Origin of the sequence: Halosimplex carlsbadense 2-9-1 (assembly GCF_000337455.1) — an archaeon.
Classification (GTDB): domain Archaea; phylum Halobacteriota; class Halobacteria; order Halobacteriales; family Haloarculaceae; genus Halosimplex; species Halosimplex carlsbadense.
On sequence record NZ_AOIU01000043.1, the window covers coordinates 1 to 57671 of the forward strand.

The 57671-nt window shown below is 55.5% G+C and carries 50 protein-coding genes and 1 pseudogene (1 of these 51 running past the window's edge); 32 read left to right on the forward strand and 19 right to left on the reverse strand.

The annotated features are described in order from the left end of the window. Nucleotides 1-2307: Eco57I restriction-modification methylase domain-containing protein (locus C475_RS18600; protein WP_006885426.1), on the forward strand; the 2307-nt coding region annotated here is incomplete at its 5' end. Between the two features lie 8 nt (nucleotides 2308-2315). On the opposite strand, the gene C475_RS18605 is transcribed toward C475_RS18600, so the two are convergent. The 4 genes from C475_RS18605 to C475_RS24690 all read right to left on the reverse strand — a co-directional run bounded on the left by C475_RS18605 (nucleotide 2316) and on the right by C475_RS24690 (nucleotide 8260). After that, nucleotides 2316-6122 carry a helicase-related protein gene (locus tag C475_RS18605; protein ID WP_006885427.1) on the reverse strand — a complete coding sequence of 1269 codons (3807 nt, stop codon included), beginning with the start codon at nucleotides 6120-6122 and terminating at the stop codon, nucleotides 2316-2318. Between the two features lie 79 nt (nucleotides 6123-6201). After that, nucleotides 6202-6423: a hypothetical protein gene (locus C475_RS25360; protein ID WP_006885428.1), complete on the reverse strand. Its 222-nt coding sequence runs from the start codon at nucleotides 6421-6423 to the stop codon at nucleotides 6202-6204. Between the two features lie 11 nt (nucleotides 6424-6434). Next, complete coding sequence (locus C475_RS23390; RefSeq protein ID WP_152436505.1) at nucleotides 6435-7214, reverse strand: RipA family octameric membrane protein; 780 nt, start codon at nucleotides 7212-7214, stop codon at nucleotides 6435-6437. A 212-nt stretch (nucleotides 7215-7426) separates the two neighbouring features. Beyond that, entirely contained in the window at nucleotides 7427-8260 is an 834-nt protein-coding gene (locus tag C475_RS24690) for a TIR domain-containing protein (protein WP_204366188.1), read from the reverse strand. A 223-nt stretch (nucleotides 8261-8483) separates the two neighbouring features. Here C475_RS24690 and C475_RS18615 point away from each other — a divergent pair, with 223 nt between their 5' ends. From C475_RS18615 to C475_RS18630, 6 genes are all read left to right on the forward strand, one after another. Next, on the forward strand, nucleotides 8484-9512 hold the full coding sequence (locus C475_RS18615; protein ID WP_006885431.1) for a Cdc6/Cdc18 family protein: 1029 nt from the start codon (nucleotides 8484-8486) through the stop codon (nucleotides 9510-9512). Nucleotides 9513-9536: 24 nt separating this feature from the next. Beyond that, complete coding sequence (locus C475_RS18620) at nucleotides 9537-10661, forward strand: SMODS domain-containing nucleotidyltransferase (protein WP_006885432.1); 1125 nt, start codon at nucleotides 9537-9539, stop codon at nucleotides 10659-10661. 421 nt (nucleotides 10662-11082) lie between these two features. Continuing rightward, a complete protein-coding gene (locus tag C475_RS18625) occupies nucleotides 11083-13005 on the forward strand; it encodes a ThiF family adenylyltransferase (RefSeq protein ID WP_204366189.1) in 1923 nt (640 codons plus the stop codon). Next, complete coding sequence (locus tag C475_RS22520; RefSeq protein WP_152436506.1) at nucleotides 13002-14249, forward strand: SAVED domain-containing protein; 1248 nt, start codon at nucleotides 13002-13004, stop codon at nucleotides 14247-14249. The genes C475_RS18625 and C475_RS22520 overlap by 4 nt, the downstream gene beginning before the upstream one ends. Before the next feature lie 153 nt (nucleotides 14250-14402). Further along, nucleotides 14403-14525, forward strand: a complete 123-nt coding sequence (locus tag C475_RS25195; protein WP_268869922.1) for a hypothetical protein — start codon at nucleotides 14403-14405, stop codon at nucleotides 14523-14525. Between the two features lie 22 nt (nucleotides 14526-14547). Continuing rightward, nucleotides 14548-15945: a synaptonemal complex protein 1 gene (locus C475_RS18630; protein WP_006885435.1), complete on the forward strand. Its 1398-nt coding sequence runs from the start codon at nucleotides 14548-14550 to the stop codon at nucleotides 15943-15945. A gap of 190 nt (nucleotides 15946-16135) precedes the next feature. On the opposite strand, the gene C475_RS18635 is transcribed toward C475_RS18630, so the two are convergent. Continuing rightward, a complete protein-coding gene (locus tag C475_RS18635; RefSeq protein WP_006885436.1) occupies nucleotides 16136-16822 on the reverse strand; it encodes an SOS response-associated peptidase in 687 nt (228 codons plus the stop codon). 181 nt (nucleotides 16823-17003) lie between these two features. On the opposite strand from C475_RS18635, the gene C475_RS24695 reads away from it, so the two are divergent. The 3 genes from C475_RS24695 (at nucleotide 17004) to C475_RS18655 (ending at nucleotide 19986) form a co-directional block, all read left to right on the forward strand. Continuing rightward, a complete protein-coding gene (locus C475_RS24695) occupies nucleotides 17004-18449 on the forward strand; it encodes a ribonuclease H-like domain-containing protein (protein ID WP_204366190.1) in 1446 nt (481 codons plus the stop codon). A gap of 371 nt (nucleotides 18450-18820) precedes the next feature. Then, nucleotides 18821-19660 carry a hypothetical protein gene (locus C475_RS18650; protein WP_006885439.1) on the forward strand — a complete coding sequence of 280 codons (840 nt, stop codon included), beginning with the start codon at nucleotides 18821-18823 and terminating at the stop codon, nucleotides 19658-19660. Nucleotides 19661-19662: 2 nt separating this feature from the next. Then, nucleotides 19663-19986, forward strand: coding sequence for a hypothetical protein (locus C475_RS18655; protein WP_006885440.1), 324 nt, complete (start codon nucleotides 19663-19665; stop codon nucleotides 19984-19986). A gap of 177 nt (nucleotides 19987-20163) precedes the next feature. Here C475_RS18655 and C475_RS22525 read toward each other — a convergent pair whose 3' ends face one another. Beyond that, nucleotides 20164-21222: a hypothetical protein gene (locus C475_RS22525; RefSeq protein ID WP_082223362.1), complete on the reverse strand. Its 1059-nt coding sequence runs from the start codon at nucleotides 21220-21222 to the stop codon at nucleotides 20164-20166. Between the two features lie 352 nt (nucleotides 21223-21574). Between C475_RS22525 and C475_RS18660 the strand changes: the two genes are divergently transcribed. Both C475_RS18660 and C475_RS18665 read left to right on the forward strand, forming a co-directional pair. Continuing rightward, entirely contained in the window at nucleotides 21575-23740 is a 2166-nt protein-coding gene (locus C475_RS18660) for a type B DNA-directed DNA polymerase (protein ID WP_006885441.1), read from the forward strand. A 174-nt stretch (nucleotides 23741-23914) separates the two neighbouring features. After that, nucleotides 23915-25183, forward strand: a complete 1269-nt coding sequence (locus C475_RS18665; protein WP_082223363.1) for an orc1/cdc6 family replication initiation protein — start codon at nucleotides 23915-23917, stop codon at nucleotides 25181-25183. A gap of 563 nt (nucleotides 25184-25746) precedes the next feature. On the opposite strand, the gene C475_RS18670 is transcribed toward C475_RS18665, so the two are convergent. Continuing rightward, nucleotides 25747-26070, reverse strand: coding sequence for a hypothetical protein (locus tag C475_RS18670; protein WP_006885443.1), 324 nt, complete (start codon nucleotides 26068-26070; stop codon nucleotides 25747-25749). A gap of 139 nt (nucleotides 26071-26209) precedes the next feature. Here C475_RS18670 and C475_RS18675 point away from each other — a divergent pair, with 139 nt between their 5' ends. Beyond that, entirely contained in the window at nucleotides 26210-27130 is a 921-nt protein-coding gene (locus C475_RS18675; protein ID WP_006885444.1) for a helix-turn-helix transcriptional regulator, read from the forward strand. Nucleotides 27131-27163: 33 nt separating this feature from the next. On the opposite strand, the gene C475_RS18680 is transcribed toward C475_RS18675, so the two are convergent. Beyond that, nucleotides 27164-27577: a helix-turn-helix domain-containing protein gene (locus C475_RS18680; RefSeq protein ID WP_006885445.1), complete on the reverse strand. Its 414-nt coding sequence runs from the start codon at nucleotides 27575-27577 to the stop codon at nucleotides 27164-27166. A gap of 128 nt (nucleotides 27578-27705) precedes the next feature. Here C475_RS18680 and C475_RS18685 point away from each other — a divergent pair, with 128 nt between their 5' ends. Continuing rightward, complete coding sequence (locus C475_RS18685) at nucleotides 27706-28254, forward strand: hypothetical protein (protein WP_006885446.1); 549 nt, start codon at nucleotides 27706-27708, stop codon at nucleotides 28252-28254. Nucleotides 28255-28311: 57 nt separating this feature from the next. On the opposite strand, the pseudogene C475_RS25365 reads toward C475_RS18685, so the two are convergent. From C475_RS25365 to C475_RS18715, 6 genes and pseudogenes are all read right to left on the reverse strand, one after another. Further along, nucleotides 28312-28660: pseudogene (locus tag C475_RS25365) on the reverse strand (hypothetical protein); the annotation flags it as partial. A 112-nt stretch (nucleotides 28661-28772) separates the two neighbouring features. Beyond that, nucleotides 28773-29765, reverse strand: a complete 993-nt coding sequence (locus C475_RS18695) for an HNH endonuclease (protein ID WP_006885448.1) — start codon at nucleotides 29763-29765, stop codon at nucleotides 28773-28775. Nucleotides 29766-30056: 291 nt separating this feature from the next. Next, a complete protein-coding gene (locus tag C475_RS18700; protein ID WP_006885449.1) occupies nucleotides 30057-30674 on the reverse strand; it encodes a 3'-5' exonuclease family protein in 618 nt (205 codons plus the stop codon). After that, on the reverse strand, nucleotides 30674-31618 hold the full coding sequence (locus tag C475_RS18705; RefSeq protein WP_006885450.1) for a hypothetical protein: 945 nt from the start codon (nucleotides 31616-31618) through the stop codon (nucleotides 30674-30676). The genes C475_RS18700 and C475_RS18705 overlap by 1 nt, the downstream gene beginning before the upstream one ends. Further along, nucleotides 31615-32445, reverse strand: a complete 831-nt coding sequence (locus C475_RS18710) for a hypothetical protein (RefSeq protein ID WP_006885451.1) — start codon at nucleotides 32443-32445, stop codon at nucleotides 31615-31617. The genes C475_RS18705 and C475_RS18710 overlap by 4 nt, the downstream gene beginning before the upstream one ends. Continuing rightward, entirely contained in the window at nucleotides 32446-33387 is a 942-nt protein-coding gene (locus C475_RS18715; RefSeq protein WP_006885452.1) for a hypothetical protein, read from the reverse strand. Between the two features lie 684 nt (nucleotides 33388-34071). Here C475_RS18715 and C475_RS22530 point away from each other — a divergent pair. Together C475_RS22530 and C475_RS18720 are read left to right on the forward strand one after the other, a co-directional pair. Beyond that, the gene (locus C475_RS22530; protein ID WP_006885453.1) at nucleotides 34072-34317 is read left to right on the forward strand and encodes a helix-turn-helix transcriptional regulator; all 246 of its coding nucleotides are present in this window, start codon (nucleotides 34072-34074) and stop codon (nucleotides 34315-34317) included. 308 nt (nucleotides 34318-34625) lie between these two features. Beyond that, nucleotides 34626-35906 carry a hypothetical protein gene (locus C475_RS18720; RefSeq protein WP_049930952.1) on the forward strand — a complete coding sequence of 427 codons (1281 nt, stop codon included), beginning with the start codon at nucleotides 34626-34628 and terminating at the stop codon, nucleotides 35904-35906. A 20-nt stretch (nucleotides 35907-35926) separates the two neighbouring features. Here the strand turns inward: C475_RS18720 and C475_RS18725 are convergent, their stop codons facing one another. Further along, nucleotides 35927-36112 carry a hypothetical protein gene (locus C475_RS18725; RefSeq protein WP_006885455.1) on the reverse strand — a complete coding sequence of 62 codons (186 nt, stop codon included), beginning with the start codon at nucleotides 36110-36112 and terminating at the stop codon, nucleotides 35927-35929. A 309-nt stretch (nucleotides 36113-36421) separates the two neighbouring features. Between C475_RS18725 and C475_RS18730 the strand changes: the two genes are divergently transcribed. Continuing rightward, complete coding sequence (locus C475_RS18730) at nucleotides 36422-37999, forward strand: hypothetical protein (protein ID WP_152436507.1); 1578 nt, start codon at nucleotides 36422-36424, stop codon at nucleotides 37997-37999. A gap of 376 nt (nucleotides 38000-38375) precedes the next feature. Then, nucleotides 38376-38516 carry a site-specific integrase gene (locus C475_RS24030; RefSeq protein ID WP_161625218.1) on the forward strand — a complete coding sequence of 47 codons (141 nt, stop codon included), beginning with the start codon at nucleotides 38376-38378 and terminating at the stop codon, nucleotides 38514-38516. A 28-nt stretch (nucleotides 38517-38544) separates the two neighbouring features. Here C475_RS24030 and C475_RS18735 read toward each other — a convergent pair whose 3' ends face one another. Continuing rightward, a complete protein-coding gene (locus C475_RS18735) occupies nucleotides 38545-38856 on the reverse strand; it encodes a hypothetical protein (RefSeq protein WP_049930954.1) in 312 nt (103 codons plus the stop codon). Nucleotides 38857-39106: 250 nt separating this feature from the next. Here C475_RS18735 and C475_RS18740 point away from each other — a divergent pair, with 250 nt between their 5' ends. The 7 genes from C475_RS18740 (at nucleotide 39107) to C475_RS18765 (ending at nucleotide 48081) form a co-directional block, all read left to right on the forward strand. Continuing rightward, a complete protein-coding gene (locus C475_RS18740) occupies nucleotides 39107-39493 on the forward strand; it encodes a hypothetical protein (RefSeq protein WP_006885459.1) in 387 nt (128 codons plus the stop codon). A 145-nt stretch (nucleotides 39494-39638) separates the two neighbouring features. Beyond that, nucleotides 39639-41366: a hypothetical protein gene (locus C475_RS18745; RefSeq protein ID WP_152436508.1), complete on the forward strand. Its 1728-nt coding sequence runs from the start codon at nucleotides 39639-39641 to the stop codon at nucleotides 41364-41366. A gap of 529 nt (nucleotides 41367-41895) precedes the next feature. Continuing rightward, nucleotides 41896-42465, forward strand: coding sequence for a hypothetical protein (locus C475_RS23400; RefSeq protein ID WP_152436509.1), 570 nt, complete (start codon nucleotides 41896-41898; stop codon nucleotides 42463-42465). Between the two features lie 411 nt (nucleotides 42466-42876). After that, nucleotides 42877-44250, forward strand: coding sequence for a hypothetical protein (locus C475_RS23405; protein ID WP_152436510.1), 1374 nt, complete (start codon nucleotides 42877-42879; stop codon nucleotides 44248-44250). Between the two features lie 1051 nt (nucleotides 44251-45301). Beyond that, a complete protein-coding gene (locus C475_RS23410; RefSeq protein WP_152436511.1) occupies nucleotides 45302-45889 on the forward strand; it encodes a hypothetical protein in 588 nt (195 codons plus the stop codon). 361 nt (nucleotides 45890-46250) lie between these two features. Further along, nucleotides 46251-47207 carry a winged helix-turn-helix domain-containing protein gene (locus tag C475_RS18760; protein WP_049930958.1) on the forward strand — a complete coding sequence of 319 codons (957 nt, stop codon included), beginning with the start codon at nucleotides 46251-46253 and terminating at the stop codon, nucleotides 47205-47207. A 1-nt stretch (nucleotide 47208) separates the two neighbouring features. Then, entirely contained in the window at nucleotides 47209-48081 is an 873-nt protein-coding gene (locus C475_RS18765; RefSeq protein WP_006885464.1) for a hypothetical protein, read from the forward strand. A 492-nt stretch (nucleotides 48082-48573) separates the two neighbouring features. Here C475_RS18765 and C475_RS25440 read toward each other — a convergent pair whose 3' ends face one another. Continuing rightward, nucleotides 48574-48726, reverse strand: coding sequence for a DUF7837 family putative zinc-binding protein (locus C475_RS25440; RefSeq protein WP_006885465.1), 153 nt, complete (start codon nucleotides 48724-48726; stop codon nucleotides 48574-48576). Between the two features lie 390 nt (nucleotides 48727-49116). Beyond that, entirely contained in the window at nucleotides 49117-49275 is a 159-nt protein-coding gene (locus tag C475_RS25370) for a DUF2250 domain-containing protein (protein WP_204366196.1), read from the reverse strand. A 996-nt stretch (nucleotides 49276-50271) separates the two neighbouring features. Here C475_RS25370 and C475_RS23415 point away from each other — a divergent pair. Next, a complete protein-coding gene (locus C475_RS23415) occupies nucleotides 50272-51198 on the forward strand; it encodes a hypothetical protein (protein WP_152436512.1) in 927 nt (308 codons plus the stop codon). A 694-nt stretch (nucleotides 51199-51892) separates the two neighbouring features. Here the strand turns inward: C475_RS23415 and C475_RS23420 are convergent. Then, nucleotides 51893-52567, reverse strand: coding sequence for a helix-turn-helix domain-containing protein (locus C475_RS23420; protein WP_152436513.1), 675 nt, complete (start codon nucleotides 52565-52567; stop codon nucleotides 51893-51895). A 208-nt stretch (nucleotides 52568-52775) separates the two neighbouring features. Between C475_RS23420 and C475_RS23425 the strand changes: the two genes are divergently transcribed. The 6 genes from C475_RS23425 to C475_RS22545 all read left to right on the forward strand — a co-directional run. Continuing rightward, a complete protein-coding gene (locus C475_RS23425) occupies nucleotides 52776-53579 on the forward strand; it encodes a hypothetical protein (RefSeq protein ID WP_152436514.1) in 804 nt (267 codons plus the stop codon). Between the two features lie 641 nt (nucleotides 53580-54220). After that, the gene (locus tag C475_RS25445) at nucleotides 54221-54367 is read left to right on the forward strand and encodes a DUF7563 family protein (RefSeq protein WP_449404420.1); all 147 of its coding nucleotides are present in this window, start codon (nucleotides 54221-54223) and stop codon (nucleotides 54365-54367) included. 193 nt (nucleotides 54368-54560) lie between these two features. Further along, entirely contained in the window at nucleotides 54561-54848 is a 288-nt protein-coding gene (locus C475_RS18775; protein ID WP_006885467.1) for a hypothetical protein, read from the forward strand. 176 nt (nucleotides 54849-55024) lie between these two features. Then, nucleotides 55025-56314 (forward strand): hypothetical protein, encoded by a 1290-nt coding sequence (locus C475_RS18780; protein ID WP_006885468.1) that lies wholly within the window; start codon nucleotides 55025-55027, stop codon nucleotides 56312-56314. Between the two features lie 402 nt (nucleotides 56315-56716). Then, a complete protein-coding gene (locus C475_RS23430) occupies nucleotides 56717-56902 on the forward strand; it encodes a hypothetical protein (protein ID WP_152436515.1) in 186 nt (61 codons plus the stop codon). A 191-nt stretch (nucleotides 56903-57093) separates the two neighbouring features. Next, nucleotides 57094-57671 carry the 5' end (the start) of an Eco57I restriction-modification methylase domain-containing protein gene (locus C475_RS22545; protein WP_152436516.1) on the forward strand. The gene runs 1912 nt beyond the window's last position, so only the first 578 of its 2490 coding nucleotides appear in the window; it begins with the start codon at nucleotides 57094-57096; the stop codon falls past the right edge of the window.

Below are 57671 nucleotides of genomic sequence, written 5' to 3' on the forward strand. Positions count from 1 at the left end.
ATGCAATGCATTGAGTATTTCCAACGACTCGAAGCTGAAGGGCAAGGATGGGAGCTAGAATCCAGAACGCGAGAAGAGATAGAGGAAATCGAGTCTGGAAAAGGCTCCTCATCACTGTACGCAAAGCGAACGGCCATCCTCAACAATTTGTACGGAGTCGATATCGACGAGGGCGCTGTGGAGATCTGCAAGCTCAGACTCTGGTTGTCGATGGTCGCTGATATCGAGGATGAACCAGACGAGGTGGAGCCGCTCCCCAACATCGATTTCAATGTACGACAGGGCAACAGCCTAATCGGTCAACTCGATACGGACATCGAGAGTAACGAAGACGGAGACAGCGATCTCGATTCTTGGGAGGTGAAAACCCGTTTTGAAGACGTGAAAGAGGCCATCAAGAAACACAAGAAAGCGGAGACCAGTGTTGAAGCTCAAGAATGGCGGAAGGAGGCAGAAAACAGAATAGAGGAACACCGGGACAAATTTGACGAAATCCTTCGGCGAGAATTCCAAGACGCTGGCTTTGACGACATAACGATCGAGGAAATTCGGGAGTGGACCCCCTTCCACTGGCCGTTGGAGTTCGCCGACGTCTTCGAGAAAGGTGGATTCGACGTGTTCATCGGGAACCCACCGTGGGATATGCTCTACGCGAATCGCGACGACTTCTTCATCCGCTACGATGAGCAGTTCCGTACCTATCCGTCGGAGGAAAAAGACGGTGTGATGGAAGACCTCCTCTCAGACCCCGAAGTTGCGTGGGAATGGGAGGACTACAAGGAATCGATGGAAACTCAGGCAGATTTCTTCACGCAGGGAGATGTCTACAAGCTCCAATCCCCGGTGGTGGGCGGTCGGACGATGCCTACAAAGAATGAACTTTCGGCTCTTTTTCTAGAGCGGGTCTTCAGACTCTCCAGAGACGGCGTGAAAGTGAGTCTGCTCCTCCCGGGGACTATCTTCGGGGGAGTGATGGGGAAAGACCTCCGAATGCATCTGCTGGACCACACGGACGTAGAGAATCTCATCGGGTTCGAGAACAAGGGTATCTTCGGGGCCATCGACGATAGATACCGGTTCGCGATTCTGACGTTCGAATATGGGGGGAAGACATCAGCTCTTCGGGGGATATTCAACCAACGTGACATGGATATAGTCTACCGGATCGAAAATGAGGCAGTCAACATCCCGCGCGACGTACTTGTCAGTTATTCTCCAGAGGGAGGAATCTTCCCATCCATCACCTCGCAGATCGAAGTAAGCGTCTTGGAGAAGGTAGTTGAGCAGCCTTCCTTGGGTGAAGATTTAGAGGGGACTTGGACAGTTGATATGCTCACTAAGGAGTTCGTTGAATCGACTGATAAGGATAGGCTTCAGACATCGCCGGGGGAGGCCGACTATCCCGTCTACGGCGGCAAAAATATCCACCAGTTCCAGTACGATAATACCCACACAGATGCGTTAGATGGACCGCAGTACTGGAGTCGGGGGATGTACGATTCACCGAATAGTGCTCAGTATCGTGTTCGAGAGAAGAAATTCAACAGAGGTGATCTCAAACGGGCAATCTACGACGCCTTTGGAGGTTCAGAGACGAGCAAGTCTCAAGTTCAATTCGTAGATGAACTACTCGAAGAACACCGTGGTCACGGGCTTGAGGAAGAAGATGTCCTGCTCGATTGTACTGAATACCGAATCGGCATTCGAGACGTTTCTCGCTCCCGGGACGAGCGGACGATAATAGCTACGGTACTTCCGAAGGACGTCATCTGTCTCCACACCATTAACACGTTCAAGCCGTTCGCTATTGAGCCGGAAGAGGAACACCTCACAGAGTCCCCACTTCGGTCACCCTACGTCCGGCGATTCACGAATCAAGAACTCTTCGTGGCAACGGGGCTCCTGAACAGCATTGCGTTCGATTTCCTGATGCGGACCAAAGTCGAGACGCACATCGTCAAGCGCGAGCTATTGGAATCCCAGCTACCACGGCTCACCGACGGAGATGACTGGTTCCATTATATCGCTGAACGAGCGGCCCGATTGAACTGTTACGGGAAAGAATTCAAAGAAATGCGTGAGCGACTCGGTGGAATCGAGGCAGCGGTAGAAGACCAAGAACGTAGAAAATTACAGGCTGAACTCGACGCGGCCGCATTCCACGCGTATGGCCTGGAACGTCGTGACGTGAAGTTTGTCCTCGACGACTTCCATCGCGTTGAGAATCCGAAGCTGATGGACGAGATGTACTTCGATCGGGTCTTGGAAAAATATGATCTGCTGGATCAGAAGGGGCCCCTACCGTAGCTCCCGAATCACTGTCCGACAACCCCCCAGCACACGAGCTTCGCTTGAACATCACTCTCCCCCATCAGTTTTGTCTGGTATTCAGTGGAGGCTTCGACATTCTCTTCTAAGAACTCCTCAAGCTGACTGAGGAACTCCACAGTCGGCCACTCTGGGAAAGAGTCGTATTGCTCGTCCTGGCGGAAGATCTCGCGTAGAATTCGGTCTTCATCGGTGTTCGCCAGCTTTACCTCCTGCAACCGCTCTTCGATGTCGTTCGCCCATTCTCCTAGCGTCTCGAACTCTTCGATAGGAGCCGGCTCATCGCCGTAATTCGGCTGAACGTAGCGGCTGATGAAATCGAGGAGCGTCTCCTGTTCCTTCGAGAAGGCTTCACCTTGTTTGAAAGCTCCCTCAACCTGGCCTTCTCGAATCACCTCAAGACGCTCGTCAAGCACTGCTTGAATCTCCTCACGGTTCGACAACACCGTATCTGGGTTTCCGGTGATCGGTTCGCCGTCAACTGAAGGGTCAATGTTGAGCGTACTCACGGGGCGCTCTTTGACTTCATCGGCGAAGGGCTTGTAGTAGAAAGCACGACGGACGCGTCCAAGCGGGGACTCGTGATCATCATCGTCGAACCACAGGTGAGCAAGGGCGAACACGCCCGGCCGGGGGCCGGCATCGTGGTCAGTTACATTCGTGTAGAGGAATTCCCGCTCTTCAGGCGGGTCGTCGAAGAAGTCCTCAGCGTACTCAAAGTCTTCCGCGGTCAGATCGTAATCCTCGTTTAGTTCTCGCTTCAGAAGATACCGTTCGAACGCAGCGTGTTCATTGCTGCCAGCATTGCGGAGGAGCGGATTCTTACTCGTGTCGTCGAGTTCATTCACGTCGTCAATTTCACGGGACTTCTGGAGGGAGTCCTCGATTTCATCTACCTGCAATTCCCCGATCGTCTTCTCCGTGTCCACACCTGTCTTTTCCAGAATCTGGTCTTCGTTCGGGTCAAGGATATTGTTCTCCTTCCCGACGATGAGCGCGATATCGTTGATTTTTGCTTGAAGCCGTTTCAGGAGCTTAATGGCCGCCTCGATGTCGCCGTCGGGGTAGAAGTTGTGAACGTGTTTCTCGGCGGTACTCCCGATCCGGTCGACCCGCCCGACACGCTGGACAATCCGCATCGGGTTCCACGGCAAGTCGTAATTGACAACCACATGAACGTCCTGAAGATTAACCCCTTCACTCAGCGTGTCAGTGGCCACTACGTACTGTAGTTCTGAGTCCCCCGACTCGGCGAGCGTTTGCTGATAACCTGACGCCTCGGGGGCAAAGCGTTGAATGATGTCCTGCTTATTCTCGTCACCACCCTTGACGACGGCACTGTTCGCCTCTGTGAGTGGTGAGTCCGCGTTGTCACAGAGGGTTCGATAGACGTAGTCTGCAGTTGCCCGATACTGCGTGAAGATGAGCACCTTCTGATCGTGACTAGTAAGGACATCTGCAAGTCGGTCGATCTTTGGGTCGCGGAACTCGCGGAGTGAAAAGACGGCCTCATAAAAGTCGCGTGTGGCAAGGTCGACTTCGCTCAGATCACTATTCGGGTAGAGAATCGGATTCGTCTCTTCTTCAGGAATATCTGGGAGGACACCAGCGTCGTGGTCAGCGAGCCATTGCCGCGTGGAAACCGCATAATCGCTCACATCACCCGCATCACGGGCGACATCACCGATGAACTGCGAGAGGAAATACGAGAGAAGGGTGAGGTCCTCTCTGATGTACGTCTTCACCTCGCCGATGGTGGCGTCTGCCAGTTCATCTCCCTCGGTATCAGCTCCTTCTTCCGATTGAATAGCGGTGGTATCGAAACCGAATTCTTCGAGTGTTTGTTCGAGATCTTCAGTAGCGTCTGCTCCTTCGACAAAGTCACCGATTTCAGAGTCATTCCCCTCCCGAACAGTTCGGAGCATATCGATGTCTTCGTCCTCGGGGAGTTCATCAAGAAGGCCGAGGAGCTGGCGTTCACTCTGATGCAGCGTCTCGATCGACTGGACGAACGCGTACGTAGAGGACTCGAGCCGTTTGAGGAGGTTCAGCTTGTAGAGAGCTTTCAGCGTGCTCCCTGCTTTCGGGTTTTTGACTGTGATGTGGGGTAAGTGGAGGGCATCCATCACGTCGGGAAGCATCCGATATACTGGCTGGTAGGCCGCCGGAAGGGAGTACTGTTGCTTGTTGAGTTTCGGCGGCTTGAAGCTCATTTCGAAGTCTTCGCTGTCCTGAATCTGGTCTTTGACGTGTTTGCGCGTCCGGAGAACCATCACTTCGTTCAGGATATTCGAAATCTCAGAGGAGTGTCGCTGGAGCTGCTCGGTGATTTCTTGTTGTTCGTCGTCGCCGACCTCCTCTTTCCCGGCTGCGATGCGTTTTCGCGTCTCCGAGAGTTCGATATATTCGTCGAACGCATCAAAGTCGAGTGACGCCTTGTTCCGAAGTTCCTCCGGGCTGGTGAACAAGCTGATGAGGTTCTTCAGATCAGTAGCGCTGTTATTGATCGGGGTCGCGGTCAACATAATCATCGTCTTTCCGCGAAGCTGCCTGAGATTCGCGTGTCGCCGCGTCCCCTTGTAGTCGTCATCGTGGTCCGGGTTCGGTCGCCACCTCCCGTAGTTCCGGAACCGGTGAGCCTCGTCGATAAGCAGGACGTCGAACTCGCCTTTGAGGTCCTGTACCTCGTCATAGGAGAGATTCTGGAACTTGCTGATACTCATCACGTCGAGGTGCGTGCCGTCCACCTCTAACCCGAAGTACGGATTGCCATCTTCGTCGGTGTCGTCCTGGAGGAGGTCTCCCCACTGATCAGTCAGGTTGGCCGGGACAATGAGGAGACAGTGGTCGCCACGTTGGCGGTAGTCATGGAGGAGTTCACCGCCGATGAACGACTTTCCAAGGCCGACTGAGTCGGAGACTATGCACCCGTTGAATTGGGAGAGCTTCTCTTTCGCGCTCTCGTACCCGAGCTTCTGGAAGTAGTACAGTGGGCTGTCACGGATGTTGACGTTCCCACTCAGTTCGTCGAAGGCGAGCAGCTTGTAGAGCTCGAACGGTTCGAGATACGTGCCCAGCTCCTCAGATGACGTCTCCTGGTCGGACTCGTCCTCCTGCTGTTCCTTCCAGTCCTGGTACTCCTCGCTGTTCTCGATGATTCGGATGATCTCCTCACTGAACTCCTCGGCGTTGGCCCACTGGTTGTCGTACCACTCCTCGAACGCTTCGGCCTTGTGTCGATCCTGACTCGTGAGATTCAGCTCGATGTTGTTCTGATGGCCGCTCTTGGTGAAGTTCGAGGAGCCGACAACTGTAGCACATGGGCGGGTGTCTTCATCCCCGTCGTGTCCCCAATCTTCGTCATCTTCGAGTGGCGCTCGAAATGATGCACCCTTTGCGTGGAAGTAACCGTTTTCAGGATTTCGCACACGGATGCTCACCTCACCTTCGGCGATAAAGTCTCGTAGCCGGTCTAGTCGGCCGATCTGAGCGTTATTCAGCTCCGAGATGCTTTCTCTTACCTCCCTTTTGAGTTCCTCTTTGAGATTCTGCCCCTCACCGATTTCGTCAGCAGTTCCCCTATTCGTCTGACGCCCCATCAAAATCCGAAGCGGAGCGTGGCCGAGCTCATCGGGGTCAGCCAGGTTTTCAAGGTCTTCCCGGTAGAGGTCGAATCCTGAGAGATAAAAGTAGCCAGTTGCGATACGGCCTTCCTCGATTTGGGGAATGATCCGCTTGTAAGCGTCTTCTAGTGTTCTGTTGGCGTTATCGACAAGCGGAGGAAGTGAGAGCATCGTAATGTCGAGATGTATTCAGTACGCTAACTTAGTGTTTAGTGACCTCCCTACAGAGGTGACACCAGACAATATCCAATCAAACTGGCCGAAGATCCCGCCAGCGGACGTCAACAGTGTCACCATTAGCGAGTTTAACCCGAAAAAGATAGCCCTCTCGTTGATCATCAGTCACAGCTCCCGCATCGTCTGAGATGATCTCAACGACTGTTCCTCGACGTCCATGGAGGCGCTCGTGATCTGGATCTGTCTCGTCCGGGATATCGATTCGGACCGTGTCTCCAATATCGAATCGTTTCATAGTAGGTGTCATCAGCTCCGAATCCAAAATATCCCTATCGAACCAGCCATAACGGTTGCACCGATTATTAGCCCGACTATGGTCGGAGACGGCAGGGAATAGCCTGCACTCGTGAGCAAAGGACTTAGAACGAACCCGCCAGCGTATCCTCCGACAGTAAGATATCCAGCGGCGAGGAGACGGACAAACCACTGTTCGACAATCGTATGCGAGCGGTGATCTGGATCTTCATCAGGTCGCGACTCAACGATTTCCGGATCGGGCTTTTCCCGTTTGAGGTATCGCCATTCATCAAGATACATTCGGACAGGAAGGGCAGATTCGATTTGGTTGAGAATAGCATATCGGGCCTTGTTCAGCCGGCGATACGACTGTAAACTCTGATACCAAAAGTAACAGATCAGACTTCCAAATACAGAGGCGAATAGAACGATTGCAGCACTCGTAGTCGTCAAATTTCCTCGGGCGAGAGCGAAGAGTCCGGCTAGTATCGACGTCAAAATCAAGCCGAAAAATCGGTTCATCTGAACCCGCTGATTCGCAGTCTCGATTGCCATCTCCCCATAGTGGATGTATTGATCCATCAAGCGATCCGTCTCTTCGTCGTTCAGATTCGTTAACGGCCCATTCTCCACGGTATTGGGCTCAGCCGATTCAGCCGGGTCTCCCCCAGTAACCTCTTCGGGGTGTTCCGGCTCTGTTTCAGGCGTGTCTTTGTCCTCGGTATTTTCGCCAAGACTTACATTATTCGGCTCGCTCTCGCCAGAGGTCTCGTCAGTTGGTTCAGACATATTTCGCTAAGGTGTCGGCGAATGATGCTTTGTGCCATCCTAAGAATAGGGGACCGTAGAAACAGTTCAGTTCCAAACGCTGTTCGGTCGCCATTGCGCTTTCTGCGTAGTGCCTATACTGATTGATGAGCGTCTTATCACGCTCTGGCCGTCTGGATGAAGATCGTGTACTGCCATCCCTCTGTCTTGGGCCATACTCGACCGAGGGTGAATCATGCATGCTTCGCGATGGCGTTCACGATAGACTTCTGCCGCCAACCAACAATCTCATCGGCTTCCTCCTTTACCACAGCTGGAAGTCGCTCGTTCCCGTTCGGTCGCACACCGATAATAGGTTTCTCGAAATGGTCTGCCATCTCAATCTCCTCCTCGATCCACTCGCTGTGCGAGACGTACATCCCAGCGACGACGACAACCACATTTGCCTGCCCAACCTGCTGATAGAGCTGCTGACGAAGATCAGTCTTATCTTCAAACTCCATCGGATCGTCCTCTGGGACACTGAAGTTCTGCCAGTCCAGCCGATTTTCATCATCAAGGAACTCCTCGATGCGTTCACGCTGTTCGGAGTACTTCCACGAGTGACTCACAAACACCCGATACGGCCGATCTTCCAGAGGGAGACGCGGCTGCGTCGACGTGCCGGTCTCATCGATTGTTGAACCTGATGAAACTAGACCACCAAGTCCTTGAGCACCCTTGTATGTGAAATAGCCTGCCACTGCGGCAGCGATAATGAGTTCAGGGGCGTCGTGCCAAAGGTAACGAAGTGGATCATCGTGTGGATCATGTTCAACTTGTCCACCTTTCCAGTCGGCATATCCGGCGAGGAGGTCTTTTCCGAGATCGACGACATCCGGGTTTTGCTGGTTTGCGGTTGGAACTGATGTTGTATCGGAGCCGTCAGTAGTGTCCTCGAACAGGCCAGCAAACGGATCGTCTTCCCCGTTTGATTTGATAAGGGTATTCACGTCAAGGCTTCCGGTGGGGCTTTGCACCTCGACGGTTGGGGCGTTGGTGACAGGGTCGTTTTCGTTGGGTGTCACAGGCGATACATCGCAATTTGGATATTTAAACCCAAGGGGATATTTGCTATTCAGGAAGGTTCGTGTTTCCGTAAACTTCCGAAAAGCCACCACGATAGATTCCTTCCGGATCACCACAAAGAGAACCGGTATTCAACGATGGCCAATTGGTGAGATTTGCTTTCCGGAAACAACCCGGTCACGTATTTATGGCCTGGCGCAGAACCACTCACTTACTAACATAATGATCCGCGATGCTCGCGTACTCCGCGCCGGGTTCGTCCCTCGGGAAGTTGAGCATCGCGACGCCGAAGTCAACCACCTCTCTAGCGTCCTCGAGCCCATCACGAACGGAGAACCAGCCGACACAGCTATCGTCACCGGTCCCAGCGGCGCCGGCAAGACGTGCATCTCGCAATTTGTCACCGAACGCCTGCGTGAAGAGGTGCTCAACGTCGAGGCCACCTACGTCAACTGCTGGCGGAACTACACCAGATTCCGGACGCTCTACCAGATCCTCGACGACCTCGGCGCCACCATCGACATCCACCGGCAGTCAACACCCCACGACGAACTCGTCGACCGCCTCCAGCAGTACGAGGGCCCTCGAACAGTCGTCATCCTCGACGAGGTCGATCAGCTCGAAGACCCCAGCGTCATCTACGACCTCCACAGCCTCCCACAGTTCGCAATCATTTGCATTGCGAACAAGGAAGAGGAGCTGTTCAGCCGCGTCGACGACCGGCTCGTGAGCCGGCTGCGCTCCAGCGAGCACGTCCGGATGGACAAGTACCACGACGAGCAGCTGTACGACATCCTGAGTGCTCGGGCAAAATGGGGCCTCGACGAGGATGTCATCACCGACGACCAGCTCTATCGCATCGCCGACGCGGCCGCCGGCGACGCCCGCCTCGCAATCGGTGTCCTTCGGACAGCCGCTAGCAAGGCCGACCGAGAAAATCGCGAGCGAATTACTGATGACATCCTTCTCGACTCAGCCGAAGACGCTCGGGCCCAGATTAAGCAGAAGAGCCTCGATTCACTCACGCCACACCAGCGCGTCGTCTACGACATCGTACGTGAGCACGGCCCGCTTGGCCCGAGCGAGATTCACGACCACTATACGGAAGAGGTAGACGATCCCCGGACGAAACGGACAGTCCGGTCCTATCTCTCCAAAATGGCTCAGTACAACCTCCTCAAGGCAGAGGGTACGAGCCGGGATCGAGAATACGCGATCATTGAGTCACCGCCTGCTGCAACAACCACTTAAAATGTCCCAGAACATCGATACACTATGACCACACTTCCCACACTGTTCGAGACCTTCCTGTCAGAGATCCGCCCGCAGGACGAGCACAATGACGCCTACAAGGAGGGCCACGAAACCCTCCGCGATCACTTGCAGAATGACGATGACATCAACGAGTTCTACGTTGCAGACTTTCTACAGGGGAGCTACCGTCGGTGGACAGCACTCAGACCCCAAAAAGACGAGAAATCCGACGTTGACGTCGTCTTTGTCTCTGATGTCAGCAGTGATCTCGATACCGATGTTGCGCTAAGAAAATGCGAGCCGTTCCTAGATGAACACTATGAGGGGCAGTGGGAACCGAATGCGCATTCCTACAAGATCGAGGAAGAGGAGGTGGAAATCGACCTGGTCTTGACAGTAGCACCTAGCGAGGCAACACGTGAAGCCGTCAAATCACTGGGTTCAATGGACGTAGGTACAGCCCTGAGTCCAGACGACCTTTCGACCGTGGCGGAAGCCCTCAATATGTCGGCAGATGGCGACGACGAGTGGAAGAACGAACCGCTCAAGATCCCACATCGAGATGAGAACGAGTGGGAGAATACCCATCCCCTCGCGACTATCGCCTTCACCGTAAATAAGAACGATATCACGGATGGTCACTACGTAAACGTCGTCAAGGCCATCAAATGGTGGCGGCGAACGAAGACACCGGACGTCGAAGGACCGACAAGCTATCCCCTCGAACACCTCGTCGGCCAGTGCTGTCCTGATGATATCGACAGCGTCGCTGAAGGCGTGACAAGGACGCTCGAAGAACTCTCACGGCAGTTCAAGACCGACGCAATGGCTGAGGAAACCCCCGTCTTGCCGGCTCACGGGCTCCCGAGAACCCCCGAGAATAACGTCCTCAAACAAATCGACGGGAAAGATTTCGCGGCGTTCTACGATGAGGCCCAGGATGCCGCAGCGCTCGCGCGGACAGCACTGGATGAGGAGGACAAAGAAACATCGAGGGAGTACTGGTACCAGCTCTTCGGTGAGCAATTCCCTCCGTTCGGAAGTGACGACGACACTGACGATGAAGGGGAGAAAGCGATGTCAGTGGGGTCGTCTTCACAGGTAGAGGATCCATCTGACCACCAGTTCGCCGAGTCTGACAGCTGACGTATAAATGCCTCCCCACGAAATTACAGAAGCCGTCGCAGCTATTGCCGAACGGGACGGAGTCTCCGTCCTCAAAGACGCATATCGAGACGATAGCAACGGGCGGTGGATCGTTAAAATCCGACTGTGTCTCGACGACTTAGAACCCCATCCGGACGTGCCACGCGAGACGGACTGGTATCTCCATCTACGGGATACGTACCCCGCCGGTTCAATTGGGATCTACCCTGCGGATCAAGAAGAGAACACCATTACCGCCACATTCCCCCACCAGAAGCTGAACGTGGCTGGGAGCGACGATACCCCGTGGCGACGAGGCGATATCTGTGTTGCTCGGTATGGGCACACCCTCAGTCAAACGGGGGCCACCGGTGAACCCAGCACAAGCCGTGATCGACTCTGTTGGCATATGGACCGAGCAATGCGTTGGCTAAGTAATGCTGCGAAGGGGGAACTCCGGAAACCAGACGAACCGTTTGAAATTCCGGCTTTCGATACGAACTCGGCTTCGGCCCCGACCATCGCATTCAACGAGACGCAGGAGTCGTTCTCAGACTGGAGTGAGACGTATGGACAGTGGGGGACGGTCAATCTCCGCTCGTTGCCAACTGCTGAAGAGACATACGCGACTGGAACATTCAAAGACAGCGACGATGAAGTCGTCTATCGGCCACAATGGGGCGGATACGTCGATTCGAATCCTGATGTCTCTGTTTCCGGGGCGTGGGCACTATTAGAAGAGGTGCCGATTGAGCCCCCGTGGGAGGCCCCTGATGCGTGGGAAGATTTGGAAGGGTTTTTTGATGGGACTGAGACCGACCCGTACGAACTACGGGCAAATATCAAGCCCGTATTGGATGATGAACCGGTCAAGATTCTTCTAATCGGGTTCCCTATCCCAGCAACGGTCGACAGCGACCCCGAGATCATCTATTGGCAACCAATCGAGATACGGGAGTTCAAAGACCCGAATGACCTCTCCGGCGGATTTCGAGATACGGGAAAGGGGCCTGAGATAGCCGAACGGCGGGAGGCCGGAGAGGAACAGATTCGGTGGCTAGACTCGGACAACTGGTCGCATGAGCAGCTCACCAGACGCGGGCATATAACGGAGTGGTTTCTGGATCGCAACATCGTACTCATCGGAGCGGGAGCGCTCGGCAGTATGGTTGCCGAGAATCTCGTTCGAGCCGGCTGTCAGCAGTTTACCATCGTCGACAACGACACGTATGAGATCGGCAACGTGGCTCGCCACACACTAACAATCGATGAGGTGGGACGAAACAAGGCGACAGCAATCGCGGATCGGCTCGAATCCATTGCACCGTACGCCCAGGTCCTTGATGTGGATACTGCCTTTCCACCAAGCGGTGAGTTACCGGAGTCAATTAGAGAAGCGGAGGTAGTAATTGACTGTACCGCGTCACGAGGAGTTCGTCGCGCTCTTGATGCGATCAGATGGAATCACCCGGTCGTGTTTTGTTCTGCGGCTATGGGTCGGCGAGCGAACCGGTTGTTCTGCTTCACAGCTTACTCACATACCTTTCCGTACAGCGACTACAACGAAGCGTTCGATCCATGGCGGTTGCAAGAACAGATCGAATGGGACGAAGACGACGATGCCATCCCCGAGCGAGTCGGCTGCTGGCACCCAGCATCAGTTATCCGAACGGACCGGGTGATGACGTGGGCTGGGACAGTGACACGACTTCTCGATCAGGCGACGTCATTGAGCCTGCGCGAGAATCACTTCACCGTACTCGAGACCGGTAGTGACGACGAGCCGCCGACCATTTCACAGGCCACACCTCCCTTCCAAGACGGAACAGTATGGCGAGCACCGGAATCGCCAATTACCGTCCAGATTCCGGCCACGTGTCTTGAAGCGATGTATGAGCGCTGCCGAAAGGAACATCCCTGTGAGACGGGCGGTATTCTGGCTGGAACCGACCGTTTCGATGGTCCAGCACTGGTAGTTAATGCCCGCGACCCACCGCGGGACTCCATTCACGAACCAACTCGATTCCTCCGCGGAACCGACAAAGTCGAGGAGTGGCTCAAAGACACCAGGGAGAGCATCGGCATCGACTATCTCGGTGAATGGCACTACCATCCCGGCACTTCACCCGATATCAGTCGGGACGATCGGACTGCGATGAATGAAATCGCCAACGACGACGGCTACGACTGTCCGCATCCGCTCCTCTTCATCGTTGGTCAGGACGAAGAAGGTCAATTCACGATCAACGCCTATCTCTTCCACGATAGTAAGGAATACGAGCAGTTAGAACGGATTGACAACCCAGATGCTGCTTCAACTCTCAACGTCGGTGACGATATATGACTGATCCAACTGGCCGTGTATTTCTCAGCTATAAGCACGAACAGACGGACGTCGCCAACTTCCTACAAACGGAACTGGAGCGACACGGGGTGCCGATTTGGCGGGATATCTTCGATTTGAAGCCGGAACCACTCAGAGATGAGATTATTGACCAGTTGGAGAACCCGGAAACAGCCAGTGGTATTGCGCTCGTCAGTGAGGGCGTAGCCGACTCCGACATCATTCTCAACGACGAGTTGCCGGGGTTCAACAAACGATGGGACAGTGATGACGAGTTTTTCGTGGTCGTGGTGCCATGTCCCGAGATCAGCGTTGGAGAAGCGAAATCGATACTCAATGAGGCACCGATCCTCCACGACTTTTCCGCCTGGAAAATGCTCCCCCTAGAGGCGGCCACGTCTGACAAAGCTACAGATATCGTCCAGACCGTCTTATCAGAGCGGATCGAGCAGATAGATGAGTATTTACCGGATGGTGAGCCTCTCGAATGTTCACTTGACACCTACGAATCGCCGGCTCACGACATCGATCCAGCGATTGCTATTGACTGGTCAAGATCGTTCGAACATGGTCCACCATCCCAAGAAGTATGGAACCAGCATCTACTCCCGGCGTTAACCACGGTAACGGACAGTCTCATTCAAAACGCTTCGGGCCGCCCCCTCCGCTTCCGTGGTCGAACGCATCTTCCCGCTGCGTTCGCGGCCGGTTACTGTCTTCCAACCACACGTCGTATCCAAGCAACGTGGATGCAACCCACCGGCCCTGCCGCGATGACAGAATGGACACTCGATATCGACCAAGAGGAAAGCGGGTTAGAAGGAGATCTCCAGCGACAACCGAATCACGGATCGGAGCTGGCGGTGCTCGTCAACATCGCTGCCGATGTGCAACCAGAGATAGACCAAATGCATAACGACCTTCCGGATTTCAATGGTATTCTCAGATTAACACCGAAAGATGGGCCTGGTGTGGAATTGTCCCCGGCACAGGCAGCCCATGCTGCAGATGTTTTCCGTACCAAGGTACGAGACGCAATCAAAGAACTGCCAAAAACATCGACTATTCATCTCTTCATAGCTGGTCCGATGGGGCTCGCCTTTCTCTTCGGGCGAAACTCAAACACTCTTAGACCGATCCAGACCTACCTCTACAGCAAAGACGAGGGTCGATACTATCCCTCTGGTCGATTACAGAATAACTCACTTTCAGATGGCTCAGACACCGCCTCAGAAGATCAATAGTAAATCAGTGCCCACTACCAGAAGAGCATCGACTCGATCATGCCGCACCAGTGCGTCTTCTGCGAGGTGATTAAAGAACTGGTAGGTCGTGTTTTGTTGACCGAGAGAATGCACCCCCGTGATTTATTACTGCAGGAGCGATTATGTCCTACTATGAGCGCAAAAGGCCAGCTCCGTCGGTTCGAGAACAGGGCGCAGTTACTGCGCCATATCTCTGAGGAGACCGGCACGGACATCGACATGCTTTGGGACGAGTACGAAGCCCAAGTCGAATAGAGCTCTTTGCTGTTTTTGACGCGTGGGCGACGATACTGATCTCGACTTATCGTTCGCAATAGACGCAGAGACAGTTTCTCTGAGCCCTATCGGGGAATATCAGGTTCTCGATCTGGAAGGGCCGGTCGTCATCGTTGGAGATGCGTCGTACCGCGTCGTTCCGGTCGGTGAAGAATCAGACGCGTCAGAAGATGTCCGAGAACTTAGCGTCGACGAGATACGTGCTGCACTCAGCGAGCTCGCTGACAACGAGGACTTTCAGTCAATCGTAGACAATTGTCCGACGAATACGCCGCTCGTCTACGACGACATCGATTATTTGACTCGCCATCTCCCCACAACTTCGCTCCAGAAGTGCCAGAAGCTGAGTGAGAGCACTCCTTTCGAGAAGGAATTACTCCTCCAAGTTGCCTACGTAGAACGCCAAAACTCTCTCGTCGGGCACTCAGACAACGTCCTCGAGTATTATCTCGAACAGCGTGCTGAAATCGCTGAAAAACTCCGGTCCACCGACCAGTTCGACAGCGACGTTGAGCGGTCATTCTTTTCGTATCTACTCCTTGCCTCGGCACTCATCGAAGAGTTGACGACAGAAACGGTCCTCAACGAACTCTTTCGCGAGGAAGCTCGTCTCGACAGCATCACAGAGCACGTTCGGAGTATGGGGCACGCGAAGCGATTAGAGAAACTCTGTGATATCCAAATACTGACCGGGGGTGACCACGGATCGCTTGTTGAGGTCAAAGAACGCAGAAACAACCTCGTCCACGACGCGCAGAAACGTGCAGGCCTCGACGAATTCGAATCGCGTCGCGAAGTCGCACAGATCCTCGAACAGACTGATCGATGTGCGTCCGTCCTACTGACAATCTCGGGAAAGAACATCGAGTCAGTCATCGCGAAGCGGGGGTGTGAGCCATATATCGAACACGCTCAATCTGAGGCAGTAGCCGACACAATCACAACCTGGGAGCAGGAGAATCCAGAGCGCCTATCGAGACTTCGCAACTGTGAAAGAGCAACCCTCGAAGAGATTCGCTGGGATACCGAAGAGAGTGACCCTAGGAATAACATCACGGAGGGATTCACATTTGATGGATTTGATGACGAAGAGCTGTATGAGATACTGATAGAGTTCGTCGGTGATGCCTCACAGGCGTTCCTCGACCGGATTGATGCCGATGCGAACGAGAGCAATCTCGATCGCTTCGATTTCGCGTTGATGGTGCTGCTCTGTGCTGGTCACAGTTACGAGGAGATTGCCCGTTGGCTGGATACTGACGAAAAGTACGTCCAACGGAAGGAGAACGTGATAGCCTGGAGAGCTTCGCAGTTCGAGAAGGGTTTGGTAGAGAAGATCCCCCGCCCAGAGGGTCCAACATGGCCCTCGGACACAGCATCAGATGATCAGGATAGCTAGCTCGATAACAGACGGGTCATCGTCACATAGTACGTGCTGCTCTCTCAGCGGAAGGCACACTTGGATAGGACCGAGCGTAAGCATCTCGGAGACCGCCTCACGGGCAGAAGGTACCATCCAGGATCGAGAGTACTAGCTCGTTGATTCGGCAGCTGCGTCGCCGATGCAGTGACCGTGACCCCGTCAGCTATCAGGAACTGAACTCGCCGAGGCCCGATTGCTCGTGGTCCAGCGGGTCGATGACCTGGGGATCGTCGTTGCCGGGATTGTTGACCCGCGTCGAAATCTCGTAGGTGTCCAGATCGTCCTTCGGGTACGGCTGGCACAGTTCCTTGCGAGTGTCCGGATCTGCGGTGAGCCAGTCGGACTCGGTATCCTGCGGGAGGACGACAGGCATCCGATCGTGGATGGAGTTCATCAAGTCGTTCGGCTCCGTCGTGAGAATCGTGACGCACGAGATCGTCTCGTCCTCACCCTCCCAAACGTCCCAGAGGCCGGCCATCGCGAACGCGGGGTCGTCCTCGCGGTAAATCCGGTAGGGCTGTTTGGCCCCGCCGTTCGGTGCTTTCCACTCGTAGAAGCCCGACGAGGGGACAAGACAGGGGCGTGATTCCCACGCCCGCTCGAAGACTCGTTTCTCGTCGGCAGTCTCGGAGCGAGCGTTGATGATGCCCTCCTCGGGCTCGTCCGCCCAGAACGGAATCAGCCCCCAGTGGTAGGCGTCGATCTCGTCTGGAGCCTCGTTCGTGAGGATGTGTAGGTCGTCGCCCGGCGCGATATTGTACCGGGGTGTGTACCCGCCGTCCGTGACGACCTCGGCGTCGAAGCGAGCCTCGAGATCGGCCTGGTCGATGAAGAGGGAGTTTCGGCCGCACATACCGAGGAGTTCGGAGGGAAGCGTCTTCAACGTAATCGCACAGGAATCTCGATGTTAACCAACAGATTGTCCCGATGAGCCTGAGTTGTTGGTTAACGGCAAGGGACGGAGAATCTGGGAATGACAAACGGTACACCTAAACAAACGATAGAAGAGGCTACACTAACTACGCTCAAACAAAATGACCCACATTCTCGCCGTATCTGACTGGCGCTCTCAACCTATTGACGATCTCTACACCATGCTCGAAACTGTAGAACCAACTCCAGATCTACTACTGTATGCCGGTGATGACCTCTCACGTTTCAAAAACGCCGATACTGACACAGATCATCTTGCAGAACTTGCTTGCCTCACGAAGCACCAACAATCACTCTATGTCCGAGGAAACGACGACCTCCCCCCGTCAACCGGTCCGCAATTCGATTCGGAATTTACCACCGACCTCCACAGGACTCCATACACCTACGAGGATTTCGTGTTCATCGGTCAGGAAGGATCAACCCAGGGACCTGGTCTCATCACCTATACCGAGGACGACGTCCAGCGACACCTTTCCGAACAACGCGCCGCTTGTGAAGACAGAACTCCGATTCTTGTCACTCACACACCTCCCTTCGGCATTCTCGATATCGGGAAGCGATTCGGGCAACAACATATCGGGTCGAAGGCCGTCAGGAGCTTCATAGACGACATCCAGCCCCCAGTCACCGTCTGCGGTCATTGCCATCAATTCGGAGGCAGAGCTGAAACCCTCGAGTACGGCACGGTGATCAACATCGCGTCCCACGACGGAGTAGACGACCCTGGAAGGTACGCACTCATCACCATCGACGCCTCGAACGCGTCTATCGAGTACGAGTTTTACGACACTCGCCATCTGCTAGGAAGCCGGCTGACTGATCTCGTCCAGGTCGGGAGAAACCGAGTGGAACAGTTCAGTGAGTTAGGGATCACTAGCCCAGATGAGATTACCGAAGAACGGCGTTCCGAACTCGAAGCCCTCCCCGGAGCCTCGTCATGGCACGTGGACCGGTGGATTGCTCATCGACAGGCGTTCGAAAACGATGAGGTCGTGATTCTAAACAAGTCCGCCTTCGACGACCTTCACGATGCGGAACCTCTCCTCTTGGACATAGAGACGGACCTTCAGCAGGATCGGATCTGGCTGGTCGGCACCTACAGTTACCAGAACGATGCGTACCGACAATTCTTCGATCCGGACGACGAGTCAGCACTCCTTCAGGAGCTGTCTGAGTACCTTGATAATCATGGCTCTGAGCCAATCATCTACTACGGAGGGAACTACTTCGACGAACAGTGTCTTAGTCGAAGATTCGAGGAACACGGCATCCCTGAAGGGATCAATCATCTGGAGCGGGCACACGACCTCGGGATAACCGCACAACAGGAACTCTTCGGCCCCTTCAATCGGCATAAATTGGACGTCGTAGCAAGCGCGCTCGGCTTTGAATATCAAGACCCGACCGTCGATGGATTTGTCGTCGGGAGCAAGTACACACGATATCTCCTCGACGGCGAAGAGCCAGACTGGGATCAGCTCAAACAGTACAATAACGACGATGTGACCGCACTGAAAACAATCGTCGATCACATCAGATCGTAGGCTCGTATACTGATTTGCGAGGAAGTTTTCGTGAACTTGTACTGGAGGCGGAGAATATCCTTAACCAACAATTGGGCCGGGAGTACCCGAATCGTTGGTTAATCCGACGATACTATCCGCCTCCCACTCTGGAAACGTTCTCGGAAACGGTCGGACAATAGCAGAAATCAGCTGCCTGGGTTCGGTTCTACACACCTCTCAGCCCTTCCCTGAAACGCGGAAGCGCCACGCCGCGGCTTATCGGGAACGTAGACAACTAATCAGGTATGGGAGAACACTCAACATCGAACCGATTGGCGGTGGACCAGCCGACACGGGGCGCTGACCGCAATCGGTCCCTTGCGGACCAAGCTGATCCGGCTACGGACGAGATGCTGCTGCCACAGCTCGACGACGGCATCACGCTGCTCGATGTCGAGGGAGGCCGTGGCGTCCCGATCCTGCAGTCGCTCGTGCTCGACCACCTCCTCCTCAACGACGGACCCGCCTTCTGGGTCGACGCAAACGGACACGCGACGACGACGACACTCGCCCAGGTCTCCCCTAGCCAGCGGTTACTCAACCGGATTCACGTCGCACGTGGGTTCACCGCCTACCAGCACTACGGCGCCGTCTGTGATCTTCCGACGGCAGTAAACAAGTCGATCCGGACGTCCACCGCAGATTCCGGGGCGGCCGGTCGAGGGGAACCGAGTCGCGACGAGGACACGTCGCCCTACACGCCCGCCCTCATCGTCGCACCGGCCGTCGACGTCCAGTACCGTGCCGACGATACTCTCGGTGAAACCCACGCGAAAACCCTCCAGGCTCGAACGCTCGCCCGGTTAGCGACGTTCGCCGAGGGGTACGACATCCCGGTGCTCGTTACGCGAAACGAACGAAACGAATTCACCGAGCCAGTCGCGACGGTCGCCGACCACCACCTGGAGTGCAAGCAGACCCGAATGGGCCCACGGGTCGTCGGCGAGGACTTCGAGACACTTGTCTATCCCGTCGACGACGGCGCGTACTACCAGACGACGTTCGCATACTGGCAGCAGCTGCTCGCGGCACGCGCCACGCAGGTCGGCGTGGAACCGACGACGCCGGCGCCGTCGACGCCGACTCCGGAGGGTGTCGGGACGGGCGTCACCGCTGACGGTGAGACGGTGGCGGCCACCGCGGATCCCTTGCTCGATGCGTGGACGGCGAGCGGTACAGGAGGCCGATAGCAATGGGGCGCACGAACCCGACGTACCGGGATGCGCTCCGGGCCATCGAAGAGCGTTGGGCGGAGTTCCAACGGGCACTCCGTCGTCGAGACCAGCCGCGCTTCGACCGGCTGTTCGAGTACGCCCGCGAACACGCCGACGCGGGCGGGCTGTTGAACCACCAGAACCCGCTCCTGCCGGCGCTGCTCAGCATCGATCTCGAACAGGAGGCCCGCCTCGACGACCACGAGGAACGCCTCGAGGAGCTCGAAGCCGCGGTCGAGAAGAGAGAAGGGAACCACGAGAGGCGGTCACGCCACGACGATCACGACCAGGAAAGACAATAACGATACTCGAAATCCCATTTCACGATGCACTCGATCGGTCCCGTCGAATGATACCTACATCTCCGCGGTCCAGAGTTCTGTTAAGAGGAGGTCTTTGGATAGAGAGGCAAAATTTCTACTCAGAGACCATAGTCCTCTTTTTAAAGAAACACGTCTTAACCGATGTTCGCCCTGAGATCACCAGTCGACACTGGCTGTGAGATTCCACGTACTGTTTCGGTTGAATAGGGGTTTGATGTATGTCGCAGATAATCCCTTGAATTCATACTCTCGATCCTCAGACAATCCGTGGTTGTGGGTGAGATCACAGTACAACTCGTCGTAATTTGCTAACACCTCAATATGGTGTTCTGCTTCTGATTTAGACCGATCAGGTCCGCTAAGTTCCGATTTGAGATGAGAAAGGAGGTCGTCGTTGTTCTGTAATGGATTCTCGATAATAAGCCCGTTAACACTTGGGTCGTCGTAGTTCTCCTTGTCCGTAGTGATTTGTTCGGAGACAACTGGTGTGCTACCATCTGGTGCATTGAATCCGGTTCGCGGAAGATCGAATGCTGTGGCATTGAATAGTTCATTAAAACCAAAGGCGCGAGCCAACCGTTGATAGAGTGCTCCAGTGACGGGAACGCCTTCCGTGATGAACCGGAGTTCAACATTTGAAAGGACTTGTTTGTCACGGGATGCTCGGGGAAGTTCCGCCCTGATAAGCAAGTATTCGTCTTCGTAGGCGAGGTTGGCAATATAGATGAGGTGTCCATTCTTGTAGGTCGGAATGTCCTCATCAGCGAACCTGGCGTGGGCTTCTCTGACCGCCGTGGCAAGGTTAGCAGACCCCCGCCCGACGAGTGCCCCACCTAGCTGGTGAACGGTGAACCAAGACGTGCTGAGTCTTCCTACGTTGTGGAGTCTTGCCAATCGATCTGTGAACTCATCGACAGCCATATCATCCATCCGTGTTCGGATTTCCATTGAGTTCTCACCGAGGTGGAAAAACGGATGGAACGTCACTGAGTCATTGATGTCCGGTGAGTCCGTTCCCTGCGTTCGAATAAGCCGCGGCCCAAAGTCGTTGTAATCAGGACTTGGAAGAGTGACCTCTCCCCGCTGTTCGGGGAGATCTTGGACTCCATTCTCAAGGGTCTCAATATACGCTTCCTCGATTGTTTGGTCAGTCTGCTCTGCGTGCTCCTTGATTCTCCCGTGGATGGACCACGGAATATCAACGTTCGGCCTCATACATCAACATCATACCCCACATACCAGAAAAGTCTTTGGTCTGTATATACCCAGAGTATGGGCTTGGTTGGGGTCGGAAATAATGGCAAAATCTCTGGTGGTATGAAAGGCCGACATACGACCACCTCAAATCTAGTTCTTAACCAACAAATAATGCCAATATCCGGGGTTATTGGTTAATGCTCGCCAGTGATCCCGGAAATCATCCCGGAAGGGAAAGAGGACGGGCAAAACAACAGAAGAGATGGGTGTCAGAGGCGTTTTGATGCTAGTCGGTTGAAACTCGGAAACGACACGCTTCGGCTTATTAGACACGCAACCATCCAGTTCGGTAGAGGCGCAAGAGCCGTAGATGTCGTTCACTATCGACTTCCTAGACGACGGGCGCGTCCTCGAGTGGGACACTACCACCGACGGCGCCGTTATGACCGAGCGTGATGACTACACCCCCCGCTTCTACGTGGCTCCTCGTGATCCTGACGCTGACCTTACTCTCAGCGCACTCCAGTCAGTGTACGATCAGCACCCAGACGTCGTCGCGACCGAGATAGTTGCGCGACAGCCAGGCTTTCGGCGAGATAAGGAACCACTCCTTGCCGTCGACGTCGCCCACATCGATCGCGTCACCCCACTCGCCCGGCAGGCGCGCCAGCTGTCGGCCTATCCAGTCGGGGATCTCGCCTGCTTCAACGTCGACTTCTCGCGAGAGTTCCGATACTGTCTGGAGACCGGCGTCGATCCGACGCCGGCGAGCGAGCTGTCGACACTCCGGTTCAGCGTTCCGGTGACCGAAACGAGCAACGATGTCTATGGGGAGCTGTCCGTTGCCGGCGACACCGTCACCGGCTCGCCGACGGATATCCTGACCGCCGTCCAGGGGGCGCTCGACGCACACGATCCTGACGTCCTGGTCTGCTCGACGAGCGAGATCGTCCCAACCCTCCACGAGATGGCGACGGACGCCGACGTCGACGACTTCTCGCTGAGTCGGTGGCCGGATGTGGACTACCAACAGCTGGCGAGCCGGTCGACGTACTCGAGTTACGGTCGCGTCGGCCACTCGCCGGCGCGGTACAACGTGCCCGGCCGGGCGATCATCGACAAGTCGAACACGTTCTTCTACGGGGAGACGAACCTTGACGGCGTCCTCGACCTGGTCTCGCGCTCGAAAAAGCCCATCCAGGAACTCGCGTGGGCGTCGATCGGGAACGTGCTCACGGCGATCCAAATCTGCGAGGCCAACGACCGCGGCGTTCTCGTGCCGTGGAACTCCTGGCGTCACGAGTTCTACAAGCCGATGGGGACGCTCCACGACGCCGACCGCGGCGGCTTCATCTTCGCACCTGAGGTCGGCTTCCACGAGAACGTCCACGAACTCGACTTCACCTCGTTGTATCCGAACATCATCTGTACCCGGAACGTTTCGCCGGACGTCATTCGGTGTGACTGCCACAGCGACCGCGACGACGTCCCCGGCCTCGGGTACTCGATCTGTGACGACCGTGGCTACCTCGTCGATGTCCTCCAGCCGATCATCGACGCTCGCGACGAGATCAAGGCGGCCATCCGTCGCGAGAAGGAACGGGACGACCCCGACGAGGACCGACTGGCAGAACTCGAGGGGCGGTCGGGAGCGCTGAAGTGGATCCTCGTCGCCTGCTTCGGCTACCAGGGGTTCAGCAACGCGAAATTTGGCCGCATCGAGTGCCACGAAGCGATCAACGCGTTCGCTCGTGAGATTCTATTGACGGCGAAACAGCGGTTGGAAACCGGCGGCTGGCGCGTCGTCCACGGTATCGTCGACTCCATCTGGGTGACCCCGGACCCCGACGTCGACGACGATGACCGCGAGGACCTCGAGACGCTTGCGACGGAGATCACGGAGCGCGTGGAGATTCGGCTCGAACACGAAGATCACTACGACTGGGTGGCGTTCGTGCCGCAACGCGAGAGCGACGCCGGCGCGCTGACGAAGTACTTCGGGAAGGTCGCCGGCGACGACGACTTCAAGATCAGAGGCATCGAAGCCCGACAGCGCTCAACCCTACCGTTCATCGAGGACGTCCAGCGGGACTGTCTCGAACGGCTCAATGCCACGCGGTCACCGGACGCGGTGCTCGGATGTCTCGAGCGAGCGATCAATGAACTTCAGGCGGGCAACGTAGTAGTGGAGCGGCTCGTCGAACGAAATCGTGTCTCCAAGCCGCTGGAAGGCTACTCTCAGAATACTCAGAACGTGGCCGTCTTGAAACGGGCTCGCGACCAAAATCTGGCGATCCACCCGGGACAAGATATCGAGTACGTGGTCGTCGACGACGAGAAATCGTCGCGAGATCGGGTCGCCCTCGCCCACGAAGCGAGCGAGACCTACGACGCCTCGTACTACGAGACGCAGTTGGTCCGAGCTGTCGAGAGCGTGCTGTTGCCGCTTGGGTGGGATCGTACAGACATTCGACGGAGGCTCACGGAGACACGAGAGGTAGAGTTGACGGAGTTCACAGCGGCCCGGAACGACTAAATGAAGTCAGATATCACTTGAGGTGAGAAAAATCACAAGTGGGCGACGAGGTCGAATCCATTCACACTCTGGGGGGTGTTCCATAGAGCAAGACCCCCCAGAGTGTGAATGGAGGAAAATCAATCACACCGAGGGTGGACAACCTATATGTGAATGGGGCGAGTTGGTCCGTCCATGCCAAACAACGATTCCACGCAAACAACCGTCGATGAGATATTAAATGTCGACGAGGGGGATAGCGAAGACGAATCGGATATATTTGAGAAACCGTGGTTGCTCGAGATCGATAACGTTCCTGACGCCAATCGAATCGTCGGACGAGACGACCATATCACGTTCTTGGCCAAGAATCTCCGGAAGATGCGGACAAACAGTGTCCCGGATAACGTCCTGGAATGGGGCGAAACCGGGACGGGGAAGACACTAGTTGCTAGACACGTCTGCGAGCGGCTCGAAGCAGCAACTGAAGGAACGGACTCCCCGATCGTTACTGCGTACATTAATCCGGACCCCATCTCTACGTATACCTCTACCTTCCGAAAGATCGCAGAGCAGGTGAACGAAAAGGCAGAGAACCCGCTTGATGTCCCGTATCAGGGGCTCTCAGCCGAGCATTATCGGGATCAGAAATTGTGGCCCGTTGTTCAGCGGGAGTTTTCTGGCGGCCTCGTCGTCATCATCGATGAAATCGACAAGCACGGAGAAGTCAACGAAGTCCTCTACACATTATCCCGGACACAATCAAAAGACGACGTTGACTTCCCAGTACTTACAATCGGGATTTCGAACGACATCGAATTCAAAGGAGAAATCGAGTCACGGGTCCAATCGACCCTCCAGCCAGAACACCGAACGTTCACACCGTACGAAGAAGACCAGCTCATTGCAATCCTCGAAAATCGACGGGACGCATTTTACGACGGTGTCCTCGATGACGAGGTGATTCCAACCACAGCTGAACTCGCAGCTGAAGAACACGGTGACGCTCGACGGGCAGTGCGATTGTTCCGGAATGCGGGCGAGATCGCCGAGGAAGAAGGCGACGATATCGTGGCCGCGAATCACGTTCTCGAAGCTGACGAACTCGTCGAAGTTGAACTCTTTATGGAGATGGTGAAAGGGACTCCGTTGTCCGGAAAATTACTTCTGTTTGCTCTCACGCGTCTTGACCGGAATAACCCGGAGAAAGAATGGTTCCGGACGTCAGAGATTCACGAGGTTTACCAAACAGTAGCACGAGACGTCGAAGTAGAGCCCAAGGGGTACAATCGTGCGCTTGAGCTTCTGAACAAGCACGTGACGACAGGAGTTCTCGAATCGAAAAAGAAGGAAGGCGGAGATCAGGGGAAGTTCAGGTCGTATTCGCTCCAAGGAGACGTTGAGAGTACACGAACTGGACTGATCAACTCGACGCCGGAACTCCAGACGTTGATGGGATGGTGACACCCCCACCCCTCGGTGTGAATGGTCCCCCATAGGTCACGGCTGTAGTAAAGACGGAGCTGGACTCGGCCCGTAGAAGCTGTTTCGTCCGGCTGAGGTCCTATTACGCCACGGAGAGCGGCTTACACGTTCTGCCACGATAGCTGACCCGGTCCGCTACTGCCCCGCACCGCAGTTGTAGTTATCTTTATTATACTACAGTCTAAACAACCCTCCGAATGGGTATATTCTAAAAGGCGAGGCCTTGCGCCGAAGCCGATGCTTCGTCACTGAGGCGAGAACCTCCCTACGGCGAGAGGACTTCTGCTGTTAAGGACTTCTTAATCGCGGTACCCTGGGTGGTGGACCATTCACACTGAGGGGTGTGGGGGTAAACGAGGCGTAATCTATCCGCGTGTTGCTCTGTCTTCTCTCGGCGGGAAGTCTCGTTAGAGAGTGGCGGTTGGTAGCCCATTCACACTGAGGGGTGTCGGGTAAACCGATCCCATTCACACTCTGGGGGGTGTCATCTGCTACGCTCCGGATCACGTTGAAACGAACATCAGGCTACAGTTCCATCTCGTCTACTCGTCGGGATTCACCGGCCCTTTGTACTTCGACGTCACCGAATCGCCTTCCCGCCACTGCCAATAGTAGTAGCGGTTGTCGTTGATCTCCTTGATCGTGATCGTCGCCTTCGCCGGCACGTCGTCTGGGAGGTCATCGCGGCGCTCCTCGACGCCGGCGCTGTCCGCTTCCTCCTCGAGACGAGCTTCACGCTCCTTGTATTCGGCCAACGCCTCGGCGTAGCTGGCAACGTCCCGAAGATGCTCCGATGTGGCTTCGTTGAGCGTGTTGACGATCTCCGTTGGGAGGTTCGCCGGTGGGGACGGTGGTTCGTAGGACATTGACTTTCTCCGTGTTAACCAACATGGACTCTCTAACCATAGTTTTGTTGGTTAAGACGATGGGGGAAGCTCTTGCCCCTCTCGGTCTGTAACACTACTCGAAACTTCTTTATATATAAGTTTCGTACTATGTTACACTGTGCTCCGGCGCATCGAACTCGAGGTTCTCGCCACGGTCGACCGCGGCGACACGATCTCCGACCTCGCGACGAAGCTCGACCACAGCGAGAGTTACCTCTCTCGTGCCGTCGCCGACCTCATCGAGAAGGGGCTCGTCTACACGGAACGCGATGGCCGTCGAAAACGAGTCGTCCCGTCGGATGCTCGCGCCGTCGAACTCTATCGGGACCTCGTCCGCCAGCACTCCCACATCGAGTTCCCCGAGCTGCTGACCGGAAAAGCACTCGAGGTGCTGTACTACCTCGACCAGCCGCGAACCGTCTCCGAGATCGCCGACCGGAGCGACAACTACCGCAACACGGTCAACCGCGTCCTCAAGCGGTTTCGTGACCGTGGTCTCGTCGGGACGGCCGACGGCCGCTATGACTTCAACGCCGATTTCGACCGCCTCCACGAGTTCGCCCGGGAACTCGCACACCATCTGCATCGCCAACGCCTCGAAGCCGTCGCCCCGAAGGGTACGATTCTCTGGGAGGACTACGACGAATTTCTGGCTCAAGCCGAAACGGAGATTGACGCCGAGGAATTCCACGAGACGGGACTCGCTCAATTCGCGGCCTTCGACCTCCAGTTCCTGCTCACTGCCCATCGATACTACTTCTACTCTGAGGAGCTCGACGCAGTCTCGCCGGCTGAGCTCTGCTGTCACACGCTGTTAATCGATGACGACAGCCGCCACCGCTCGTACTGTCTCCTTCTGCTCAGCCACGTTGACGTCAACGAGGAGGTCCTCCGAGAGCAGGCGGCGAAGTATGGCCTCGAAGACGAAATCGACGCTGTGCTCCGCTACCTCGAGACACACGGCGAGGTTGACGATGACTGGCTCCCGGAGTGGGACGAGTTCCAGAAGCTGGCGGCTGATTACAAAATCGAATCCTGACCGAGTGCTGACACAAGTCAGATTCTACAGGAGTTACGCGCCGTCCGGACGTGGAGCGTTCTCGTACTTGACCATCTTCTCGGGTTTGTCGGAGATGGTGTCGTAGATCTGCTGGAGCGTCTCCTCAGCAGCGAGCAGGTTGTGCTCCTCTAGGAACTTCCGACCCTCTTCGGTCAGGCCGTAGAACTTCCAAGGGTAGCCCTGTCGGCGCTGGTCATCGTCCAGGGCGACCTCCTTGACGATGCCGGCGTCGATGAGCTTCTGGATGTGCTTGTAGACGGTGGCATCGCTCACGCTGAGATTGAGTTCCTCGAGTTCGTACATCGAGGGCAGCTGCTCGGGATGCTGAAGGATGTTGTTGATCAGCGCGAACCGCGTCTGTTGGGTGACGAAATGGACGAGTTCGCGGGATTCCATCCCCTCAGCAGTCCCCAGGTCGGTGCTCATACCACACGATACGCGGCCTGCCGGCAAGTAATTTACCCTTGGGTAAATCACTCTGGAGTAGACCACACCTGACTAAGCTGGTGATTTACTTCATAAACCATATCGCACGACGCTGATAGAGATCATATATGCCCGAGGATGAGCCGCTCGTCCCCGAGGAGGTCCTCACGAGTGCGAAGGACCAACTCGCCGACGAGGAGATCTCGCTGGCGGACAACGAGGAGATCCTCCACGCCCTGAGCGAACTGACTCCCGTCTACGAAAACGAGCGCTCGTACTTCGTGCTGGGCAACTACGACCGGGAACCGATTCGGCGGTTGAACCTCGTGATCGACCGGCTCAACCGCCGGCGGGATGCCTACGCGTTCCGGATGGTCGACATCCGTGGGGAGTGGGACAACAGCATCCAGAAGTTCTGCCTGATCGCCGACATCGTGACCTACCTCGTTGGCGTCGCCGAGAAAGAACCGAGTGACTTCCTCGTTGAACAGGGCCTCTTCGTCGGCACGACGGAGTTCTTCGCGAAAAGCCACGTCCTCAAGCGGGTATATAAGGACGAGGAGCACCCCTTCGGCTGGATGCAGGACGGCGTCTTCGAGCTGTTCGAGCAGCAAGGACGACTGTACCGCTGGGAGACCGAAGAGGAACTCGTCGACGTCACAGAAGAGCTCCCGTGACGGCGATGAGGCCGTCTGAGTTAACCAACGCAAGGGATGAACTGGATAGTCTGTTGGTTAATTAGGATAAATCGCATCAGCCGGGAGTCGGCCATCAGGTCGCGGGGCTCGGCCACGCTTGATTTCGTGATCAACGCGACGCAGGTGCTTGCATCCGCCGGCGGGGGAGCGCTGCTGCCAATCTGGGCAGATACAGATCCGCCAACGAACTCGACTTCGTAGCAGTTGCTGGATGCCGACTGGGTCTCGTTTCGACCACCTTTCTCGAGCAACAAGACCGCCATTTCTACGGTGACCGAACAGGGGTGCGGGGCTTGAGGTCGTTGACTTGGTTGCCATGAATTAACGCGACAATCTGAACGCAAACGTCTCCTGTGCAATTCCCACCCGGTGCGACGGTGTCAGAACCTCGGGGGTCTGAAACCGGCGTCATACGCAACTTGGCGAATCCGCATCATAAACCGGGGCAAAAAAGTACCACAGTCACTCCGCGTTCCTCAAAACCGCCACGCTACGCGTTATAACGCCGAATCAACCTCCTGCAACGCTGAGATCGCCCGTCGTAATTCTTTACGCACGGCTTCATTATCCGTGATCACCTGGCCTCCGTTCGACCCTCCACCCGAACCCACCTCAGACGACTCCGAATTACAGTCTTCCTCACCGTGACTATCCGTCGACGCGCCTGCCCCGTCAGCAACGACGTCCAACTGTTGCTGCACATCACCTCCCGCACGCTCATCAGGCTCGCTCGCCGCGCCTGCACGCTGGTCATCGCTGTCCTCGACAGGCCGTCCACCGCGCCGGTCAATCGCATCCAGCGGCACATCGAACGCGCACGCTCGCTTGTGCTTGTAGAACGTCGCGCGCTCCGACACGTCAAGCACCGCAGCGACCGCGTCACGATCACACCCGCGGTCGAGCGCCCGGCGGACATACTCGTCCTCGATGCGTTGCAGCAACTCTCCCGGGTCGCTCGGCACACGGCCACGCGCCGACAACGCAATCTGCTCCGGCACTCCCCATTCACCAGTTTTTGCATCCTGGTCAACAATTTGCGTCTCGCGCCCAGCAACCAGGTTGTCCAGTCCCATGAGCACCCACAGTCGCTCCCGGACCGCCCACGGCGACAAGTCAATCGACAACGCACCAGCGATCGCGCCAGTCGTCGCTGGCCCGATTTCAACGACCGTCTTCAAGATCTCCATGTCCTGGCGCAGCAACTCCGTTTGATCCGCTTCCGTCACCTCAATCGGCACGTCATCAACTGGGGTTTGCTGGTGCTGCCAGGAGTGACACGCCCGGCACAGCACCGTCAAATTCGCCGCGTCATGCTCGCCCATCCCGTCCGGATCCCGCTCAATATGATGCACGTGCAGCGTAGCGAGCCCGCCAGCCTCAGGCCCGCACCGCCCGCACGCCTGACACCGGTACTCGTACGCCTCAAGCATCTCCGCCCGCGTCGCCTGATCAACCGGCTCGTGACACTGCTCACGCTCAGACCCGGTCATCCTCGCACCTCCACGCGAACTCCGGGACTCCCTGTACAGTTACGCTCCGACACCTCGAATCCGTGATATCCTATCATACGTGTTTCTCGTTCACAGACTGCCCGTAATCGATTCCGCGGCGATCCAGTGACCGGCTGAACGTGGTGTATCGCTTCAATGAAGTCAGCCGCCCGCACACCGCACCCGCAACGACTCGCGCCCTGCCCTCGCATCACCCGTACTCGTCCACCGTCGCCGTCAACGACTTCAAATTGAAATCCGACTTACTACAGTACCGCTGAGCAAGCATGCTCAACCCCGCTGAGCAAGCATGCTCAACCGTTCTGTTCGAAACACATCCGACACGTTATGCAGAACGACGTCCTCGAAACGGCCGTCCTCGAACGCCGACACAGCCTCAGCACTGTCCTCGAACGGGTCGAACTCGTCGTATGCACCATCGCATAACACCTCGTACGCCGTGTCAAGATCCGCCGCGTCATCCCCGTCAACCACTGTATTGAACAGGTCACGAACGACCGGCAGCAAATCAGCGTACGGGACATCCTCGAACGGCCACTGCAAGTCGTGCGCCGCGAACCTGGTCCTGAGGAACGGCAGGTCGAACCCGCCACGCCACGTTTCACCATTGTAGGCGACCAATAGGACGTCATCCGACCGTAATCGCTGCGCGACGAACTCCGACACCGCCTCCAATAACACCGCTTCCGACCGGTGGGCAGACACTTTCACCAGCTCATCAGCACGGTCTTTCACTGCCGACTCACACCCGTCATGCGGGCGGCCGCCCGTCTGGTAAAACACGCGACACCCCAGGTCAAGCCCGAACCCGACAACCGTCACTTCATCAGCCGCTCCGAGCCCTGTCGTCTCGATATCGAACGGGACATGCGCCAACTCACCCGCCATCACGCACCACCCTCCCGCACGTCACCCGACGGGCTCGCTCTCCCCTGCACTCGATCCTCACTCGCCGGCCTGACACGGAACTCCCCGAAACCGAATTTCGAATGCGACCCGACGCGAAGCACGCCTTGCTGAGCCGTCATCACCGGGTCACTCCCCGTGTACGGAACGACCTGCCCGTGATCCACTGTCGTCAGCTCGAACGATTCACCGCCCCGGACAAGCCGGGACTCCCGCCGCCGCAGCGACTCGTCGTCGACACCCCACCACCACGGCACTGACTGGTCATCTGCCGCTGGGTGGTCCGTCTCCAACACGTACGGTGACACCAACTCAACCTGCAACGCATCCGCGTCTCGGACCCGCGAGTACTCCAAATTCTCCAACACGACCGTTTGCGTATCAGCGAGACTCGTCGCACCAAGCCCGAGATTCCGCGCCCCACCAACACGCAGCCCATCCAGCACGTCGTCATCGAGCGGCAACACATCCTGCCGGCTGCCCGCCGCGTGCACGTAGCAATGCAGGTACGAGTTCACCGTTCGTTTCCGCCCGTGGGCCGCCACCGGCTTCCCGAACCACGACGCCGGCGCGAACCCCGTTCGGCCCGCATACGACCGCATCTCGTGCGTGTTCTCCGCATCCCGCGGCCCCGCATCACCAATCCACCGTTGGGCCGCGTCGCGGAACAAGAACAAATCCTCGTACGCTTCGACCGGCCTGAGGCTCGTCCCGAAATACGGCTTCCCCCCGGACTGAGAATGCTCGTCCGGGAACGCACCATGCGTCCCTGGAACGAACACCCCGGTGCTCGCCTGCACCGCGTTCGTCGCCGCATCGTCGAGCTCTCGCGCGAGCGCTGTGAACACCGCATTCCCCGACACGAAATACGGGTGGCCCATGTAGTCCTGCTCCAACTGCAGCAACACTTCCTGGACGAGCGTCACAGGTCCTCACCTCGTCGCGCGACGAAGTCCTCGATGAACTGCAGCGCCGTTGACCACGACCTGATACGACGCAACTGCGCATCCAGCACTCGCCACGCCCGGCACCCATCCGCATCACCCGGATGCTCCGAGAGCCGCGACCACACGTCAGCGAACGACCGCGCCGGCCCAGCACCGAGCCGAGCTGCCGGCCGGTCACCCGGGTCCACAGACACTCGCAGCGACACCTGGTCCGTCTGCAGCACCGTTCGATGCGGCGTCGGGTCCCGAGATGTACTCTCTACAACCAAGTGTAACTCTTCAAACCGTACGCCGGCCCGGTAATTCGACAGCAACGCCGCCACGAGCAGCGTATGGTACTTCAGCGACGTGTATGGGAAGTAGAGCGATTCAGAGAACAGCGACGCCACCCACGACTCCAGCCACGCCTGATGCGGGGCAACAGGATCAGCAACCGTCACTAACTCTTCCACAGCCGACTCGATCTCTGCCGCACTAACATCCCCGACCGCCACGTCACCAGACACCAGCGACAGCCGGTACGGCGACCGGTGATTCGCCACCGTCAACTCCGGCTCCCCGGCAGGCCGCGACAGCAACGCTGCATCCCGGTCAGCATGCAACGGTACTTGTTCATTCACCCGCACCCCAGCGTACTCCGAATCCGCGTTCTCATGCGTCCGGCCACGCAACTTATGCGTACCGTGGCGATATGGGACGAGCATCCCGCTCGCCCCCTCGCCGCCCGCACGCGATTCACAAAACTCAGCAGCATCCACTACCCATCGCTCCCCGCCACCACGGTCCCCCGAGTCGCCAGGCTGCATCTATCCATCACCTCCCGGCATTGGGACATCACCATCATGCGCCGCCACACGGCCCTGCAGCGCCCGCACAAACTCATCCCGGCACTCCTTGGTCCACACGTCATCCTTCTCGGCCATCGCCTGCGTCGCCCCTTGCGCCTGGTTAAACACGCGACGCACCTCCCGTTCCGAGTACAACGGGTTGATGACCCACGCGTCAGCCATCCCGCCCCCGAAATTCCGCGCGCCGCCGAGTTGGAACTCGAACTCAGAAGCATGCGCATCAAGAAACGCCACTGCTTCGAGCAGGAGGCCGACGAACTCCGGTTTCGACTCCCGTAGCGTCAACTTCCACGTCCCAGACAGATTCCCGACCACATCCCGATCAGCATGGCGGAGTGGTTGCCCGCCATCCTCCGCGTTCCTAGAGCGGACCTGATTACTGATCTGGCGATAGTGTGCCTCCGCCTCACCGTTGAGGACGTCCACCTGACTGCGGATCGGCGAGAACCGAATCGGGCGGCGCAACAACTTCCCCGGCCGATCCTGAAACCCACCGAACAAATCGTAGACCACACAGCCAGCATCCGTCTCGTCAGTACAACTGCCCTTCTCGTGATACCCCGACTCCAAGTCACGCTCATACACGTCGCTCCGCATGAAGTCCGCGTTCTGCGGCCCCGGATGACACGCCGACCCGCCCGCAACCTGCACCACTTGCTCGCACCCGTGGCGTAGCCACCCGGACAACGTGAACGGCGAAATCTGCCCGCGAATCTGATTCTGCGGATCATCCGCCTCATACCGCTCCGACGACGCATGATGTCGGTCCGTGACGATCCCGTCCCCAGGCGCAAGCAGCCCGATTTCGAGGCCGACGTATACGTCCGGGAAGAGCAGCTCGTCCGGTTCGACCGGTAAGTCGAGTTCCACGTCAGTCTCAGACTCCTCGAACAGCGCCATCGCTACCGGCCCTCCGTCGTCATCGCGTCTGCAGTCTCAGCCGGCACCGCACACACCGGACAGTACTGTGGTGAGCATTGTTCCGGCCACTCCGTTCGAGTATCCGTATTCGAGACAGCAACCGTCTCCCGCGAGAGCCGCGGCGACACCGCCGAAACTTCCAGCGCAAGAAACACTTGCCAATTCGCCTGTACAGCCTGATCCACGCACCGCCCAACACGCCCCTCAACAACGAGTTCACAAACACCGAGCGTCGCAAGCGACGAGAACGCCAGCGGATGTGACGGGCACCGCGCTTGCCCAACCACCCAGCGTGACTCACAGCACCGCCGGAAGGCATACGCGGACACCCGTCCGCCTTCCCGCACGCGACCACCGCACACCTGGCAGAATACCGCCCCTGCCCCGAGTGCAGCTATATTAATTTGGATTATCTCTTCAATCACCGAACCAACGACAGGTTCTTTTTGCTTGGATTCTGTATCTTCCATGGGTTCTAGCCTCTCTGGTGGAACCCAGCCCGCGTGCCCTAACACGCGGCTTTCCTTACGCTGGACCAGCCCTATGGGGCCGAGTTCCCGACCATTACTTGTATGAGTAATGGCTTAAGCGTTTCCATTACTCAATAAAGTAATGGCTGAGCTACCGCTACCTACATAGGGCAAGGCACAAAGTGTCTAACTAATGGGGAACCCCGAGCGAGATAATGAGACGGGAAAATTCACCGTCAAATACCCTCGGGAGGATTTTCTTGAAGCGATTCGAAAAAACGGAGGGATGGCCGGAACGTCTGATATTGCAGAGTCAATTGGTGTTATCAGAGAAACCGCTTACAAGAAACTCAAACGGATGGAAGAAGATGGAGAAGTTAATTCCCAAAGAGTTGGAAATTCACTGGTATGGACGATTGAGGGTCATAGCGAGGAGTAACCAGCTCACTGTCTTGGTAAATTATATTGGCTGATTTCGATAGTTTGAGAACTGTCTATGATCCAGAACTCATATTTAAATTCGATTACCGAGTAGATTCAGGATTGTCCGTCTATCAACTGGAGACTAAGTATAGGTAGATGGAATATTCGCGGAGACGATTTTTCACTGCCGCCGCCACGACGGCCGGCGCACCCCTCCTCACTCAGCCGTCCATAGCCCACTCCACGGATCCGCCCTCTTGCTATGAGGATCGCAAATATGATCTTCCGACACCTACGCCGCCAGAAGAATCCTTGAACAAGGTCGTGATCAACGAAGTCTACGGTGAACTGGTTCTCTCACCGGACTGCCCATACTGGATCTGGCCCATCTGCTCGACTTCAGACCTAGTGAGGATCGAATACGAGGTCCGCCCGGAAGATGATGCCAAAGCACCGAGTATTCTCATTGTCGATGACCTGGGCTTGGAAGAGTACCAGATTCGAGCTAATTCGTATCCGATTATGGATGGACCGCTGATCTCCTCGACAGTTATCAACGTCCCGTGGTACGGGGAATGGGAGTTCTCGTACGGCTACAATGGCGAGAATTTTCACCTCAAGAATATCCCGAAGAAGGGGCGAAGCCTCAACGACTGGGGCGAGGAGCAGAAGCTAGTTGACTATTACACTATCGAGTGCCTCACTTACTCCTCATCCGACGCGGTTCAAATACGGCGGATTATCAAGCCTGAACTCGGAAATTACTATCTCGTATTCGATTGGACTGACGACATTCCCCAGGAACCCGACACGGAACGGGTGTCTGTACAGGTATCGTTGCGGGCTACCGAACCGATCGACGAGGAGGTGATCGAAGAGACGGCCACGGCCTCGGTGGAGCTGCTGTACGGTCGGGTAGCCGACCAGCGGTCACCGGTGGTGGAGACGGCCGTCAACGTGGCGAGGGCTATCTGCTCCCAGGCCCCGGATGCGTTCCAAGGCGTCTCTGTCTCGGAGATTAATGATGTTGCGCCCCAAGCTGGCCAACTGGTGTCCAGCGTGAACATCGTGCTCACGATCCTGGAAAACCAGCTCGGATTCGATCCGTCGATTCGACGGCGGCTCACCACGCAGATGTCGGCGTGGACGAGGTGGGGAATGTTCGTTCTACCAGTGGCCAGTAGTTTTGACCAGTTGCTCAATGACGCGTGTACTGTTGCGGAGGCGGAGCCTGCGGAAGTCACTGAAGATGTAGAGAATATGCTGATGAGTCTCGATATCGTGGTCGCGGATCTCGTGGCTGCCTACTTCGGGGGGGCGGGCAGGGCTGCTAGGTTCGTGGTGGGACTAGCGCACAAGTACTTGCTCGGGTTCGTGGCCCGGACACTTGGTTTGAAGACGTACCTGGTGCTGTTGCGAGAGCTGTACACGCTGTCGGGTATCAGTGAGGTGCTTTCGGCGATAAAGGCGGTGACGCGGGAGATTGCCAGGGAGTATGATTGGTTGGATGAGGCGAATGTTGAGACGGTTGAGAGTCTTAATGAAGAGTCGTTGTGGTCGTTGGATTGGGGTCTCGATCTGTTTAGCCCGGAATGCAGTGTCTGAATTGGTGAAGGTGTAGTCGCTTACCGGATGGAAAAGAAATAGTTGATGGCGGCAGATAGCCCGCCAAGGTCACGGAAGAATTTCGCCAGGGTGCTGAGTCCGATCATGCCGAGGATACCGCCGACCAGTGGGTCGACCGCCATCCCGATCCGGAGCAGCGTCCCGAACTGGAATATATCGACGAGCAGCAGGCCGCCGGCAAACATGGCGAAGTCGACCGGGACGGCAATACCGTGCTGGTAGAGGACCCACAGGGTGGCACCGCCACCAACCAGTATCCATAACAGGAACTTGCGGCCGCGTTCCGTGGCGCTCTCGGGATCGCCCTTCCGCCAGTTCCGGAAGTAGTTCGCCGTCTGGAACAGTGCTTTGAGCAGGCCCGGCGAAATCTGATATATTAACTAACCATTGAAATGCGTATAAGTTTTATTCCGGCAATAATCCTGCTTGCAGGCGGAGACAGTATGTTTGTGTCTGGATCAGATATTTAAGTAAACTTGACGTACTGTAGGGAAATGACGGTGTTCGGCCGTCTTGGCATCCTGTTCGTGGTCTTCGGCGGGGCCGCCCTTCTACTTGTGGATGGCCTGCGTTCTCCCCCCGGTCTCTGGTACACGGCCACAGGTATCATCGCCGGGACAATGATAGTCATGTACACGGTGATATTGTCGCCGTCACCACAGCGTCCGCAGCCTGCTCCAGAACCTACCTCTCCGAGTACGTCCGACGAGTCCACGACGGCTTCACCGACGCGTCAGGCCGATTCATCGCCGGCCGATACAGAACAGACGGTCAAGTCCACAGAATCGGCCAAGCAGGAACCTGAGCCAGCAGGCGACAACGACCCGGATCCGCCGAAGCCGTCGACATCGAAAGAACCGGAGCCACCGATATCGAAGCAACTAGAACCGCCGTCGACGTCGGTGAATAAGCAGCAGTCCCTTCCGGCCGATACTGTGACGACGCAGCGAACCGCTTCGCACACCGATTCCCCGCGGACGAGGAAAACGACGAGCACGTCTACCCACCGGCAAAGACACGTCACCTCCACAGCGTCGCCACGCCGGAACCTATCCACCGGGACCGACAACCCATATTTCAAGCCAGTCGATTCGAGCCGCGAGATCAAGTTCATCCAAGTCGACACGAGATTCAGTTACCTCGACGTCGACTGGGAACCGGAGTTCATCGGTCTCGACCCGGTCCCGGACCTCGTCGAGGTCGATGTCGGGCCGAGTGCCGTGAGCCATGAGCTGGTTCGCAGTCCGATCGAGATTAAGATTTCTTCGTTCATCAAATCGCTCTTCACGCCCTCGCCGGAGGATGCTGGCGCCGATGCCTGGGACGAGACGACGCAATCCGTGGATGCATCGGACGGCCGCGCACGTCACCGGAGAGACGATACCCGTGCCCGGCGGAGACAGGTTACTCGCGATAATCAGGAGACGTGGTACCGTGAACAGGACCGGCACGTGGACCGGCCCCGTGACCCGCTGACAGCCGCCGATAGACGGCAGCAGCCGGTAGAGACATGGCCGGGGTCATTCGGCCGGAAACCAGTGGATAGCCGCCGGGACACCGCTGACACAGCCGGCTACGGTGACCGGGAGGATATGGGTGTATTTGTCGGTGGACGTTCCGGTAACCGTCGCTTACTTGGCTGGGAGCCGGGCATGGATGAGGAACCGATCGGACTGCAGGATACAAGTAGAGCTGATGAGCCGGCCGCCGATGTGGGGATGGATTATTCACCGCCGCAGTGGGAGTCGCCGCAGTGGGATGCCGATCCCTTCGGACTGGCCGACGTCGACTCGGGATTCTCCGAGCCCGAGGAACCCGTGTTCGAACCCGTTGCACAGTCAGATCTTGGCTTTGGAATGTCTGACTGGGAGCCCGAGGTGCCGATCGAGAAACCCGTGATAGATCCGGATGTCGGTGCGGAGATGTTGGGCTTGGATGGATTTGCGGAGCCGGCGGACGAAGCGGCAGGTCTGTCCGGCCTCGATGCCGAGACCGGGTCGAACCCGTTGTTCCCCGACGGAGAGAGCTTCTTCCCGGAGGAAGACCTGGAGGACGACTGGCTGACGTTCTAACGTGGCCTCGATTAGCTGGGACAGGTCAGGTCTTCGAAACAGCGGGGCGGTCACTCTCCAACGATAGCACCTCAACTTCACCCAGCGGAAAATAGAGATACTGGAAAACAAATACCGCAAAGACCGGACCATCCCCGTGGCGGACGACTTCGCCACCCAACTCGAGGACTACGTCACCGACAAGGCACCTACCGACTACGTCTTCCCCGGTCGCAGTACCCACATCTCATAGCGAACCTTCCAACGCCGGGTGCGACAATGGGCGCTCGATGTCGATCTCTACCCGCCACACATCACGGCTGACAACCTGACCGACGAGATTCCAGAACATCGGCACGTGACGCCGCACACACTTCGGCATACCTACGCCACCTAGATGCTACGGAAAGACACCCCGATGCTGAAGCTCTCGAAACTGTTTGGACACGAGAACGTCGAGACCACCGTCAACCAGTATGGTCATCTCGTCGACGAGGACGTGCGTGAGGAACAGAACCGCGCAACTCTCCCCGGATAAAAGATGATACGGGTGTTCGAACGCTCGGTCAGTCCGTTAGGATACCCGCCGAAACCGCTTGGGCGTACAGCTCATTCAACATCTGCGTCTGGAGCATCATCGGACGTGAACTCCACGACCACTCACCATCGGTCCCTGCGTAGTAGCCGACCCGGATATGGGTCTCCCAGTCCTCGTCGTCATTCTCGATCCGCTGGATGACCTTCCAGTAGTCCTTCCCGCTGCCGTTCTGGTACACGCCGACCTCGTCGACAACCGTCCCGAACTTCGACTGGCGCGATGGGGCATCGATACTCTCTGGGCGATCTCTAAATCGGTATGCATCGCTATCTTCTGGCATCGCGGAAACCGCGTAATCAGACGGACCGTAATAAAGCCACCGCCGGCCGTACTAAACATTTCGCTATATCGAAATCTTCGGTATACGGTACGCCTTGCCGCGACTTCTCACTGCCATCAAATATCCCCACTACCAACTGCCTATAGCTTCTAGGAAATAGGCGTACTTCTAAATGATACTGTCTTCTCTTATTTTCACTATCACCACTTGTCTTATTACAGCTGAGGCTGCAGTCGAGACTGAAAGCACAATGCGGTTAGAACTGACTATCACCGCAGACAAATCGGAACTGCCCCTGATCGTCAACGCACTATCGACGCTAGAAGGCGACGTCGATGTAAGCGTGGACGCCGACGGAGACGACGGAGGCCAGATAGCCATCGACCTGACCAATGAAGGGCGATACGTTCTCGCAGCCGTCCAGGAATCGCCGGGATCCGCCCTGCGTGTTATCCACCGGACAGTGAACGAGCTCGATGGGACGCCCTTCGAAGGATATTCGCAGGAGGACGGCTGGAACGACGAGCGAGAGGAAGTTCAGGGCCTACTGTGGTCGCTGAAGAGCGAAGATCTGGTCCGTAACGACGGCCAGCAGTGGTATCCTACGGATGATGCGCCGACCGATGTCCTCCAGTAGCTTCTAGTCTCATTCTGTCTGCTCGTTCGATGGTAACACGGTGAGTGCTCGATAGCGGTTCTAATCACGTCGCTAATGACGAACCTCGCCAGAACAGGCGGCTAGCGGAACTATCAACTAGTCTGTCTTAGTGTCCTCTTACAACGTGTACCAGACCATCTCAGAAGACCCTCCACGAACAGATCCAACCACGTGGTTGGCCTTCGGCGACCTCAACGAAACCCCCGTTGACGCCGGCTGGATCCACCCCTACCAACGAGGTCAGGCCTCTATACAGACCCAAAATTGTGAACTGACGCAGGCCTTCGACACCCAGGCGTTCCTCGTCGACGTCGACGAACTGGATCCCATCCTCGATGCCGACCCGGACACGGACATGGGAGATATCGTGTTCAATCCGATGCGATATGGGCGACGGCGGGAGTCGCTGGATGATCCGATGGAGCCGTACTGGGAAGAGGACGTGACGCGTGAAGTCAACGGGATCCCGGTGTCGAGGTTCATCATGAATTTCGAATACGAGGCACCGCTCATCGATACCGGGTTCATCGAGTACCACAACCTGGTCGAAACCGACAAACGCCAGTTCAAGGAGCTAGAATCCGACGATCTCGCGGTCCAGTTCAATGCAGATGTCTGGCGAGCCAAACATGGACTGACAGCTGATCCGACCGAGCACTCAGTCCGAGAGCTACGTGTCCGCGCATCGTTCTTGAAGGAGTATCTGGAAGAACGTGGGATGGCGCTCGTACTCTCGTACCTGCAGCGCCGGACCGTTGAGCCGAGCGACGCCGTGGCCATCGATGAATCGGTGGAAGTGCCAGTCTCGGACGGCACCTCGAAACGAGAATTCCACCCCGAACGAATGCCCGGGCTGGGTCATTCCTGCTGGTTCTACTGGACGTGCCCGATACTCCCGGACGATATCCCTCAGTCACGCGAGGCGCAACTGGCCGAACAACGGGAACACCTCCCCTTCCGGACACAGAACGGTCACTCCGTCACAAAGGAAGGCGTCGACGATGGATCCGCCTTCCGAGAGATAGGGATCAGCCGCCCGCCCGCTGGCCCCGAGGATCACGACTACATACACTTCGACCCGGCAGTCCTAGAACGATACCGCAATGACCCGCGAGGGGGTGTAGAGGAGTGGTCCGAACAAGGGCTGACAGTCGACTGGTTAGACCGGTGGATAGTACGACTCTATCGCAGCGACAATGAACAGCTTGTATTGCTCGTTGACGATCTTACTAGCATCGGAGATACGGAACTCTCGCACTGGCATCAGCACAATGTGACTCCTGTAGGAGAGGTGCCGAAGGAGATGGTACAGAACTATGTGTACGCAGAGCCGGTCGATACCTTCGCTCCTGCCCAGGCCGTTCTCAACGGTATGCGAGAGGCTGATTCCCTGTTCGAGTCGCTCCGCAGTGAGTCACTTTTCCGGGATATCCCATTGGACCGTAACGCTGAGGATTTGCTTACCCCGGTGCGGGAGGACCGGGATGAGTTCCTGCAGATCACGCAGGATCTGGATAATATCTTGGTTGAACGGGTGAATCAGAGTGCGATCGAATCTATCACGGGGCAGAGTGCCGGTGGGACAAAAAATGCCTTCTTTGACCTGTATGAGTTCCTCGCTGATACCGACCGTGCTGCAGAATTGATGACGCCAATTAATGCAGTCCATTATTTCCGGAACGAAGAAAGTCATGACAGAGTCCAACCGGGCTGGACAGAGGCCTTGGAGGAACTGGATATGGCGGATAATCCAGATATCCTGGAACTCTATCGGTATACCCTCCAGGAGGTGGCAGACTCGCTTGATGAACTCGAGTCGCTGCTGCAGGAGAACCAGACGCAGTTAGAATAGACCGGTCTCCCTGGGCTCGCATCTGTAAATCTGATGTGACATCCCGTGTCTCAGGGCAGTCACCGGCGGCCCATCCGGTCCGTCTCCGCGTTCAGCTTCGGCACCGACGCCGCTGCTCCCGCACGTCGACCCACAGCCCAGACAAATAAAACCCGACCGGCAACAGCAAAAGCACACCAGCCGCTGACGCCGTTACCACAGCCCATGGCGAGGACAACAGTGACCAACGCAGGAGCGGCGTGACGCCATCGAGGCGGCCCGCAAGGCATGGAAGCACGTGCGGCGGGCGCATCGGCTTCGACGACAAGGCAATACGGATGCGGCGGACGAGGCGTACAGTGAGGCGGTCGGCGAGGAGGTGCGATAACCGACGACGAACCGGCCACGGTCCGGGACCGGATCAAGCGGAGTGCGTTGATCAAGGTCGACTCGCTGAACCACACGTATAACCCGCATTTTTTGGGCGAACTTCTACCGGTGGCTGAACCGGTTTCTCGATACGGTGTTGTTCGCGGCGAGTCTGTTGCTGGTGTCGCAGACCCTCTGGACGGTGTGGCCGGCGTGGACGACGTTCGCCATACTGGGGTTGATGGCGATCATCACGGGGTATCGGCGTGCGGCAAAGCCGGATCAGCGGTCGGAACGGTTCCGGAAGTCGGTGAACCGGCATCACGCATTGTTCGACGAGTTCCGGGATCTCCTGATGGGGACGTTGTCGGACGGGTCGGATTCACACGACGAGATGCAGGACCGGTTTGACGAGCGGGCGGACCGGCGCCGTGAGTTGAACATAGATAGTCCGGATGCGAGAAGTCTCTGGTATTACTGGATCAAGTACGTGCGGGGCGAAAAGAAGCTGCAGAACCAGATCTCGACGGCGCCGGAGATGCGGGAAGCAATTACCCGGGAGGCCCACGACGTTTTGATGCTTGGCGCGGGGGCGGCGAGGTATCCGAGATTGACTTCTGACAGGTGGGCGTGGGCTTGGTTGATACCGCGAGTCACGTTGGCTGCGGCCGGGTCGGCGTTGTCGCCTTTGGCTTCGATGACTGCGACGGGAGGTGACGGCGTACTTGAGAGTACTCTTAGAGGGGTGTGATGGTGCCGAAATCGTCGCAGTTTTTGTGCTGTTCGTCACTGGGTGGTGAGTCTGACTGGGGTCCCGGCTTGTAGCTAACACTTGAACTCTTGCTTAGTGGGCGAGACATATGGACAATTGTTTGTCTGTCGTTTTGCGGGTAGCAGCCTTCGCAGGACGTGTTTGTATTGAAACGTACTTCTGCGCAGATCGTTGAATTCGAAACCGGTTATATATAAAACCTTGTCCAAACCCACCATAATCTATCGTATATCTAAACGTCTGTGGCAAAATAAGGGGAAGAGATATAACCATCAATCAACTACCTGCGCCTGTGGATTGAGACGAAACAAATCAACAAGCTATGACTAACCAAAGAGCCCGTTCACAACAGCAATCCAGCCAGAATCAAACAGACGATTATATCGTGGAATGACCAACGATAGTACACCGGGTGAATACTATTGCCCGTATGATGCCTGCGAGTACAGCGCGCCGACAGAACGGCAAGTCCGCTCTCACATAACATTAGCAGACCATGGGGAACATGACGGTATTGATGGGTATGTGATCGGTGTTGAAGTCCCTGATGAGAGTGGTGAGCTCCACTCATATGAAAATAAGAATAAAGTCACGCTGGAAGATGTACAGATTAATCATATTACTGACGAGGTAAATCACGGGAAACAGGTTGTTCTCAAACTTGCGTATGAGAATCCTGAGAAAGCCTACACTGAGCTCCAGGAAATGGCACATCAGGAAGGAATCAAGTACACTGATAGCACCGTCCGGAGAGTTATCCAGACGCATCTTGAAAACGTTCCCGACGAAGCGAGTGACACAGGCACGTCCTCACAGGATTCCCCGGGAGAAGATATTGAGCCGGACCCGACAGCAATCCAGAACCCATTCACCGCTGCGCCCGACTATGGTAGAGAATCGGAAAGTGCTGATCCACAATCCAGTACTGACACAGAAACGCAGACGGATGATCAATCGGGGAAAGACATCGGTTCCTTTGATACCGATGCGATCCCCGACTACTGGAGTGAGAACGCTCAGCGAATTATTGCTATATATGAAGCGTTAGACGACCCAATAGGACGTGAAGTTCACGCAACGCTGGTTGATGTTTTCGAAGTGGATGTTTCTGAATCCTTAGTCCATAGTGTGCTGGATGGCTGGACTACAAAGGAGTATGAAGAATTGACAGACGTGAAGCAACAGGCGGTTGATGCACTAAGTGACAAGCGGGAAGATGAGAGCCTTGATGAGGTCGCTGACCGAACCGATATACCTAGGGGCACGCTCGGCTATGTGAGGAGTTCATTCCCGCATATTCTTCAAAATAGAGTTGAGGAATTACCACTAACGCGGAAACAGATTTCTCTTGACCCGGTCCCGTTTGAGATACGGGACGAGTTAGACGACGATAGCTGGTCTACAACACAGCAACTCATTATAAGTGGTTATGAAGAGTATGAGAGGCCCACTGATCGTGAACTCCATGAGAAGTTGGCCGACAACGGTGTAAACGTCTCCCAAAGTACGATTCAACAGACTCTTTCTGAATATGTGGACTTTGACCGACGCAGAGGTGAATTAGCTGCGCACAAAAAATCCAACACTGACCTTACCGACCGGCAACAGAATGCTGTTGACCACCTTGCAAAAAAGCCACCAGAACAAACCATTCAGGACCTCGCCGAAGAAGTCTCTGAAACGGCCTGTTATCTATACTATATAAACCGTGAATATCGGCATATAGTCGAAAATCACCGTGAGACACCGGAGCTATACTCTTAGCCACTTCTATTGAGGTCGAAATAGCTCTTGCCGCGTATGTACATCAGGGTGGACTGGTGATTTACCTATCTCCGTGGGATACGGAATGCGGCAGTTCACGCATCTCTCAAGGGATTCAAACTTGACTACGACGCGTCCAATGATACGGTACTCATTTCGATCAAACCAAACCAGCTTGACCAAGACCAAGCTCTCCAAGGATACGACCCGCAACACCGTTCAGCGACGGATTCCTTCACCGATACGTATCTGAGATTCGAAGACGACACAGATGAGGCTCTGCACCCAGTCGATAATATCTTTGAGTACCACAATGCCATCATCGAGCCTTCCATCAAAAAATTCGCAACCGAGCTCTAGCTCGACAAGAATGGACTAGCCGTAACAGGTGTGTTTGATGCCATATCTCGACTTATCGATTCTCCTGGGTTTTATGATAGTCCTGTCGTAGATCCGTAGGTTGGTCAATATCTGCGCAGTTGATACAGAGAACGCCTGGCTCACCCGTGTCTGGATGCCCGACCCAGGAACCACCGAGTGGGGTCCCGCATTCGCGGCATTCGTCAGGGAAGTCAGGGAACCGGTATGCGTCGATGAGTTCGTAGATCCAGATTGCTTGCGCAACTTTATATCGGCCTTGCAGGGCGTACGATTCGAATTCCTCTTCGTTGTCAAAGTACTCGGATTCGCCTTCTACCTTTAACAGCGAACTTGTCGTGTGTTTCTTGACAATTCCTGCAGCTTCCTGTTCGGAGAGGTGCTCTGTTTCAGCTAGTGCATCTCGTAGTTCCCATGGCTGAGGGCGGAGTCGGTCGTCAAACACTTCGTCTGGTGTCTTGTCGTTCCCGTAGCGGCGGGAAGTCGTTGCGAATGCTTCTTCAACGCTATTTTTTGATTCCATGGTTGGCGCGGGTCGCGTATTTTTTATGCGACCCGTGATGTGGAAATAGTTTGAGGATGACATAACCTAGTCGGGAAGGGTGTCATCCATTTCCGAATACGATCTGTAATAAATACTTATATCATAGGCCGCGGTACCCGAAACGGAACTATGGCTAGTCCAGATCGAAAGCGAGGGATCTTGACGACGGATGACCGCGATTATCTGACGGGTCGAAAAAACCTTCAGAGTGACAGTGAGCGGAACTCTCGAAACAGGATTCGTAATAGAGTGCGGAACGGGCTGTATGACTTTGAATATTTGAGGGGCTCTCTCGAACAGAGAGATGTCGCGCAACTCGCCACAACGGATGGTGTTGCTGATGAGGAAGTGTTTACGGCCGCAGAGGACGTGATTGGATTTCTTTTCCGTTTGTGTGCTCAGGCTCCGGATCAAACGGGGTATTCTGCTGAGGATCGGTTTCGAGAACTCCTGCAAAGCGGGATTAAAAAAGGGCTTACAGAGGATCAAGAACTACTTGATTTTAAACTCGACTTGATGCATGGATTACCGCGTGAACGCCGACTTGAATTGCGTGAGAAAATCTATCGAGGCAAGCGATTGACGATGGCTGAGCTTCGAGAAGGCCTTGAAAACGACTACTTCAATGACTCAGTTCAGTTCAAACCACTGGGTGAAAACGGACTTCCGGAATCCGTTGACCCAATGGATATGGTTTCGCATGATAATCTGCGGTAACTCCACTATCAGTACGTCTCGATCCAATCCAGGTTTCACTGAAAGAATGATCCCCCGGTTAGGTTCTCAAGGTCGGTTCCCGCTTCCTCTTTGACGGCACCAATATCGGACATTCTCAGTATCCTATGATCTGAGCCAGCTAATGGTCAAGGAATATAGCGATTACGCCGGAAGACATAGGTGGTACTTGTTATACATCAACTTGAGTTTCTGTTGCTCACAGGTCAGCGTCTGAGGTTGGCGTGAGTTTGCCTTGCAGTGTGAGCTGGAAGAATCTCATGAACACGTTCCAACTATATATCCGTCTGTAAACTTATTAGAGAAAACCCTTATAAGAGTTTGGACACCATTGTTTACAACGGTGTTCACGAAAGCGGGTCTCGCTGTTCTGGACGTGCTGAGTACGGGTCGAGAGGCAACGCCACAGGAGCTGGCTGGCGAAACGGGGTATAGTCGGAAACAAGTCTACCGTGTCATGGATGAACTTCTTGACGCCGGACTCTTGAGTGAGTCCCGGGTGCAACGCAACCAGCGTGTCGTGCGTGTGACGAGTGATCCGGTGGTCGAAGCGTACCGGACCCTCATATCGAAACTAAACCACGTTGACTGGGTGGAGCTTCTCACACCGGCTACGATTCGGGTTTGCTGGTATCTTGATCAGCCACGCTGTGTCACGACGATCGCTGACCGATTAGGAATTTCCCGGCAGGCCGTTCACAAGGCACTGTCACCGCTAAAGAACCGGATGATGCTCGTTCCGTCTGGGCCAGAATATGCGCTCGCAGATGATATCTATCCGTTGCTTGAATTCTCCCGAGCGGTGGTCAAACATGAGCACCGCACCCGGGTTCGACAGATCGCTCCGAGCGCTACCGTGGCGTGGTGTGACCCGAACCGCGCACTCGTTCAGGTACACGACTCTGAAGATACGGACGCACTCCATGCAACTGAAGAATGGGATGTAACCGGGTTGGCAAGATTCGAAATGTACGGTCTGCAGTTTTTCCTCGCGGGCGAACCGGCATTCTGGTACGCGCCGGACGATGACCTGACTTCTGCTGAAGTTGTGTGCCACACACTCGCCCTTGACGCTGACTCTCGGCGAGTGAGTTATGCGATGCTGCTCATCGAGACAGAGCAAATCGATCGGGAGGCCCTCACTGAGACCGCAACATGGTACGATATGGAATCAATGATATCCTCGATGTGCCAGTTTATAGACGAGGACTTCGATACGATGGAGGGAACGGAGAGAGGGGTTCCGTTACCGAGTGCTGAGGAATACGCGGCGCTGAAAGACCAATACGGGGTTGCATAGTATGGCCGTGTTCAACGGCGGGGATGCGATCAAGGAGTTTCTTGCGGAGTGTGACTCTTGGCTCTCAGAATCAGTGGAGATGTACCTTCTTGGCGGGTCCGCGATGACGGCTCGCGGGTTGAAAGACCAAACTGAAGATATTGACTTAGGACTGGCCGTGACGACTGAATTCGAGCACGTCTACGGTGTGATCCGGGACCACGGCTTCGAAGCGACGAACGAACCGACCGCGGCGTTCGAGGACGTCGGGAAAACAGTCGAGCTACACCATCCTGATCGAGGAACTCAGATTGACTTGTTTGAGCGGCAGGTCGTCGGGAAAGTGTGGATTACAGAGCGAATGCACGACCGCGCAACAGAGTTCTGGGCCGGGGAGCGTGCGACGGCATACGTCCTCTCTGACGAGGACATGTTCTTGCTGAAAGCAGTATCCGGTGGCGATGTAGGGGCTGGTAGACATCGGGACATCGAAGACATGCGGACATACGCGCAGCGTGGCCTCACGTTCGACGTGATCCTTAAAGAGATTGAGAAACAGCGCCCGTTCAATACGGGTTCAACGGAAGCGAGACACATCCGTGCTCGCTCGCATCCATTGTTTGCTATCGAGATGGCTCTGCAGTCACTTTCGGGTTTCCCCGATTCGTTCATGGACCGTGTTTCAGAGCTCGCAACAGAATTCGAGACTGAGTACATCGTTCTACGAGGAATTGAAGACGGCCTTCAGAGTCCGGACGTGATCGAGGAACATGTGCTCTCGAACGTCCGAGCACTTTCGATCGACGATGATGACGCGGTTTCAGCCGCGCTCGACCGCCTTGTTGAAAAGGGAATCCTGGAACAAGATGGTGAGGAGGTTCGTCTCCAAGTTTAATTCGGGAATTAACTTCGAGGAGTGTGTGCTGGTTGGAGTCGTTCACTGAAGCGCACAGCCTTCATTCTCGGAGTCAAGCCTCGAGGTGCTTGGTCTGTTCCACCTGTAGAACTCGGTCTGGTCTGCCGTTGAGCGACTGGATTGTGAATCTAGAAAATGGACACGGGGGGCGTGTCCAACGCCGGTAGACGCCTGCATGTACGGGCAACTGCAGTAGATACATGCAGGCAAATAGACTATTGATAGGCAGCAATAAGAATTGCCGTTAGTAGTTTCTCAACCTGTAAAAATGCTCTCGCGCCGGGGGCGGCGCGAGAGTGCTGAAACGACCGGCTGACAGGCATTCGGGCTAATCTGGAATGGTATGTGGCTGCGTTTGAAATGGAGTGGATAGGATCGTTCCCATGTTCGTGGTTGGTGGCGGTTACGACAAGTCAGAGCCACAGAGCGAGGAAGGTCAAACCCGTTTAAACTGACTGACTGGGATGTCTACTACTCTGGAGCAACGACGCTTTCGCAAGCTGGACACTCAGCCCAGAGATCTGTCTCGTTATCGTCTGTCTTGTACTCGATCAGAAGCCACGTTTTGGGTATACACTCGCCGCATTCCGGGCAACGACCAAGAGACGATTCGTCGGCGTTCATGGAAAGGGGTGGAAGGAGCGTGTGACACTGGTCCTTCCGTTCGTAATTTAGGTGTTGTTGAACGTAAGGTTTTGGCGGGATTGCCGTTCAAGCTCGTCGGGTTGCCGCTGAAATCCGTTGTCCGGCATAGTTATTTCACTATCACGTGTACCCTGAGAGACGATGGGCGTCAGAGGGGTATTGACTCGGCTACTGCCCGGTGACGGGACGATTGTGGTCGTCGAGTGTCGACAGTGCGGGAATTCGGTCGAGCCTGGGACAGACCAGTGTCCCGAGTGCGGGGCTAGTGAGATTTGCCGCTACGAAATCCCTGCCTGACTGCCTCCTCCGCGGTGTGATGATTCTCTCCTCGAACTGTTCTTCTACTCGCGTCCGTCAGTCCGACAGTTGTCAGAGGCCTTCGTCGCCACGATCGGTCGTCACGTAGTACGTGTGCTTCCGATGGGTTTCGTCTTTTGGCTTCAGTTTCCGGTCGCTTGCTTTGATCGTACTGCCCTCGTACTCCGAAACGAGACCGACTAGTCGAAGTGCACGGTAGAGGTGACGTATTTACTACCCCGTTACAGAGAGGGGGCGGATACAGAGATGTTTCGTGCGCGGAGCCAGTATTCCCCACCAGTGAGAAGCGCATAGGTGACGAGATAGAGTGGGGCCCAAAAAAGGACGAGGGCGAATGCAGGCGCATCACCACCATCGCTCCCGAGGAAAGGCAGATGGATCAAGACGTACCAGAACAGCAGAACGAGCGCCATGACTATCGCTGGACTTCGAATCTGATACCGCATCCAGAGTAGGATTGGAGCTCCGAGAGTACCGAACGCAAAGACCACGGCCAGACCAAACGATGACCAGACTGAACCCGTGATTTGGATGGTGGGAGATTGGATACTATATTCAATGACAAGACTGGCGTAGGCGATACTGGCAAGGCCCGCGCTTAAGAGAGGCCGTTTCCAGCCTCCCAGCGATGAAGGCCTCCCACGGAGGGAAGACATATGCCCTACATCATTTGAATGACTGATAAGTCTATCCTCTGTACTGAGCATTCACAGCTGACCACAACGAGGCTTGAGAACGTTTCTATGACACGCTGTCTTCAGCCAACTCGTCATAAGCGTTCTTCACGAACCGACGGTCATCCATGTGCCCAAACTCATAACCAACGATCACTTCAATCTTCTTTCGATTGTCGGGCCGATGTTGGTAGTGGTCGGATTGCAACGTATGCTTCCTCATCCCCCCCAAGAATCGGCAGCACCACCGACGGTTAAAGACGATGCAACGGACGTGGTCGGGACGCCCATTTCCGTCCTTCCGGACGAACGCGCGAAAGAGTGGGCACCGAGCACTGAACAGGATTTCTTTCGGACTACTTGGAGGGGAATCCCTGTATCGATGAATGGGGGTTCAGCGCACCGGCATTGAGTAAAAAAGCGGTCCTTGCGGTCGTTAAATACCGAATCTACAGTCACCATCTGAATTTACTCTGAACAGTCTTCTATTTTCAGGCTAGGATATTTACCAATTCTATCTAAAACCTACCTGATGGGAACACCAAGTAAATCGAAATCGCCCGCAGAGAAGGCGAAAAAATACGGTCTCGAAGTACCTGCAGCAGAGATTCTTGCGTGTGTGTCCGGGTGGTTTGTAGGAATGTCCTTCAACATCCACGGGCAGTCAAAATCAATCGGAACACACCACGAACCGCCGCTTCGTCAACTGTGTGATACCGTCGGAAACTGGGGTGACAGACACGATGACGTGCACAGATCGTTGAAATCACGCGGAATCTTCAAATCTGCTGAGCGAGACGAAGATGTCTATATCGCGGGTCGGCGCTGCGATTGGATTCCAAAATCGAACTGTATGACAATCATTGAGGATATCTTCGACGAGTCAAAGGGCCTCCGACCAGAATGGGCAGCACAAGATCACACTGGTCCCCCAGTCTACCGTGATGGACTTGAGCTGATGGAGCACCGAAAAGGAGTGATGGTCGCTGCACAATCACTGCAGAAGCTAAAACCCGACTATCACTGTGAGCTCTACCCGCGAGTCCAGTCACCAGAGCGACCAGACGTCCACCTGTGGGGGACACGGGCAAAGCCGCTGGCCCAGGTTGAAGTCCTAACCGAGCACGGCAATTCAGACACGTGGGAGCAGAAGTTCCATGCATGGAGAACCGATCAGCCGTGGCCGACGATCTGGCTGTTCGAAAACAGACCGGCGATGATCAAGTTCTGGAATCACTTGGTGAGAAACGGGTTTGAACTTGACGGCGGTCGATTCAATGGGCGGACAAGAGAAGAAAAAAAGCGGTGGTCACCAGTCCGGGTCAACGACCGCCTCGACCGGAGCCGCGACGGCCCGCAAGACTACGAGTCACATGATGTCTGCTGGACCATTCCCGGGATGCTCCAAGCAGATGTTGTCGAAATTAATGAGTGGGTGACAGAGCGTAATATAATATAAGAAACAAACAAAGAGAGCCCACACTCTGGCCCATTACTCAGGGGGGTGGAACAGTAATAAACTGTGCCGTACACCTCCACTGTGCGTGAAAGGAAGGTTTGCCGATGACCGGGGTGTACGTAGGTGTGTACGAGTGTACGACAGGTTCTTGGAAGGGGTGTACGAAAAAGCGGAGCTGCAACGAGCCTCGTACACCCCTATATATCAACACTCAGAACTAATATCTCGTGCAATATGGTCGTTCTCTCAGTCGGTCACCTCGATTGTTGGCCCGACCAGCCCGACCGCCTTTCTTGACGCTGAGCGAGTCTTCCAGAGGGCTGGATCGATATCAACACCTGCCGACTAGTTGTCGACAACCGGTCCGCCGAGAGCGCGGTCCCTCTTGAGGGCGATGGACCGTGAATGAGCTGTGGCTAACTAGGGGGGTAGACTCAGCTGGGTTCTCTGGGTGTCGGTCTGCTGGTGCTGAATCGATTTGCTCCACTGGGAGGGGAGTATCGAGGTGCGAAGTGCTGCGACCGGTCTTGGTCGGCTGCCTGGGTCCTTCACCTCACTCTCTGACGATCGTTTGGTCGGCAATGCGCTGGGCGTTGAGACGGTCAAACGCCGCGAAAATGTCGCAGATATCGGAGACTGTCTCGTCAGCGTCCGTCGCTTGGTGATAAGTGTGCCAACCGTTCCATAGCGCCTATTATTTAATAAACTGATCGAGCCAATCAAGTTCATCCTTAGAGTACGTCTCTCGAAGTTTACAGGATAAATCAACGGGGTCGGTAATCCCATCATCTATCAAATCAATAGCTCTCTCTCCTCGGTCCGATATTTTGTATACAGACATGTTCTCGTGCCGAGTAGCCAGTTTATGATAGTAGAGCGAATATAGTGCCTCATGAGTTGTTCGCGGTGATAAATTACGGTTGGCAACTTCCAGCTCAAAGTCACTCGGAATTGTCATACCGTCGTGACCCTGTAGGCTATACAGAGCTGACCGATCAATGTCGCTTAGGGCTACTAAATCAGGAAAGAACTGATCCTGGTCAGGTTGGTTAGATAGGATGTATAATGAAGATTGATGGAATGCAGTGTGGGAGTCTCGAACATATTTTGAAATGTGGTAGGTCACAATCACCCCTAATTTTGTCAATTCATACATTTGACTGCGCGCGTCCTCGTCAAGTTCATAGTTCCTTGCGGGGTCTTGGACGTAGCCTCTCTGTTCCAGTTTGCGAAGCTGAGTGGCTATATAACTGGAATCTTTGTCGAGGAGGAGGCCAATAAGTTTTGGCGAGTACCGCTTTCTATCCATCATTTCCAACAAGATCTTGCGATCTGTTGGCATTGTGAGTTTTCCAGGAGGCGGGCTCATTGAGTTATGCAGAATAGCAGCCACGCCCTCTTATTTATTCCCATAGATTTTGAATCGCTTCTGGTTAATCCCTATATCTAATAGCTATTTGCTAAAGGTTTAAATACGGGCAGATCATACTTAGAACCACATCTGATGTTAGAACAAGATACCTCGACTGTTGCAGAGGCTAAGCAAAGTAGAATTAGTGTATACAGAGATGGTTCCAATGACTCAAGTACCACAACCGCCTGAAAGTCGATCTCGACAAGAATTGGAGGAAGAGGTTAGCCGCTTGCGTGAATTAGAAGAACGAGTTGATGATCTAGAAAAATTAGTTGGGACACTTGGAGATACCCCTCCAGAGGAGGCCGGTTTAAAAAAAGTAACCCTTGGAGGCGCACCTGTTGGTAAATTAGCAAACAGGAACAAAGACCGTTTTAAAGATTTAAAAGAGGAAATAGAGGAGCTAAGTACCAAACCAAAAGTCACTGGAAATCAAGAAGAGATGTTGCCTGGCCATAGGATGTATACTCATCTTATAACAGATAACAATCATTCACTAAGTGAAACGCAAAAAAGGGCCGCTCGGATATTTGGGCTGTTTCTTGAAAGGGTCGTTAATGGCGAATCCAATAAGATCGATGCTGCAGGCCAGAGCTATACGCTGACATCAGGGCCGGTTGAGGAAGTCTTGTTGGGAAATCATGATTCGGATAGTAGCAATCTTCTTGTGGATGTCAAAGAAGCAAGCCGCTCACAGGTTGTTGCGCGAACCATGCGTGAAGTCGCACGCCTATCCAAACTGGAAGAGTGCGAGTGTGAGAATATTGGAAAGTGTACCCATGTAAACATTGAGTTTCGCTCGGGCCGACCAAACGCACTTGCAGCCTCGAAGCAGTCGTTTAGAGAGCGGATAAAGCAGGTTTATGACGCGAATAGTGGTGCTGAAGATGGTCGTGATTCTGCAGACACTAATCCATCAAATACGAGTCAGGGAGATCAAAGTCACAACGAGGGTAATCCAGAATGAGAGTCATCCTATCTAACATTGTTGTTTGGAAGGGAACCCAGACCGCGTTAGTAGTGAATAATCTGCAGTTTTGGAGGGGATAGCAAATACATGGTTTGAATATGATTTCAGGATATAGCGGATGTAAATAACACACGAATAGTCTGTGGTAGATTTGCTTCGATTCGCTTCGTTCGCATTAAGAGTCTATGTTTAGCCTGTTATTCGAACTTCCAAATAACAGTTCGAAGATCACCCATCAAACAACGATGTTAGATAGAAGTTCATTCCACGCCCTTTCAGAGAGAACGGACTGACGAATCAACGTTTACCATCCGGGGTGACAGTAGTCTGTCCGTGGACCTGTGGGCCAGCTATTAGAACCACCGGTCAGACGAAGACGGCGCTGTATCCTATCCCTACGGCGCTCCTTATCCACTGGTACGGACCGCGGTGCTGTTTGAGGGAGTGGGCTTAGCGACCCTATAAGACGTCGAGACAACTCTCCTGATTGGCGGCGACAATGCCCGCGACGAGATTTCCGACAGTCTAATAGAACTGTTCCGGGAAGGGTCCGCGTAGATGAGTGAGAACGTTGATTCCGAGGATCCGTGCTTCGACGATCACTACACCCTGTTCCAGGGTTGTCAGTGGTACTAATCATGCCGGAGTGTCAAAATTGCGGGAGTCACGTCACCGAGCAATACATTCGGGTGTTTACCCCCGACGAGATCGACACGCCGAGAGTGTGCCCCCACTGCGAGGACATGACCCGCGACGGCGCTGGCGTCCGTGAAAAAAAGACATGACCGTTGAGACCTCCCGATAGAGGTAACCTATGCACCGGCCAGGACACTACGGCATGGCGCTACTTGTCTACGCGCCGGTCGGCTTTCTCACGCTCGCCTTCGGGTTCGGAACCGCCGCACTTGCCCAGAGGACACCGAGTTCGTACAGGCCGTCTAAGAGTACGCGGCCGTCACCCATGAGCCCGGTGAGAGCGTGACAGTAGCGCTCGCCGACGCGGTTGAGGACTACCTACGCGAGAAGTTCAAGAGCTATTATGGCGTCGAGAAGGAAGCGCCAACGCCCTGCATCCGCCGCGTGATCACTAGCGACCCAGAGTGTAGCTACCCCTCGACGCGATCGTGGGTTGACCGCGAACGGGAGACGGTCGGCGACCGCGACGAGCCGCCGCATGCGCCGCCGCACAGGGATCACGCGCCGCTCTGGCCGGACGAGGGCGAACCCGTTCTCTATTCGATGCACATCGACGGGCCAGAGAGCTAGACGGTGTCGAGGACTGCAGCTCCCGGCGGCCAGAGCGTCCGCACCGGCTGGGTCGACATCTTGACCTTCGCACAGGAGTGCGTCCGACAGCGCTCTGAGGAACCCTGAACGGCAGGCTTCTCACGTCAGACACGTGGCTGACTAAGGTTTATCCGGACCCGTTAAAAACATAAATCATGTCAAGAGGCCCGCCTTTCTCGCCTGATGACAGCAGCCGCAACGAGTGGCCCGACTGGAGAGAGTACACAACCCAACTCGACTACCCAGAGCGCGACATCCGAATCATCTTCCCCGAAGAAAAAGGTCCATTTCGGAAGCCGCACGACCAGCCCGCCGACTTCGGTGACTTCGACCCGGATCCAGAGGACCCCGACCCCGACATCTGGCCGCTCGAAGACTACGATCCCGGCCATCCTGCCGACGTGGATGACCTCATCTGCTGGCGAGGGTCGTTCCCCGCGCCGCACGTAGCGTGGGTCACCGAAGAGTACCTGACCGCTCGCTACGGCTACAACCCCGTCCGCCAGAACATACAAACAAGTGAACTGCCCTGGTGGCACCAGCCAGACGACGCGAAGGAGGAGGGCGATGTAGAGGTCGTGGCAACGAACAGCAGTCCCGACCGGATGACGCTCACTGAAGACCGGAAGAAGGCACTCACTCGCATCGCCCGGCTCTGGAATGGCGAGGACGTGCGAGGCAAGCATCTTCTCCTCGATAAGTGCCCCGCCTGGATGGACTTCCTCGGCGACCTCAATCAAGAAGAACTCCGCCGCATCGTCGTTGACCCCTCCACCGACCACAAATTCGCAGAAACGTTCGCCGAGCACAGTTGGTACGAAGAAGAGCAGGCGGTATACGCGTCACCGCAACGGATCCTCAGGAAGAAGGTCTGGTACGCGCCGACACAGAGAGGCCGGACTCTCATCAACCAGAACGACGCCTTCCCGACTCTCACAGGCGACTCGATGGAGGGGCTATCACACCGAGTCACTGTCGGCCTCGCACTCATCCGAGAGCAACTAAAAGGCAGAGACACGGCGACATACCACGGTCTGAAGGGATACTCTGTTGACGTGGCCAGTCGGGATGATAACGGTCAAGTCTACGCTGGCGAGGTCATCACCGGGCATCACAACTGGCAGTATCACCGCAAGACGTATCGAAAAATGAAAGACCTGGATTCACAGGGAGTTACCCCCTACGCGGTCTTCGACTCCCGGTCAACTGCGTATGCGGTCATGAACCACTGGATCCGTGAGGGGCTCGTCGAACTCCCGACCGGGACGTTTGATTCCAATCCGAAGATCGAGTGGGGACGACGCAAAGTGCAGGACGCGTATTCGAACGAGCACATCCGCTGGCGGGTTGGAGATTGGACGACGACTGATGTCCTGTGGCGTCTCACGCTCGGGGCCGATGGCCCCGACATCAGGCCGTCGCAAATCAAATCACTAAACTGGTAAATCCCCGTTCCGCACCTCACACTTCTCTCCCCTAAATGGGCCACTATACACTATTATAACTGGTCTGACCCCCGACCCCCGGAATGCCCGCTCACCAGCGCGTTACCCCTTTCCGCAGTTGGTTTAACCTGCGGAACGGCCGCCTCATGCCCGAGACTATACTGTGGAGATGATATGTCCGCTGAGGCGTGTGCATCTTCGCAAACGGACTACCGGGATGGCCGGGCCGACCCCGGCCACCGTAACCGCCGCCTCGACCGGCAGTCTTAACCAACATCCGAAGGGGTGGCGACCTCCGTGTAGGTTAAGCACTGATCGGATCGAACTCTTGTCGATAGAGGTGGGGGGTGTCAAGTAGGGAACTATACAGATTCTTTAGTGACTTCACGATGAAAATACTCCATGTCCAAACTCAACACTGCACGAGTAGTGTATCTCTTTACGCTACTGGGCACAGCTGTTGTTGCAGGCCTAACGTTGACGAGAGTAATCAAGTCAGATGTTGTTCTTGGAGTCACCATTCTTATCGCGATAGCGATCGTCGCCTTCAGACTCGGAGTACGGTACCGCGAGCTGGAAGGAACCTGAACTCGTATTCTTTGGTCGCTGGAATTCGAATTCAGGAATTCCGGCACAAAATTCCCCTCGCTTAGTAGCCAGATTTTGGAGAGGAAATACACAGGTCCGAGTAGTGCCTCTAAGAGTTGCGTGGCCAGATCTGATGTCTGACAAGGGTTTAAAAATGACGAGGTTAGTCGGAGAAGCGCGAGGATCAAGACTTGACTGAGCAAAAGCAATCGGAACGCCCGGTGGAGAACAAAAAACAGGAACGTACAATTGGATCTGTAGTTGCACGTGGCAAGAGCGACACGTACTCGTCCAAGAGCGGGAGGAAACCGGAGCTTGTGCAGGGCGAACCAAGCGATTCCCCGATTGGTCCTGTAAATATGAAGGCCCAGTGGGAGAGCTACGTGGATGAAACACTCGACCGGTTATCCGAGCCTAATAAACCGCTTCCTTACTCATTTACGCGAAGGGAGCTATTCCGTTCCGCTGCTATCGTTGGAATTCCCGTCTGGGACGAAGAGACGAAGAATCAACTCGAAACCTGCGTGCTTGACCGACTCGGGTATGAGTGGGACGATACACTCGAACGGTTTGTTCCAGTCATCGGTGACGAGCTCACTAGTCTGATCCATGCCGCAGCGGAGACGATCACACCTGTTCTCCGGAAAGGGTCTTCAAATCTGCAGTCCCGAATTGACGACTGGTGCGATGAGCACGGTTTCCACCGCCTCGATAATCCGGTTGAAATCATTGCACGGCACGCCGTATTCTATTGCTTGGTGAAAGCGAC

Coding starts and splice junctions, on each gene's coding strand:
- C475_RS18605 (WP_006885427.1), bottom strand. CDS start 6,122: ATGCTCTCACTTCCTCCGCTTGTCGATAACGCCAACAGAACACTAGAA.
- C475_RS25360 (WP_006885428.1), bottom strand. CDS start 6,423: ATGAAACGATTCGATATTGGAGACACGGTCCGAATCGATATCCCGGAC.
- C475_RS23390 (WP_152436505.1), bottom strand. CDS start 7,214: ATGTCTGAACCAACTGACGAGACCTCTGGCGAGAGCGAGCCGAATAAT.
- C475_RS18615 (WP_006885431.1), top strand. CDS start 8,484: ATGATCCGCGATGCTCGCGTACTCCGCGCCGGGTTCGTCCCTCGGGAA.
- C475_RS18620 (WP_006885432.1), top strand. CDS start 9,537: ATGACCACACTTCCCACACTGTTCGAGACCTTCCTGTCAGAGATCCGC.
- C475_RS18625 (WP_204366189.1), top strand. CDS start 11,083: ATGCGTTGGCTAAGTAATGCTGCGAAGGGGGAACTCCGGAAACCAGAC.
- C475_RS22520 (WP_152436506.1), top strand. CDS start 13,002: ATGACTGATCCAACTGGCCGTGTATTTCTCAGCTATAAGCACGAACAG.
- C475_RS25195 (WP_268869922.1), top strand. CDS start 14,403: ATGAGCGCAAAAGGCCAGCTCCGTCGGTTCGAGAACAGGGCGCAGTTA.
- C475_RS18635 (WP_006885436.1), bottom strand. CDS start 16,822: ATGTGCGGCCGAAACTCCCTCTTCATCGACCAGGCCGATCTCGAGGCT.
- C475_RS24695 (WP_204366190.1), top strand. CDS start 17,004: ATGACCCACATTCTCGCCGTATCTGACTGGCGCTCTCAACCTATTGAC.
- C475_RS18650 (WP_006885439.1), top strand. CDS start 18,821: ATGCTGCTGCCACAGCTCGACGACGGCATCACGCTGCTCGATGTCGAG.
- C475_RS18655 (WP_006885440.1), top strand. CDS start 19,663: ATGGGGCGCACGAACCCGACGTACCGGGATGCGCTCCGGGCCATCGAA.
- C475_RS22525 (WP_082223362.1), bottom strand. CDS start 21,222: ATGAGGCCGAACGTTGATATTCCGTGGTCCATCCACGGGAGAATCAAG.
- C475_RS18660 (WP_006885441.1), top strand. CDS start 21,575: ATGTCGTTCACTATCGACTTCCTAGACGACGGGCGCGTCCTCGAGTGG.
- C475_RS18665 (WP_082223363.1), top strand. CDS start 23,915: ATGCCAAACAACGATTCCACGCAAACAACCGTCGATGAGATATTAAAT.
- C475_RS18670 (WP_006885443.1), bottom strand. CDS start 26,070: ATGTCCTACGAACCACCGTCCCCACCGGCGAACCTCCCAACGGAGATC.
- C475_RS18680 (WP_006885445.1), bottom strand. CDS start 27,577: ATGAGCACCGACCTGGGGACTGCTGAGGGGATGGAATCCCGCGAACTC.
- C475_RS18685 (WP_006885446.1), top strand. CDS start 27,706: ATGCCCGAGGATGAGCCGCTCGTCCCCGAGGAGGTCCTCACGAGTGCG.
- C475_RS18695 (WP_006885448.1), bottom strand. CDS start 29,765: ATGACCGGGTCTGAGCGTGAGCAGTGTCACGAGCCGGTTGATCAGGCG.
- C475_RS18700 (WP_006885449.1), bottom strand. CDS start 30,674: ATGGCGGGTGAGTTGGCGCATGTCCCGTTCGATATCGAGACGACAGGG.
- C475_RS18710 (WP_006885451.1), bottom strand. CDS start 32,445: ATGCAGCCTGGCGACTCGGGGGACCGTGGTGGCGGGGAGCGATGGGTA.
- C475_RS18715 (WP_006885452.1), bottom strand. CDS start 33,387: ATGGCGCTGTTCGAGGAGTCTGAGACTGACGTGGAACTCGACTTACCG.
- C475_RS22530 (WP_006885453.1), top strand. CDS start 34,072: ATGGGGAACCCCGAGCGAGATAATGAGACGGGAAAATTCACCGTCAAA.
- C475_RS18725 (WP_006885455.1), bottom strand. CDS start 36,112: ATGTTTGCCGGCGGCCTGCTGCTCGTCGATATATTCCAGTTCGGGACG.
- C475_RS18730 (WP_152436507.1), top strand. CDS start 36,422: ATGACGGTGTTCGGCCGTCTTGGCATCCTGTTCGTGGTCTTCGGCGGG.
- C475_RS24030 (WP_161625218.1), top strand. CDS start 38,376: ATGCTACGGAAAGACACCCCGATGCTGAAGCTCTCGAAACTGTTTGGA.
- C475_RS18735 (WP_049930954.1), bottom strand. CDS start 38,856: ATGCCAGAAGATAGCGATGCATACCGATTTAGAGATCGCCCAGAGAGT.
- C475_RS18740 (WP_006885459.1), top strand. CDS start 39,107: ATGCGGTTAGAACTGACTATCACCGCAGACAAATCGGAACTGCCCCTG.
- C475_RS23405 (WP_152436510.1), top strand. CDS start 42,877: ATGACCAACGATAGTACACCGGGTGAATACTATTGCCCGTATGATGCC.
- C475_RS23410 (WP_152436511.1), top strand. CDS start 45,302: ATGGCTAGTCCAGATCGAAAGCGAGGGATCTTGACGACGGATGACCGC.
- C475_RS18765 (WP_006885464.1), top strand. CDS start 47,209: ATGGCCGTGTTCAACGGCGGGGATGCGATCAAGGAGTTTCTTGCGGAG.
- C475_RS25440 (WP_006885465.1), bottom strand. CDS start 48,726: ATGAACGCCGACGAATCGTCTCTTGGTCGTTGCCCGGAATGCGGCGAG.
- C475_RS23415 (WP_152436512.1), top strand. CDS start 50,272: ATGGGAACACCAAGTAAATCGAAATCGCCCGCAGAGAAGGCGAAAAAA.
- C475_RS23420 (WP_152436513.1), bottom strand. CDS start 52,567: ATGAGCCCGCCTCCTGGAAAACTCACAATGCCAACAGATCGCAAGATC.
- C475_RS23425 (WP_152436514.1), top strand. CDS start 52,776: ATGACTCAAGTACCACAACCGCCTGAAAGTCGATCTCGACAAGAATTG.
- C475_RS25445 (WP_449404420.1), top strand. CDS start 54,221: ATGCCGGAGTGTCAAAATTGCGGGAGTCACGTCACCGAGCAATACATT.
- C475_RS18780 (WP_006885468.1), top strand. CDS start 55,025: ATGTCAAGAGGCCCGCCTTTCTCGCCTGATGACAGCAGCCGCAACGAG.
- C475_RS23430 (WP_152436515.1), top strand. CDS start 56,717: ATGTCCAAACTCAACACTGCACGAGTAGTGTATCTCTTTACGCTACTG.